Annotated in this window: 37 protein-coding genes and 2 pseudogenes; 21 read left to right on the forward strand and 18 right to left on the reverse strand. The window is 68.0% G+C overall.

Annotated elements, in window-relative coordinates; genetic code table 11:
* Positions 1 to 459: 459 nt before the first annotated feature.
* From V6U90_RS24655 to V6U90_RS24680, 6 genes are all read right to left on the reverse strand, one after another.
* Positions 460 to 2,313, reverse strand: a complete 1,854-nt coding sequence (locus V6U90_RS24655) for an AAA family ATPase (RefSeq protein ID WP_334441189.1) — start codon at positions 2,311 to 2,313, stop codon at positions 460 to 462.
* A gap of 434 nt (positions 2,314 to 2,747) precedes the next feature.
* A complete protein-coding gene (locus V6U90_RS24660) occupies positions 2,748 to 3,647 on the reverse strand; it encodes an HNH endonuclease (RefSeq protein WP_334441191.1) in 900 nt (299 codons plus the stop codon).
* Positions 3,648 to 3,995: 348 nt separating this feature from the next.
* Entirely contained in the window at positions 3,996 to 6,803 is a 2,808-nt protein-coding gene (locus tag V6U90_RS24665; RefSeq protein WP_334441193.1) for an RNaseH domain-containing protein, read from the reverse strand.
* Positions 6,800 to 10,144 carry a hypothetical protein gene (locus V6U90_RS24670; protein WP_334441196.1) on the reverse strand — a complete coding sequence of 1,115 codons (3,345 nt, stop codon included), beginning with the start codon at positions 10,142 to 10,144 and terminating at the stop codon, positions 6,800 to 6,802. The genes V6U90_RS24665 and V6U90_RS24670 overlap by 4 nt, the downstream gene beginning before the upstream one ends.
* A complete protein-coding gene (locus tag V6U90_RS24675) occupies positions 10,141 to 11,379 on the reverse strand; it encodes a restriction endonuclease-related protein (RefSeq protein WP_334441199.1) in 1,239 nt (412 codons plus the stop codon). Before V6U90_RS24675 ends, V6U90_RS24670 begins: the two co-directional genes overlap by 4 nt.
* Before the next feature lie 69 nt (positions 11,380 to 11,448).
* Positions 11,449 to 12,729 (reverse strand): hypothetical protein, encoded by a 1,281-nt coding sequence (locus V6U90_RS24680; protein ID WP_334441202.1) that lies wholly within the window; start codon positions 12,727 to 12,729, stop codon positions 11,449 to 11,451.
* Between the two features lie 296 nt (positions 12,730 to 13,025).
* Here V6U90_RS24680 and V6U90_RS34000 point away from each other — a divergent pair, with 296 nt between their 5' ends.
* Positions 13,026 to 13,190, forward strand: a complete 165-nt coding sequence (locus V6U90_RS34000; RefSeq protein ID WP_442933669.1) for a hypothetical protein — start codon at positions 13,026 to 13,028, stop codon at positions 13,188 to 13,190.
* 223 nt (positions 13,191 to 13,413) lie between these two features.
* Here V6U90_RS34000 and V6U90_RS24685 read toward each other — a convergent pair whose 3' ends face one another.
* The 3 genes and pseudogenes from V6U90_RS24685 to V6U90_RS24695 all read right to left on the reverse strand — a co-directional run bounded on the left by V6U90_RS24685 (position 13,414) and on the right by V6U90_RS24695 (position 17,581).
* Positions 13,414 to 14,835, reverse strand: a complete 1,422-nt coding sequence (locus V6U90_RS24685) for a hypothetical protein (protein ID WP_334441206.1) — start codon at positions 14,833 to 14,835, stop codon at positions 13,414 to 13,416.
* An 841-nt stretch (positions 14,836 to 15,676) separates the two neighbouring features.
* Positions 15,677 to 16,252, reverse strand: coding sequence for a flavoprotein (locus V6U90_RS24690; RefSeq protein ID WP_334441209.1), 576 nt, complete (start codon positions 16,250 to 16,252; stop codon positions 15,677 to 15,679).
* Positions 16,249 to 17,581, reverse strand: a pseudogene (locus V6U90_RS24695) (hypothetical protein). The gene V6U90_RS24690 and the pseudogene V6U90_RS24695 overlap by 4 nt, the downstream one beginning before the upstream one ends.
* 374 nt (positions 17,582 to 17,955) lie before the next feature.
* On the opposite strand from V6U90_RS24695, the gene amcA reads away from it, so the two are divergent.
* The 3 genes and pseudogenes from amcA to V6U90_RS24710 form a co-directional block, all read left to right on the forward strand.
* A complete protein-coding gene (gene amcA, locus V6U90_RS24700; protein ID WP_334441212.1) occupies positions 17,956 to 18,168 on the forward strand; it encodes a multiple cyclophane-containing RiPP AmcA in 213 nt (70 codons plus the stop codon).
* Positions 18,169 to 18,206: 38 nt separating this feature from the next.
* Positions 18,207 to 18,503: a hypothetical protein gene (locus V6U90_RS24705; protein WP_334441215.1), complete on the forward strand. Its 297-nt coding sequence runs from the start codon at positions 18,207 to 18,209 to the stop codon at positions 18,501 to 18,503.
* Positions 18,504 to 18,505: 2 nt separating this feature from the next.
* Positions 18,506 to 18,742 (forward strand): annotated as a pseudogene (locus V6U90_RS24710) (cyclophane-forming radical SAM peptide maturase AmcB); the annotation flags it as partial.
* Here the strand turns inward: V6U90_RS24710 and V6U90_RS24715 are convergent.
* Positions 18,645 to 19,265, reverse strand: coding sequence for an IS3 family transposase (locus tag V6U90_RS24715; protein ID WP_334441278.1), 621 nt, complete (start codon positions 19,263 to 19,265; stop codon positions 18,645 to 18,647). The pseudogene V6U90_RS24710 and the gene V6U90_RS24715 sit on opposite strands and share 98 nt — an antisense overlap.
* A 68-nt stretch (positions 19,266 to 19,333) precedes the next feature.
* Positions 19,334 to 19,645, reverse strand: coding sequence for a PaaI family thioesterase (locus V6U90_RS24720; RefSeq protein WP_334441218.1), 312 nt, complete (start codon positions 19,643 to 19,645; stop codon positions 19,334 to 19,336).
* Between the two features lie 628 nt (positions 19,646 to 20,273).
* On the opposite strand from V6U90_RS24720, the gene V6U90_RS24725 reads away from it, so the two are divergent.
* The 8 genes from V6U90_RS24725 (at position 20,274) to V6U90_RS24760 (ending at position 30,669) form a co-directional block, all read left to right on the forward strand.
* Positions 20,274 to 20,528 carry a phosphopantetheine-binding protein gene (locus tag V6U90_RS24725; protein ID WP_334441220.1) on the forward strand — a complete coding sequence of 85 codons (255 nt, stop codon included), beginning with the start codon at positions 20,274 to 20,276 and terminating at the stop codon, positions 20,526 to 20,528.
* Positions 20,528 to 23,002, forward strand: a complete 2,475-nt coding sequence (locus tag V6U90_RS24730; protein WP_334441222.1) for an AMP-binding protein — start codon at positions 20,528 to 20,530, stop codon at positions 23,000 to 23,002. The genes V6U90_RS24725 and V6U90_RS24730 overlap by 1 nt, the downstream gene beginning before the upstream one ends.
* Positions 23,003 to 23,136: 134 nt before the next feature.
* A complete protein-coding gene (locus tag V6U90_RS24735) occupies positions 23,137 to 24,603 on the forward strand; it encodes a pyridoxal phosphate-dependent aminotransferase (protein ID WP_334441224.1) in 1,467 nt (488 codons plus the stop codon).
* Positions 24,600 to 25,424 (forward strand): BtpA/SgcQ family protein, encoded by an 825-nt coding sequence (locus V6U90_RS24740; protein WP_334441227.1) that lies wholly within the window; start codon positions 24,600 to 24,602, stop codon positions 25,422 to 25,424. Before V6U90_RS24735 ends, V6U90_RS24740 begins: the two co-directional genes overlap by 4 nt.
* A 56-nt stretch (positions 25,425 to 25,480) precedes the next feature.
* Positions 25,481 to 26,608: an SIS domain-containing protein gene (locus V6U90_RS24745; protein ID WP_334441230.1), complete on the forward strand. Its 1,128-nt coding sequence runs from the start codon at positions 25,481 to 25,483 to the stop codon at positions 26,606 to 26,608.
* Positions 26,605 to 27,966, forward strand: a complete 1,362-nt coding sequence (locus V6U90_RS24750) for an aldehyde dehydrogenase family protein (RefSeq protein WP_334441233.1) — start codon at positions 26,605 to 26,607, stop codon at positions 27,964 to 27,966. Before V6U90_RS24745 ends, V6U90_RS24750 begins: the two co-directional genes overlap by 4 nt.
* 20 nt (positions 27,967 to 27,986) lie before the next feature.
* Positions 27,987 to 30,098, forward strand: coding sequence for an AMP-binding protein (locus tag V6U90_RS24755; protein WP_334441237.1), 2,112 nt, complete (start codon positions 27,987 to 27,989; stop codon positions 30,096 to 30,098).
* A 49-nt stretch (positions 30,099 to 30,147) separates the two neighbouring features.
* Positions 30,148 to 30,669 (forward strand): hypothetical protein, encoded by a 522-nt coding sequence (locus tag V6U90_RS24760; RefSeq protein WP_334441240.1) that lies wholly within the window; start codon positions 30,148 to 30,150, stop codon positions 30,667 to 30,669.
* Between the two features lie 14 nt (positions 30,670 to 30,683).
* Here the strand turns inward: V6U90_RS24760 and V6U90_RS24765 are convergent, their stop codons facing one another.
* The 4 genes from V6U90_RS24765 to V6U90_RS24780 all read right to left on the reverse strand — a co-directional run bounded on the left by V6U90_RS24765 (position 30,684) and on the right by V6U90_RS24780 (position 34,172).
* Positions 30,684 to 31,334, reverse strand: coding sequence for a Type 1 glutamine amidotransferase-like domain-containing protein (locus V6U90_RS24765; protein ID WP_334441243.1), 651 nt, complete (start codon positions 31,332 to 31,334; stop codon positions 30,684 to 30,686).
* Between the two features lie 8 nt (positions 31,335 to 31,342).
* Positions 31,343 to 32,845 carry an amino acid adenylation domain-containing protein gene (locus V6U90_RS24770; protein WP_334441245.1) on the reverse strand — a complete coding sequence of 501 codons (1,503 nt, stop codon included), beginning with the start codon at positions 32,843 to 32,845 and terminating at the stop codon, positions 31,343 to 31,345.
* Positions 32,842 to 33,111, reverse strand: coding sequence for a phosphopantetheine-binding protein (locus V6U90_RS24775; RefSeq protein WP_334441248.1), 270 nt, complete (start codon positions 33,109 to 33,111; stop codon positions 32,842 to 32,844). Before V6U90_RS24775 ends, V6U90_RS24770 begins: the two co-directional genes overlap by 4 nt.
* Positions 33,112 to 33,209: 98 nt before the next feature.
* Positions 33,210 to 34,172, reverse strand: coding sequence for a TIGR03560 family F420-dependent LLM class oxidoreductase (locus tag V6U90_RS24780; RefSeq protein WP_334441251.1), 963 nt, complete (start codon positions 34,170 to 34,172; stop codon positions 33,210 to 33,212).
* Between the two features lie 104 nt (positions 34,173 to 34,276).
* On the opposite strand from V6U90_RS24780, the gene V6U90_RS24785 reads away from it, so the two are divergent.
* The 5 genes from V6U90_RS24785 to V6U90_RS24805 all read left to right on the forward strand — a co-directional run bounded on the left by V6U90_RS24785 (position 34,277) and on the right by V6U90_RS24805 (position 40,282).
* Positions 34,277 to 35,338, forward strand: coding sequence for an aldose epimerase family protein (locus V6U90_RS24785; RefSeq protein WP_334441275.1), 1,062 nt, complete (start codon positions 34,277 to 34,279; stop codon positions 35,336 to 35,338).
* The gene (locus tag V6U90_RS24790; RefSeq protein ID WP_334441253.1) at positions 35,335 to 35,592 is read left to right on the forward strand and encodes a phosphopantetheine-binding protein; all 258 of its coding nucleotides are present in this window, start codon (positions 35,335 to 35,337) and stop codon (positions 35,590 to 35,592) included. The genes V6U90_RS24785 and V6U90_RS24790 overlap by 4 nt, the downstream gene beginning before the upstream one ends.
* Positions 35,593 to 35,699: 107 nt before the next feature.
* Positions 35,700 to 37,547 carry a hypothetical protein gene (locus V6U90_RS24795; protein WP_334441255.1) on the forward strand — a complete coding sequence of 616 codons (1,848 nt, stop codon included), beginning with the start codon at positions 35,700 to 35,702 and terminating at the stop codon, positions 37,545 to 37,547.
* 85 nt (positions 37,548 to 37,632) lie between these two features.
* A complete protein-coding gene (locus V6U90_RS24800) occupies positions 37,633 to 39,408 on the forward strand; it encodes a non-ribosomal peptide synthetase (RefSeq protein WP_334441257.1) in 1,776 nt (591 codons plus the stop codon).
* Positions 39,409 to 39,451: 43 nt separating this feature from the next.
* Complete coding sequence (locus V6U90_RS24805) at positions 39,452 to 40,282, forward strand: hypothetical protein (protein ID WP_334441259.1); 831 nt, start codon at positions 39,452 to 39,454, stop codon at positions 40,280 to 40,282.
* Positions 40,283 to 40,291: 9 nt separating this feature from the next.
* On the opposite strand, the gene V6U90_RS24810 is transcribed toward V6U90_RS24805, so the two are convergent.
* The 3 genes from V6U90_RS24810 to V6U90_RS24820 form a co-directional block, all read right to left on the reverse strand.
* Positions 40,292 to 41,737, reverse strand: coding sequence for a serine hydrolase domain-containing protein (locus V6U90_RS24810; protein WP_334441261.1), 1,446 nt, complete (start codon positions 41,735 to 41,737; stop codon positions 40,292 to 40,294).
* A 179-nt stretch (positions 41,738 to 41,916) separates the two neighbouring features.
* Positions 41,917 to 42,777 carry a 2OG-Fe(II) oxygenase family protein gene (locus V6U90_RS24815; protein WP_334441263.1) on the reverse strand — a complete coding sequence of 287 codons (861 nt, stop codon included), beginning with the start codon at positions 42,775 to 42,777 and terminating at the stop codon, positions 41,917 to 41,919.
* A gap of 185 nt (positions 42,778 to 42,962) precedes the next feature.
* Complete coding sequence (locus tag V6U90_RS24820; protein WP_334441265.1) at positions 42,963 to 44,105, reverse strand: serine/threonine protein kinase; 1,143 nt, start codon at positions 44,103 to 44,105, stop codon at positions 42,963 to 42,965.
* 451 nt (positions 44,106 to 44,556) lie between these two features.
* Between V6U90_RS24820 and V6U90_RS24825 the strand changes: the two genes are divergently transcribed.
* The 4 genes from V6U90_RS24825 to V6U90_RS24840 all read left to right on the forward strand — a co-directional run bounded on the left by V6U90_RS24825 (position 44,557) and on the right by V6U90_RS24840 (position 47,873).
* Entirely contained in the window at positions 44,557 to 45,105 is a 549-nt protein-coding gene (locus tag V6U90_RS24825; RefSeq protein WP_334441267.1) for a cupin domain-containing protein, read from the forward strand.
* A 159-nt stretch (positions 45,106 to 45,264) separates the two neighbouring features.
* Complete coding sequence (locus V6U90_RS24830) at positions 45,265 to 46,272, forward strand: ABC transporter ATP-binding protein (RefSeq protein ID WP_334441269.1); 1,008 nt, start codon at positions 45,265 to 45,267, stop codon at positions 46,270 to 46,272.
* Between the two features lie 35 nt (positions 46,273 to 46,307).
* Positions 46,308 to 47,060 (forward strand): ABC transporter permease, encoded by a 753-nt coding sequence (locus V6U90_RS24835; protein ID WP_334441271.1) that lies wholly within the window; start codon positions 46,308 to 46,310, stop codon positions 47,058 to 47,060.
* A 12-nt stretch (positions 47,061 to 47,072) separates the two neighbouring features.
* Positions 47,073 to 47,873 (forward strand): ABC transporter permease, encoded by an 801-nt coding sequence (locus V6U90_RS24840; protein WP_334441273.1) that lies wholly within the window; start codon positions 47,073 to 47,075, stop codon positions 47,871 to 47,873.
* Positions 47,874 to 47,989: the final 116 nt, after the last annotated feature.

Here is a 47,989-nt window from a genome sequence, read left to right on the forward strand (position 1 = left end):
AAGGACCAACTCGCCCTAGCCGCATGACCCGGACAACAACCTCACTCAAAAAGAAACGCACCCCCTGCTGATCGACCTCACCCCTGCACCGCTGACAGGCACTCGTAACATGGACTCAGGAGACAAAGCGTACCTGGCGTAGCATTCAGTGTGATACGACTACAAAGGGTGTACGTTCATGCGTCCGTCCGTCCGGCCGTGATGTGTGGCGGCGACCGATAGAAATCGTCGTACCCCCGTGGCACAGTGGGATCAGGCGCGCGGGTGAGGAGGAAGTCTCGTGCAAGTCCTCAACCAGCATGGACAGCCGACACCACCTAACGGCTGCCGATGGTGTGGCATAGCTGAACGCGATCACGTCCAGCTATGGACCGAAGGCCGCGGATGGCACGGCTGGGAGGCACCGACGCCCGCGCAACGGCGGGTGCGGATGCTAGCCCGCCGCGCCGAACAGACGGGTCATTCGTCGAGTGCGGCGAGCGCAGTGATCTTGGCGAAGATCTCCTGAATCTTCGGAGGGACCTCGGATGCGTCTTGGAGGCTGCGCACGAGGCCTGCCATGGTGGCTGGTTTCCCGCTGGGCCCGGTATCGCTGTTGACCCGGAAAGCATCCTCTAGCGCCGCGCTGAACTTTGGGCCGCTACGCAGTTCGGCGATGTCGGCTGCCCTCCAGGGGCGGCCGTCGGTACGCCTCCAGAGTGTGTTGCCGGCGTGCGCCCATTGTTCGTCGGAGAACTCGTGCTCGAACTCGTTGCCAGGGTCGCCGAGCAGGTGCACGTGCTCGCGCTTTACCAGCCCGGCGTTCGCCAGCCTTGTTTCGCTGTAGAACTTCTTGCCGTACACGTCGCCGTCGACGACGAAGGCGACACGCCTGCCGTGCTTGACGAGATGCCCGGCGAAGATGATGGCGCCCTCATCCTTATTGCACGGCACCAGAACGATGCCTGCGGACTGCAGGGTCCGCCCGGTGACCAGGCGGAAGAGCATCGGGAAAGCTACCATTTCGGTGTCTCCCTCGACGCCGAGGAAGAACCGTTCGTGAAGCAGGATCGTGTTACGTAGGCCGAGAGCTGCGGCGATCTGCATCAGGTGCCGGCTTTGCAAGTCGTGGGCATCTGAGGTGAGGATGCTGTCGATCTCGGTTCGGTTGTTTGCCTGCAGCCGCAGGTGGACGATGTCGCCGGGCTCGGCGCCGTCGATGAGGTTCATCGAGTGAGTAGCGACGACCACCCCGATGTGCTCGTTAGCGCTCTGCTCGCGGATGACCTTCATGATGCGACGTTGTTGCAGGTAGTCCAGATGGGTGTCCGGTTCGTCGTAGATGACGATGCAGTCGTGCGGCCAGCTTTCACCGGCCGCTTCGGCGTCAGGCCCCGGCGTGTTCAGCGTGTCGCGCAGTGCGTCGCTGGCCCATTCCCAGACGGCGAGGCTGACCCGTCGGGCCCGTCCGGCGCCGGAGCGACCGACGCCGACGCCCTCACCGTCGGCGGTTGCCAGATTCAGATGTGTGGCCTTCAGGACCTTGGTGAAGCTGATCTCGGGCTTCACCTCGACCGAGGTCAACTCGTCGCATCGTGCCTTGATGTGGTCGACCAGGCCCTGCGCGTCCTCACGAACTCGCGCGCTCAGTTCCTGCTGCAGGACGGTGACCTGCTCACTGAGCTTAGGATCTTCCAAGTGCTGCTGAAATCGGGCGTTGAGCGCTGACCGGACAGCGGACTCGGCTGACTCGTGATCGCCGAAACGCAGCACCCGAGGCAGGGCATCGCGTACCTGTGCCGGCAGGGAAACCCAGTCTCTGACTGTCGGCTCTCCCTTGGCGAAGTCCTCCAGCACTTGCACGATGTCTTCCTTACGGGTCTTGCCCTGCAAGTCGACCAAGTTCTCCTTGGCAAGACGCCGAAGCTCATCCAGCTTCTTACCTGCCAACCCGCGCAAGGACTCGTCCTCGGCAACGTCAAGCTCAACCGATGCCTCGACCTTGCCGGAGGGGAACCGCGCGCGACGCACTCGCACACGGGAAGGCAGGGCAAGGGTGTTCTGCTCGTGGACGGAGAGCTGGAACTCACCCGTGACGATCGTTTCCTCGACCCGTCGCCGCGCCGGCGAGTCTGAGGGACCGGGCTGCGTGTCGAGGTACGTGCGGTCCTCATCCGAAAGTGTGTACGCGCCCAGCAGGAACGACAGGGCGTCGAGGAATGCTGTCTTCCCGCTGTCGTTGTGGCCAACCAAGATCATCGGCTGGCTGATCTCAAGAGGGCCGATGTCGGCGAGGCTCCGGAAGCCCTGCACTCGGATCGTTGCAAGACGCACGTATTGACTCCAGCTTTCTACAAGTTCCGCCAGGGAGCGAGCACTACGCCAACCGTTGTCGTAACGCTCGGCGGCTATCGCCACTGGGCCCCACAACATACCCCGGCAGCGATGAGCTGCCCGTCAACGACTCGCGGGCCACCAGCATGACCTCCTACAGCGGAGGCGACTATCCACCAAGCCTGGCCGTCAGTTGCTCATCGGGGTCGGCTATGGGACGCCGCCACGAGCCGCGCCCAGCCGAAAACCAGGATTGACTCAGGCTGACTACGGTCCTTGCTGCAGGCAGTGCTGTTACCGACCGCGACTACCGCAGTGGCCTGAGCTGCCGCGTGCGCCCACGACCGCAGGCCCAGGGCCGGCGACGCAGCGCCGAGGAACAAGGCGGTCGTCACGAAGCCGGTGGTAACTCCGGCGCGGCCGACGAGATCGAACTACCCCGCCTGGTTCCGGCGAGTCCGTCGCGGCGGAGGCTCGGGGCGAACGGAGGCGACCGTGCCTGTCACCGGAGTTCCGACCTGGAGTTGGTGGGTGAGGCGCCCGGTCGGTGCTGGCATGGCTTCGCCGCCTGTTGATGACAGGGAGACGAACACGCGGCCTGCGAGGAGGACTCCCAGAAGCGGTCCGGTTTCGAGCTGAATCTCAGCCAGCACCACGGATTCCTCGGTGACCGGATCCCCCCAGTGCCGCAGCACGGTCAGCCCGTGGGCGATCGCGCTGACGGGTACGTCGGCCTTGCGCTTGGCGTTGCGTACGGCCATGAGTTCTGCCCGTATGCGGTCGGCTGGTTCGCCTTCGGGTATGCCGGCGTTGAGGCATACGGCGAGGTACATCGACTTGAGAAGTGCGAGACGCCATCGGTTCTCGTTCGGTGGTGAGACCTCCAGGGTGACGTTCCCGGCGGCCAGGATCTCGCGGATGGCGGGATCGATGCGTCCTTCGGGAAGGAGAACGAACTGCCTGTTCGGTGTCCATCGCACGAGTAGCCGGCCTGTCTGCCGCTTGCCTCGGACCGTGTCCGCCTCGAACGACGGCATCGTCAAAGCGCCGTCGTGCCAGTCGATGAGGTCGGCTTCGACGAGGCTGCCGAATCCGTGGTTGCACCGGTCGCACGTGCGGGTCATCTTCGTGCCGCCGAGCCGTTGCGGCGGTACGTGCTCCTCCGTCGTGGCGGCGTCACCGCAGATCGGGCAGCGGTCGAAAGAGCGGGGGCGCAGCACCTCGAGCAGCCTGAGCGGCGCCGTATCCGTCGGCCCTGGCGGCTCATCGCCGAAATCGAGAGGGACGTCCCCGGCCCGGTCCACGGACATCGCCTCTGGTGGCCGCTTACGCACGAGGGCACCCCTTCCTTGACCGGGCAGCGCGGGCGGGCATCAGACAGCCGAGGTGAGCGCCGCGGCCCGCGCCGGGCAGGGGCCGGAGAGGGCCGCGGCGAACGCATCACGGGGAGGCAGGCTTGTCGACTGCCTGCTCGCGGTGTCGCCCAAAGCCGCACAATCGTGCCGAGGGAAACTCGCCCTGGGCAGGCGATCAAAAGGCTCGGGGACGTCGCACGAGCCCTGTCCCCGTTCGAGAACCAGGATCAGCGTTTGCATGCGCGGTGACGTGGCGCCAGGCGGCGCTGTCGCAACGCGATCATCGCGATGGCCTGCGCTGCCCGCTCCTCCTGCTACCTGCTTTGCTTATCGTCCCGAGCCGTCTTCCTCCTCGTCGGGCAACTGCGCTGTGCGGCGATATTGTGGATGGTCCTCGTCCATTTGAATGGCCGCGTGCAGTGCGACTGGGTAGCGGGCACGGCCGGACCAATACAGGGTCTGGTGACAGAGCTGAGCGGTGGCGACCGCGAGTGCCTCATGGCTGACACGGTCATTAAGGGCGATCGGGTAGATTTCGGTAGCGGTCATTGAGTACCACGGTTCGGGTATCTCGCTCTTGCGGCGTTCTTCGCGTTTGTCGGAGATGACGGACCGCTGGGCGTCCCATCTGGTGTACTTAGCGCCGAGTCGACCTGAGTTGCCGCCGTCGTAAGCGCGGGGCACGTTGGACAGGATCCATACCGGGGTGTCAAAGTCCGTCTCGATCTCGTACAGAGCGGTGGTCGTTCCGCCTTCTCTTACGGCGTTCCGTGTGCTGAGCACGTGGGTGTAGGCGATCGGCTGGGGCACTCTGTCGTCGGCGATGTTGATGCGGATGATGGCGTCGGGGCGTTCATCATCTTGAAGGCTGTAGCCCGGTAGCCAATGCTTGCTCTTCCCTGTCTCGGGCCGACTGCCTTGCTTGCTGTTCTGCAACCCATCCCAGATGCGGCGGGCGCTGTCCTCGTCAACGGTGACGACGTACGGCCGGCCGTCGAGCTCCTCGGCGAGGTCCTGCATGGCCTGTTCGATGATGTCGCCGACGTCGTCCCAGCGCTGACGGTACGACTTCTTGCCGCCGGCCTCCTGCGGGTATTCGGTTCCGTGGAACTGGTTCTGGGCTGTGCGATAGTGCTGCCACGAGGCGACGGTCGAGCTCCAGCCGAGCAATTGCCACACGTCGCCTGGCGTCGTCGACGGGATCAACGCGGTTGCGGTCACGACCGTTCTGGGAGAGCTCTTCTCACCCTTGCGTCTGTTTTGCTGGCGAATGTGGAAGCCGACGTGCGCGAGACGGTCGGCCCCGTACGCCGCGTGTCGCTTTTCAGGACGCAGGGCGTTGGCGATGCGGTCATCGATGATGCCGAGGGAGCGGTAGAGGTCGAGCAGCGCCATTTCAGCTGGGTGGTCGGGGTCCTTTGGCTCGATGATGCCGTTGGCGTTCCTGCCGAGCAGGTACTGACTGGCGATGTCCTTGCTCGCGAGAATCGTCTTGCTCTGTGGCTTCGCGTCCGCGTCTTCCAGTTCGGCGGGTTTGAGGCCTGGGAGGTCGTCGGTGGTGGGGATGTGGGTTTCGCACCAAGCACCGATCAGGACGCCGCCGCTGGAGTCGAGTGCTGCAGCGGCGGGGTTCAATGCCTTTGTCCGGCCGTTCGGGCTACCGTGCGCCAGGAAGTCCGCCGCGAGGTGGAAGACGGCGGTGATCGTTCCGCCGAAGAGATCGATCTCCTGGCCCTCGTGCGGGTCGAGGCCCTCGGTCGCGAGGCCGTAGGTCTTGGCGAGGGTAGCGATCATCCGCAGCCGGGTTTCATCGCGGTACCAGAGGCAGACCAGGCGCAGCTTCGTGAAGCCGGCCGCTTTGACCGCGGCGGCGATGGAGGCGGGCTCGGGAAACGCGCTGCCCTTGCCCCGTAGGGCCTTCTTCGACCCGGTGGCTTCGCGTTCGGCTTTACGGCGGTCCATCTCCGCCTTGGGCACGTTCCTCTCGGGGTCGGTCGGTCGGTGCGGCAGAGCCATGGCGGTGGCGCGTGCTACGAGAGGTTCTGCCCGGCCCTCAAACCGGTCCAGGATGTGTTGGTTGAGGACTCGCAGGTGGTGCATGCCGGTGCCAACGCCGATGGGGAATGGGCGGCTCTTGGGCAGCACGGGCCAGATCTGGGCGGGGCGATCACGGGAGAAGTTCAGGGTGGGCTTGCGATCGCTGCCTGCCTCGGCGATGGCTGCGGCGCGCATCCGCTGTTCGGCCTGCGAGCGGGTCGCGATGGCCTGCAGGACGGAGTAGTCCATCTCGAGGCGTCCGAGCGCCTCGAGTGCGTAGCGGCTGATCGTGCGGGCACCGCCACCACCGTGCAGGCCCACTTCGAGGATCGGGTGGTTGTCGCCGGGCTGGACCGCCAGCACGGTCCTGCTGTAGATCAGGGAGTCCGAGATGCGGGTCACCCGTGAGGTCACCATGAGTACGGGGGTGGCGATGTTCGGCACCGTCTGCAGGGTGAGGGCCGTACGTGACAGGGCGTACCGGCCGCCCTGGTCGTTCTCCCAGGGGTCGTCAAGGGCGATCAACCCGCCGGTGACATCTGGCCGCAACGGGATGACAAGGCCGTCGCGAACCGTCCAGGGGCCGGCCAGCTTTCGCGCCAAGCCCCAGGCGATCGTGCGAAACACCCAGTTCGGGGACACCGGCTGAGTACCGGCCTGCGGCCGGACGTGCTCGGCGAGGCAGACCTCGCTCTCCGGCGTGTCGGCTATCTTCTGCGCCACCTGCGGCGGCTGCCGCAGGTCGATTTCGTGGATCGCCGTACCCTGGGCTAACCCGTACGTGAGGGTGAACACCCGGCTCAGAAGCTTGTCGTCGATTCGCTCCTTTGATGCGAGGAACGGCTGGGGACCGCCGGGCTCGAAGTGGACGTATCCGCCGGTGAGCACGCTGAGCACGGTGGTGGCGATCGAGTACGGGGCCCGGGCGGAGTCGTTGCCGTACCGCTTCTGGCAGGTGCGGTCCAAGTTCTCCCACAGGGTGCGTGTCTCGGCGTCCAGGTTCCTCAGGTACACGACGTCGTCGCCGACGAGGTCGGGGGTGCAGCGGTACGCGAGCGTGTCGAGATAGCGTCCGGGCTCGCGGTGGTGTCGGGTCACTCGTCCTCTTCTCGGAAGGCGTCCAGCGAGGTGGGCTCGTCGGGGTCGATTCCGGCGTATGACAGAAACGCTTTCAGCGCTTCGCCGTACAGGTCGTTCATCTGTTTGCGCACGTCAGGCGGCCATTTGGCGTGTATACGGCGCAGGATGGTGTCGAGGTCAGCGCTCCAGGTGTCCTCGTGGAACGCGAAATCGACCATGTGCAGGACGGCCTCGGTGCCGCCACGGCGGGCCCGACCGGCGAGCTGGATGAGGTCGACGATCATGCCGGCGACCACTTCCTCCTGCAGGGACTTCTGCATGGAGGTGAACTGGCTCGCCGAGCGCAGCAACAGCCTCAGCCGCTCCCACGCGGCGTCTCGGGCGTCGGCGAGCGCGGCGACGGGATCACTGCTTCCACCGGCGGGGAGGGCGCGCATGCCGGCTGCGTTAATGCTTCCGTACATTTCAGACGGCTCGTTCAGCAGAGCCAGGGGCCGCACGCACAGGTAGACCGAGCGCACCGCGGAGCGGATGCCCTTGACGATATTGAGGCCACGCGCGATCAGCGACAGCGGCACGACCAGGATGTTGCCCCGGTCCGGGAAAGTCTCGAATTCTTCCTGGGTGAGCCGGACGGCGAAGTTCTCGCGGGGCAGGTCCGGATTGAGGCTGTGCCGGTCCTCGGCCCGCACGGCCACGCACAGCCCGGACCGGTAGTTCCCGGACTGGGCGATGCCGCGGGCGAGCCAGGCGCACTGCTCGTAGGAGTTCGCGACGACGAGCACGTGGGCGCGGTCGGGGTCCTCGCGAGCGGCCCGTTCCAGCTCCCGGCGAATGTGCCGGTCATACAGCTGGTCGCCGAGCTCGATCAGGGCGTCTCGCTTTCGGCTGGCGTGCAGCCCCGAGACCTTAATTGGCTCGCCGAGCAGCGGGTGCCCTTTGCCATAGTCGATACGCCGCTTCCGGGCGCGGATGGAGCGAGCTTGCGCGTCGGTCATCCACCAGCGGACCGGGGCGTGGACGTGTTCGCGGACGGCCTGCGGGAAGAACGCCGTCGCTGACAGCCCCATGACCGGCCGTTGCGTCCCGGCCAGGCTCAGCGAGACGATCCCGCCGAGTTCGGCGGTGAACAGATGCGGGTCACCGCCGATCGTCTGGGCGACCAGCTCGGCGCTCTTCTGCCTGTCATCGAGACCGGTGACCCGGTAACCGGTCAGGGAGCGGCCCAGCATGCCGATCGGCATCACGGACGTGATCGCCGAGTGCTGTAGCTGTTCGATGATCTTCTGGGCGGAGCGCAACCCGGACGACCGGAAGCGTTGCGCGTTCTTGCGGACCTCGGCCAGGGCCTCGTCGAGTTCGATCATCACCGCGCGGGTCGCCAGCAGGTTAATGATCTGAGCTCGGCGGTGCCCGTCCTTGATGACGTCGCCCAACAACTCGTGCAGTTCGAGCTTGATCGCGTCGAGCAGGCTTTCGCCTCGTGGTCCTACCAGCGCGCTCAGGCCCCGTTGGACGTCCGCCCACACCGGTTCGAGCGCGCCGCTCGCGCGTCCGTGCCGATCGGCGTGCTGGTAGCGCTCAGGCATCAGCGCGTTGATCCGCTCGACGATTTCGGTGGGTATGCCCGCGTCGCCGATATCGAGATCGGGCCACAGCAGTCGGGCCAGCGTACGGTCGCGGCCACGGGCCATGTGCCAGCGGCTGCTGGTCTGGTCGGGAATGCGTTCCTCGGCGCGCTGGTCCTCGGCAGCGTGCAGTTTGAGCGCATTACGGCAGATGCTCAGGAGCAAGAACTCGGCCATGAGCCGCACGTGGCTGACCGACGGCAACAACATGTTCTCGTCGTCGATGGGCAGCCGTTTCGCGTCGGTGTCGATCTCCTGAGGGGCCGAGGTCCAATGACGGCGCGAGTGCAGTTTCACGTCGCTGGCGCAGCGCTCGATGGCCCTCGACTGGAACTGATCCACCTCGTCGATGAGCACGGCATGGCTGGTACGCAGCGCGAACTCGGCAGCAGTCAAGGTCCCCACGGGGCGGCCATCGAGATTGACGCCGATCCGCAGGGTGCCCTGCAGGAAGTAGAAATGGTTCATGACGACGACGTTCGCGTCGCACGCCTCGTAGACCGGGGTGAACTTGCTGCAGGTCGGGATCCACGGGCAGGCCGAGACCCCCACGCCCTGACGGCCGAGCGAGAGGCAGGGCTCACGTCCGGGCGGGTAGTCGCCGGTGGACTCGGTGAACTCGCGCTGCGCGCATCCGTAGGCGAGCGGGTCGATGTCGCGTTCTCCGCGTAGACCCCAGTCGCCGGGCGATTCGGGGTCTTCGTCGATCAGCGAAGCGTGCTTGACGGCCCGCTCGCGCATGCTGCTCGAGGACATCAGGTGCGCGCACGTAGGCGTATGGTCCAGATCCTGTTGCTCGCGGAGATAGGCCAGGTCACCCTGGATGTGCCAGGTCATGGCCAGGCAGGACTTGATGTCCGGTTGCACGAGCGTGACTCGTAGGTTGCGCAGGGCGAACCAGCTTGCCATTACCCGGACCAGCACGCTCTTGCCGGTGCCGGTGGGAGCGTGGAAGATCTCCAGGCCGACGGCCGACAGTGTCAAGACCTCACGGGGTGAGACGACATCGGTGGTCTGCAGCACGTCGACCAGGCCGGTGAGCGTGGTGTGCAGGAACCGCTTGTCCGGCGGGAAGCGTTCGTCAATATGGGCGGCCAGCGTCAGGAGTTCGTGTGTGGGAATCTGCAGCTCAGGCGTGTAGGGGATGCTCGACACGTGCGGCAGTTGGTCGAGGGCGAACGGTTCAGTGAAGTGCGGATAGCGCGGGATCCGCACCCGCCCGTGGATCTGACCGCCGTCTTTGACGTAGATCGTGGGCGTGCTCCACGTTCCGGGCCCCGCGAAGTCCGGCGGCTTCGGGCGGACGCTTGGGCGCCGGAACCGGGCGGTCTGGCGATCGACGTAGTCCAGCAGGTTCCCACCAACGCGAGGAACCGCGGCGTCAGCCCTGAACGGGTTGTTTCCGGCAAGTTCGAAGGCCGCGATGGGTTCCTGTTCCTCGTCCGGGCCTAGGTCGGAAGGGGTGAGAGCGGTGCGGGCGGCGACCGAGAAGGCGCGATGTTCCGCCAGGTCGGCCGGGGCGATCGATCCGACAAAAGCGATCCGCTGCTTCTCGTCGTGGGTGAGGCTGCTCCAGCGGTCCCACACCGTGTACTTCCCGGACAGCAGGAACGCGGCGTCGGCGAACCCGGCGACGTCACGTGCGTCACCAGGGATACGACGCGGGAAATAGTGAGCTGCCAGTGCCAGGGCAGCGTGCACCACGCTGGTCTGCACGGTCGGTTCGCTCATGCCCACCTCACCCCCGCTTGCTTGCAGACCAGCTCGCCGAAGGCCGAGGCGGTGGCCACCTTCATGTCGTACTTTTGGCACACCTCGGACAGCAGCGGGACTTGTCCGGCCCGGTAGTCCGGGACCACGAGCCATCCGGCGCCGCCGCGGTCACCCTCCTGCGCGTGGATGAGGCTCGCGAGCGTCGTCGCCGACGTGTAGTCCTTGACGTCGACCTTGAAGGACGTCTTGGTGCCGGGAATGGTCACCTTCAGGTCGTAGGCGTCCAGGGCCGGCCAGAGGTCCACCTTCAGCCCGCGTTCGACCAGCCGGTCCCGCAGCGCCAGCTCCGGAACCCCGGGCACCGTGGTGTATCGCCAGATCCCCCGGGCCAGCGCCTTGTGGTTCTCCGCCGGCTTCGGCTGGGGAATAGCGTCGATGTCGGGAAACAGCACGGCTTCGCGGGCGGCGGGACGGTCCGGGCGTGGTTCGGGAAGAAGTTCGGCAGCAGAACCGTCATCGCTCGGACGGAACAGGTAGGAGGCCCCCATATCGGCGTGCGGGGTGTGCCAGCATCGGGCGGAGCCCACCAGCGCACCGGCGCTCTTACCCAACGCCAGCCGCATCGGCCACCGACAGATAGGACACTCGTACCACCAGCCCTGGTGGATCGAGGCGTACGGGATGTCGGTGTAGAACTCGACCACGGTCGGCGGCAGACGCAACTCCGCCAGCTCATCTGTCGGCCCGGACGGATATTGGATCAGATCCGTACGCCCGTTCTCGTAGACCGATTGAACGCCCGGCTTGCTCAGAGCCAGATACACCGTCTCCTGCTCCACCTCCTCCCGCAGTTCCCGCACACCTGCGAGCACGTCCGAGCTGCGATCGAGCTTGCGCAGAGTGTGCAGCAGCATCCTCTGCTCGAAGTCCAGATCGAAGGCGTCCTCCGTGACCTGTCCGTCCCGATCCATGACGAGCAACCCCTTGAGATCGACCGGCTCCACTCCCTCGGGAAGCAGCTGCGCAAGGTCACCCGAAAGAGCCTGACGGAACCACCCGAACGGCAGCGGACTTCCCGGGCCGCGGGCAGCCAGCACAATCCCGTGGCAGTCCAGCAAGGTCTCCAGCCGCCGCTCCGGCTTCCATCCGGCAGCAGTGAGAGCCTTCGCGGCATGCAGGGCCGCCTTGGTCACGAGGTAGCGAACATGAAGATCGCTTAGTGCGCGCGCGTCGTCATCGACAGCATGAGTCACGAGGGCGGATGTTAGACACACCCTCTGACAAGAGCGAGCCCCGAAAGGGGCCGAGGTCGGTGTCAGAAATCAGACGATGAGGCGTTCGAGTCCGGGACAGTCCACGCGCGGATACCGCTGACGATAGGTGTCCGCGAACTCGACGACGTGACGCCGGCCAAGATCGGTCAACTGCCACCGGAACTCCATCACGTGCGTTCCTCCCGGCGCCAGCACGGGCACTGCCTCGATCAAACCTCTGCTCGGCGGACCACCGGCCGCATTGCGATAACCGACGCCAAGAAAGAACAAAGATCTACCCGCGAGCCGATCCTCCGGCAGGCCCTCGGGCTCGGCCGACGCGACCCGGACCAATACACCCCATAACCACTCCGACAACAGGTGTGGCTCGTGATCCACCTCGACTGCCTCATCCAGGCCCGCTCGGGCCGCAGCCCGCCCACGTCGGGTGATCTTGACGGCAACCCGAACGATCTCACCGGCATCCGGATGATCGATGACATCCTCGGTCACGATCACCAGGCCTCGGCGGGCAAGGGCGTGCAGGGTCGGACCGGCGCCCGGGTCATGAACCCCGCGTCGGCGCAGCCGCTCCTGGAGACGCGTATGACCCGGCTCTGACGACGCCGCTTTCAGGGCCAGCGGCAGCTGCCGCCACTCGGCGGCCGGCGGCACCGGTAACCGCTGCAACCGGCGCATCCACATCTCGGTCTCGGTCATCCGATCGTCGCGCATGATCTCGCCCAGATACACGCGCTGCCGCTCATTGAGCGATGCCCACGCCTCAACAGCGGCCCGAGACGGACCCCTGCGTTCTCCGCTTTCCAACGCCGGGACAGGATCCTCCGGCCTGGTACGCATCCACGCGTCCAGAACCACGCGGGTCGGCACCCGATAGATCTTGGCCAGCGCCGGCAAGAGACGACCGGTCATTACTGGCTCCGCCCAATCCCGGCCGGCCATCGACTCACCGCACTCGAGCGCCGACAGCGCCCCTGCCGACACGCGCAGATCCTGACCGGCGTGAGACGCCTCCAACAACTTCGATGTACGGGCCAGCGTCAGCCCGATCAAGAAGCGCAAGTCGGCAAGCGTCTCCTGGCCTGGCACGATGTCGATCAGCTCGTCAGGGCGGCAACTCACTGCCTTCGCCAGGCGTTCCACCTCAGCCGGAGTCGCCGCGAGCAGACCTTCCTCATAGAGGAACACCTTGCGGGCGGACAGCCTTGCGCGTACGGCCGCATCGCGCCGTGCCAAACCACACGTCAGCCGCCGTGCGGCCAGCGCTCCCGGGATCAGCCGACGTGCCGCAGGCACGTACATACCAGCGCCGGCAACAACCGTCGTCACGCCACCCACGTCGGTCCGACATCCGCAGACATAGCCTTCATAGCCATCGCAACCGTCCCCACCAGCGACGATAACCCGTCACGAGCCGATCTGCAGGTGACCCTAGGGATCACCTCGACTCACGGCTCATCAAGTATCGAACATATGTATGATCGTTGCACGGATGTGTTGACTAGTCGAGCAGCGCCGTGGCTGGAGGCGTCCCTCACCGTCAATGCCGGATCCAGGCGCGTACCGGCCCTACGGCAGCCACGTAAACGGCATGCTGCAGGTCCTGCGACCGGCACCAGGTACGGCTGTCCGTCGGCGGCCGAGGTCAGTGCTGGGGCAACGCCATCGCGGAATCGTTCTTCGCCACCATCAAGACCGAGCTACTCGACCGCCGGGCCTGGCCCACCCGCGCCACCGCCCACGCGGCGGTCTTCCGACTGGATCGAGGGCTGGTACAACACCCGCCGTAGGCACTCCACCCTCGGCTACCTCAGCCCCGCCGCCTACGAAGCCGCTGGGCGTATCGCACCACCAGCCCGACAAGTAGCGTGACAACGAGCTAACGACCCTGTCCGTCAAACCGGGTCAACCCCACCCGTGCTGGTCAGGCAGTAGTGGCCGCCCTACCCGTCGGCAGCCCAAACACCCAGTGAAGGCTGGACGAAGCGGTTCCCTGCCACTGTGGCAGGGTCGTCACTGTCTGCGTCGGCGCTCCCTGCTGATCCGCAAGACGAGGGCGGTGCCGTCGCGACCGAGGGAGAGCACGGCGTCATCGGGACGAGTTTTCTGCGACCATTTCTGGTGGGTGCGGGGTGCAGCCCGAAGGTAGGTGCCGATTTCGCCGTCGGCCAGGTGTCGGTAGAGCCGCCGTTCCACCCCTCGGAAGACTTCGAGGACGTTCCCGTCCGGCAGTGGCGTTCGGTAATGGGTGCCGACGAGGTTGAGGCCGTTGGACAGGCGTATCGAGGTGGCGGTGTTCGATGCCCAGGGCGGGTCCAGCTCTGGCAGGGCGAGCTGGCCGGTGGAGTCTTCCTCGCCGCGCTGGCGTGGGGTGGCGTAGCCGCGGGCGGCGGCGCTGTTGCCGGCGAAGAGCAGTGTGGTGGCGGCGACGGCGCGGGTCAGGATCTGGGTGAACCAGCCGCGTCGTTCCTCGGGTATCTCGAAGATGTCGGGTGCGCCGGGGGCCAGGTCGTCGGGGTCGTTGGTGCTGCCCGGGGTCCGGCGGCCGGCGGACGTGGTCGTTGACGACTCGTCGGCGGTGGGCGTCCCGGGCCGTGGCCGCCAAAGCTGGTCTTCGGGGTCGCCACGCAGCAACTCGTCCATGTCGCGGTTTTGCCCCGACCACAGCTCGTCGTCACCGGGCGGGTCGAGGACATACGAGGTGATGCCCCTCCGCGCCAGGCAGGAGGCGACCATGAGCGACGGCGGAGTGCGCCCGCCGACTGTGAGTGCCTCTACCTGCACGGACGCCCGGGCGAGTTGTTCGACGGCGTAGGCCCTCGCCTTGTGAGTGCCCTTGCATTCCAAGACGACGATCTTGAAAGCGGTACGGCGGCCGGTGGTGCGATGCCCCACCAGGAAGTAGTCCGGCCGTTTTTTGGTGTGGTGCGCGCTTTCTACATCACCGATGCCGGCGACGAAGCCCGCCTTCAACGCCATCTCTGCGTCGACGGCATTGAATACCCAGCCGGGATGCAGCTTGCGCAGCACGGCCTTGGCCACCACCAGGGCCAAGCCGACCCCGATCTGCTCGGACTGGGTCACCTTGTGGTGATAGACCACGTCCTCGGCGGGTCGAGCGAGCGCGAGATGCCCGCGGATGTGGGTCAGCGTGGCGCAGTATCGGACGTGCGCCCAGTGCCTGGCCACGTGGGCCAGTGGCGAGGCGCCGAGGAAAGTCGTTGCCACGCCGAGTTCGTGCAGCACCTCGGCCGGACTGGTCAGCAACGGCTCGGGGACTGATACAGGAGTTGGTGGTTTGCCGTAGCGGTAGGCGTCGTTCCGCTCAATTTGCTTCTTGGCGAACTTGAGCACGTCGTTGACGAGCCCGTCCGACGACTCGATCACTAGCCTTGATTCACGGCCGAGAGCTGCTACGAGCGAAGCGAGATCCACGCTACCTCCACCGTCGGCAGCCTGCGCATGGCCGCTACTCAGCGTGATTGATGAGTGTCAAGGTGTCAATGGTTCGCGCTTAGTAACTCGGCGAGCGCTCCACGTCAATGAAGCCTCGCGGCCAGCCGCAGCGGCGGCGCCCCTGGTGTCGGCTAGAAGCGGGGAGCTCGTACTACCTGACGGGCTGGGTTGTCCTCGACGTGCGGGTCTGTGTCGAGGTGTAAGGCACCCGCCGGCGCGTAGCCCCGCTTGATCTGGCCGACCTGGCAGTGAAGCCAGGTCGGCCAGGAAAGCGGGGGTAATCGAAACCTGACCCCTCAAGATTTGTGAGCTATGCCACAGGTGGCATCAGTATTGTCGTCTTCGTCTGTTAAGTGGCTGCCGGTTGCTTGGGGGACCGTAGGGGGACCGGACGTCCCGGAACAGTCCGTCACGGGCTGGTGCTGCGCGACACGGCATCGGCTTCATTGCCTGCTCAGGCGGCATTGGCTAACATCAACCATCATCTTCTGACATTGACGGGCGTGGGCTCTTAATCCGCGGGTTCGGGGTTCGAGTCCCTGGCGGCGCACAGGTGATAGTGGCTCTGACCTGGTGTTACACACCGGGTCGGGGCCACTTCTTTTATCCCCGGTCGTCGATGGTGCTCCGTGGGTGCTCGGGAGCCGTTGGACACTTCCGTCGTTGTCGTGGACACGGGGCGGTCGTCGTGGACGCTCGGGTCAGGTCCCCGGCTGGGTTTCCCCATCTCAACCGATGATGGCGATCCGGTCCACGGCTCTCGACGCTGGCGGCGGGACGCGCGGGGCCTGGCGCGACACGGTAGCTGGCTCGGTCGCGGTCAGGCGCGGCCGGAAGCGGCCGGTCGAGATCGGTGGGTGAGCTGGGCTGCTGTCTCGAACGCCACCGTCCAGGGGAAGGCTTTCTGCCGCTCGTTGCCGCTGCCGGGCGGGTGCGGTTCCCATTGATCGTCGGGGCCGAGCAGGACGTGTACCCCTTCGTCGCGGAGGCTGGCCACGGCGTGCCGGAACGGCGCCCGCGCGGCGAGGGCGGCGTTGACGAACGGGCCGATGACGGTCGGCACCTGCCGTCCGATCAGCTCGGCGACTGAGGTCATGGCGTAGTTGTCGGCCAGGCCGAGGGCGACCTTGTTGATCGAGTTGTAGGTCGCGGGGGCGATGACCAAGGCGTCGGTGGGGGGAAGCGACCGGCGGGTGCCGGGCGACGACTGGTACGTCGACCGGACAGGATGACCGGTGAGGCTCTCGAGCGGCCGCGGTTCGATGAAGTCCATCGCGCTCGGCGTGGCCGTGACCGCCGCTGTCCAGGATCGCTCCTGTGCGGCCTTGACGAGCTGGCTTACGTCGGCGGCCGGACCGGCGCCGCAGACGACGATCTGGAGATGGCCGCCGGTCACAACCGGATCCCGGCGCTTTGGGCAAAACCGACAGCGGCGGTGCGGACCGAGCCGGTGGCCAGCATGGTGAGGTCGCCGGCAATGCGCTGGACTGCCGGTCGGCAGCGGATCTCCTCGGGTGCCACCTCGTACGCGGTGCGCAGCGCGCTGAGGCCGTGCTCGTAGCGGCCCCACTGGGTGTAGGCGCGTGCCACGTCGACGAACAGGGACGCCTTGCGCTCGGCCAGCGTCACCTTCTCGAGCGGTACCGTGCGGGCGATCGCGATGGCCGTTCCGGCATCGCCGAGGGCCAGCGCGATGTTGACCCGGTGCAGGAGGACGTTGGTGGCGCCGAAGCCGGTCCACCAGTCGTTGCCGTCGTAACCGAGGCGGGTTGCCGCGCGGGTTGCCTCTTCGAGCATCGCGTGTGCGGTGTCCCGGTCGTCTCGGCGGGCGGCGGCGATGGCCCCTCGGAGGACGAGGGCGCCGTAGACGGCCACTGCATCGGTTGATGCGAGGCGAGTGTCTCGGTCGAGCGAGTCGGCCGCGTTCCCGGCGAGGGTCACCGCCTGGGCGTCGTGGCTGTTGCCCATGAGCGCATGGGTCATGATCCGGGCGCTTGCGGCGATCGCCACCGGATCCTGGCTCATGGCAGCGGCCCGGGTGCTCCGCTCGGCCGCTACCAGGGCCATCCCGCGATCGCCCACCTTCAGCAGGACGCTGCCAACGACGTGGTACAGGTCGGAGGCCAGGACCTCGACCCGTTGCCGCCGCTCGCCATCCGCGCCCGACTTCACCGGTTCGAGGGAGGGCAGCAGCGTCACGAGCCGGTCGAGTACCCGCTCGTACCGGCATGCCTGATAGTCGACCTTGGCAGCGGCGACGGCTCGGGTGAACTGCGAGAGGGAGAGGGCCGCACCGTCTGAGTGCGGTGGCGAGAAGAGCGCGTCGAGCAGCGGCGCGACGTTGGGTGCGGCGGCGACGCCGATCGCCGCCCCGCGTAGGAGATCTCTACGTCGCACGTCACCATCCGAGCCCGAGTCACCGTCTCCGTCACCGCCAGTATCCGCATGCACGCCGGCATCCGGCCGTGCGGCACCCGCAGTTGCACCGCTGGTGCCAAACGCACGCAGTGCCGCGAAGCGTTCCCGTACCTCAGGTGTGGCTCGGGCCAGCACGGTGTCCAACGCGGCCTGCATGTCCGCGCGGGGGAGCACCTTGTCGCCCTGGCTGCTCCACTTGGCCACGGTCCGCCGCGCCGAGGTGCTCGGCGAAGTCGGTCACGCTCATCCGCAACGCATTCCGGAGCGCGTTCGCGTCCCGGCCGGTCCAGGTCGTCACCGTAGCCATCGCACGTCCTTCCGGAACGGACAGTCATCGGTGCAGGTGATGGTAGCCGCACATGGGGTGACGGCAGGTGCACTGCGGGTGCACCGGCGAGGCATTCCGTCCGTGCATAGCCCAAGCCAGCCTGGATGTGCCGACGCGCCGATCCCCAGCGGTGCGCCGGTGGGCCAGCGGCAACCTCACGGCAGGGAGATCCAGATGGACGTGCCGATCGGCGACAGGTCGGAACGCGACCCGATGCACCGGCAAGTACTCGGCTTGGGCACTCCGTCGACCGCACGGGTGATTCCCCGCTCGCGTACCGCCAGCAGGGCTGCGGGGACGGGTGACCGGCGGTCTGCTCCCCGCCGCCGGCCGACTGCGGTGGGCCTGTCGGCATGGCGGCAAGCCCACCGCACCCAGGCGGCAGTTCCAACCGGGAGCCGGCCGTGACCGTGTATATCTCGCGCAACGCAACGATGGGCGGCCTGCCACGAGACCGCGTGGCAGCGGCTCCGCCGGTACGGCCGGGGTCGGCCGATCCGCCCCTGCTGACGCACGCCTGGCGGATCGTGTTCGAGCGGCAGACACGGGAGAGCGAGCGCCGATGAACGGCGACGGCGTGGCTGCCGCTGGTGCCGACGGGTCCATGGCCGCTTCTTCAGGGCACTTGCCGCTGCGTCCGCTCTGGCTGTGTCGGGAGTGCGGTCAGCCTTGGCCGTGCGGACGGGCCAAGCTCGATCTGCTGGCCAGCTACCAGGACAACCGGCTCAACCTGTCGCTCTACCTGTCCGGCCGCCTACACGAGGCCATCGACGACCTGCACCGACTCAATTCGAGTACCACCGGCGACGTCCGGAACCTGTTCGGCCGATTCCTCGGCTGGCCGGCCCGACACTGCGGCCGTCGCCCGTCCACGGAGTTGCAGACACCGGAGGAGACATGACCATCCGGGACATCGGGATCATCGCCCCTACAGGACAGCCGGCCACCGCCGGGACCTTTCACACCCTGGTCCTGCAGCCCACCACCTTCTGCAATCTGGACTGCAGCTACTGCTACCTGCCCAGCCGGCGCTCACGCCAGCTTATGTCCGTCTCTGTTGCAAGCGCCTGCGCCCGGTCGATCGAGCAGCAGGGCAGCGTTCACCCGGTGAGCGTGGTGTGGCACGGCGGTGAGCCCACCACCGGGCGCTGACCTCGTCGAGGACGGCGACCGTGGCGTCGGCGGTGAACGAGCGGGCCGCCCGGGTGGCCAGGGCTTCGCGGGTGTACTCGTCGATGATGTTGAGGAAACGGACCTGCCGGCCGTTGGCGGTGACGTCGACCTGGAAGTCCAGTGCCCACATGTGATCCGGCCGCGTCGCGCGCATCCGCTGATGGCGGCCCGGTCCGGCGCGGCGCTTCTTCCGCACTCCGGGCGGGCGTTTGAGGTCTTCGTCGAGCCAGAGCCGGTGGGTGCGTTTCCGGTTGACGACCAGGCCCTCGCGGGCGGCGATCGCATGTGCTTTACGCCATCCCCACCGCGGATACTGCGCGGAGATCTGCCGCAACCTGGCCCGCAGCACCTCATCAGCGTCACGAGGAGCCGGCGCCGGACGGCGTTGGGCCGACCGGTGCTGCCCGACCAGCCGGCACGCACGCCGCTGCGCGACCCCGAAGCGCTGCTGCAGCACCGTCACGGCGCGGCGGCGGCGCTGCGGGCTCACCAGTTTCCCCGGTCGGCGACAGCCCTCGTACGCGGAGCTGTCAGTTGTTCCCCGTGCGGGGGCATCCGCTACTGGGCGCCTCCGTTCCGGACGGCGACGAACAGGGCTGCGGCGCGGACGGCCGGTACGCCGGTGGGGCCACCGATGGTGGCCTCCGCCTCCGCGTACAGCTTGCGTCCGGCGACGGCAGTGCCGCGAGCAGTCACCCACAGCCGTGACCCGACCGGCACCGGGGCGAGGTAGTCCACCTCGAGCCGTGCGGTGGCGCAGCGGTGACCCAGTGCCCATACGACGTACCCGAGAGCCTCGTCGAGCGCTGCTGCCAGAACTCCGCCATGTGCCACGCCCGCAGCGCCGGCCCAGGATTCGGCGATGGTCATCGCCATTGTTACGGCTGTGCCGTCCCAGTTGATCACCGACAGGCCGAGGCCGCCCGCCACCTCGGGGCCGCAGCCATAGCAGTTTGGGTACGACGGTATGTGCGGCGGTGGGGTTGACGACATGGCGTGCGGGGCGGGGCGCATGGGTGTGGCTGCCGCCCCTGGTACCAGTCGTTCCGAGGCCGCCGGTACTTCACGCGCCATGGGGCCGGCCACCGGGGGAACTGATGGGCGCCGGGCCACCCTGTCGCCAACCCCGGAGGGATGTGGCGGCCGAGAGGACCAACGGGTTCTGCTGCGCTTCGTCGACTCTGGTCACGCGTCCACGATAGATATCGACATAGTCGTGAACGGATGGGGTCATGGAAATCCTCCGTCCACAGTAGGCTCCGCAGGGTGGTGGTTCCATCGGGGCCGCCGCGAAGCAGTCAGCGGGGCCAATTCGGGGGAAAACTGTGGTGGATGCTGTCAGGCCGGGCGTGTCCCTCCGTGATCCGCGAGCCGTAACCAGCCTGGACCTGGCCTTCTGCGCGGGCCTGCCGAACGGCCGGACGTGCTCGTTTTCATCGTCGTGGCGCCGGGGCCGTCACGAGCTTCGTCGTGACGGCGTGGGACGGAGGTGACGCAGATGAATGAAGATGTCATTGCGGTGGTGTCGGCACTGGTCAGCAGGAGGTCCTCCCGAACCGACGGGGCGGCGGTGCGTGCGGAGGGTGCGCTCACCGATTTGGGGTTCGATTCGCTAGGTGTGGTCGGCCTGTTGATGGACATCGAGGAGACGTTCTCGGTCCGATTCCCGGCGGATCAGATCACACCCGAGGTGTTCCATTCCGTCGACTCGATTGTCACGGCGGTAACGCGGCTGCGGGGCAGGTCGTCCTGATGACCGACGATGCACTCGCTGCGCACGGGTACCACGCAACCGCGTACGGCGTGCCAATGGCGGAGCATGCCACGATTCTCGACGCGCTTCGTTACCGGGCGCTCGACTGCCCGAACGAGCCGTATCTCACCGCTGTCGCGGCCGATGGCGGACAGGAGACGATCACCTTTGCGCAACTGGCGGCACGCAGCGCCATCGCCGCATTGTGGGTCCGTGGTCTGGGTGTCCGGCCCGCCGATGTCGTCGGTCTCGTCCCCACCAACGACGTGCTCTCTGTCGTCACCCTGTACGGCATCCTGCGCACCGGGGCCACCGCGCTGATCCTCAGCCCGACCGACCCTCCGCTGCGGATCGACGAGCAGGCGCGTGCGCAGTCGGCTGCCGTGTTGATCCGATCGCCGCATGTCCGGCCGGGCCCACCAGGCATTTCGCTGGTGTCGATGTCCGAACAGCCGGGCAGTGGCGATGCCGGGAAGTGGTCCGATCCGGACCTGAGCCCACTCTCGGATGCGGTCATGCTCGGCACCTCGGGCTCCACATCGGCATCGAAGATCGTCGTGCAGAGTCAGCACAACATTGTCACGAATGCCGAGGCGGTACGCCGTCATCATGGCCTGCGAGGTGGACAACGGCTGTTGAGCTTCCTGCCGATCTACCACGCCAACGCCTTGAACCTGGCCCTCTTCGGGACGCTGTACGCGGGGGCGCACGCCGTGCTGCCACACGGATTCGACCCGCTGCGGGCCGGGCGGGTCATCGAGCAGACCCGCCCGAGGATCATCAGTGTGGCGCCCACCATTCTTGAGGCGCTTCTACAGACCTGGCGGGATCCGGATGTTCCGGAGGAGCTCGAGCACGTCGTCTCGGCGGCGGCGCCACTGACCGCCGACACGGCACGGGCCGTCCGGGAACGATGGCGGGTGCCGGTGTTGCAGGGCTACGGACTGACCGAGACCACCAACTTCTCCACCACGGTGCCGTGTGACCTGCCGGCCGAGGTGTACCGGGAGATGGTGACCGATGCCGCTGTCCCTTCGATCGGCGTGGCGTTGTACGGCAACGAGGTGTCGGTCCGGACCGCTGCCGGCGAGCCGGTCGTGCCGGGCGCGGTGGGTGAGATCTGCATTCGCGGGCACAACGTGATGGACCGGTACGCCGGCAATCCGGCGGCGACGGCGGAGGCTTTCCGCGGCGGCTGGTTCCATACCGGTGACCTCGGTTACTCCGTCGGACGCTCCGGGCGGGAGTTCTTCTTCGTCACCGGCCGCATCAAGAACATCGCCAAGGTTCGGGGGGAGATGGTGTCCCTGGACGAGGTGGATCGGGCGCTGCGTGCGGTGCCCGGAGTGCGGGATGCGGCCTGTGTGCGCCGGCAGGACCGGTTGACCGGTGACAGCGTGGTCGCCGCGGTGTGTTTCGTCGATGCGCCGGTGGACGTTTTGGCGGCCCTGCGGGAGCGGATTCCCGCAGTTGCGGTGCCGTCGAGGATCGTGGTCCTTCCGATGCTGCCCCGGTCGCGTACCGGAAAACTGCTCCGTCCCGATCTGGCTGCGAAGCTGGACCAGTTGATCACCGGCGCGGAACCGACGGCGGTGGTCCCGGGCGGGTCCGGACCGGAACCGCCGGTGGTGGGTACGTTCTCGGCGGCTGGTGACCCGCAGCTGACTCGTCTGCGTCGGGCACTGCTTGAAGGCGGGCGGGTCCTGCCGGCCGCACCGGAGCCGGTGGCCACCCCGGCGGACCCGGCGGCGGTGGGTGCCGAACTCACCCGTCAACTGGCGGTACGGGGTATCGCCGTGGTCTCCCTCCCGGCGCCACTGGGGGTCGACGCCTTCATCGAGCTCGGACACCGGCTCGGGAGGCCGGTCCCGGAACGGGATCCCGCGGTGCAGCCGTACGTTGCGCGTGGTGTGGTGTTGAACCTGGTGATGAGTGGTGGGCCGACCGATGACGTCGCCCTCCAACCGTTCGCCGGGGGACCACTGAGCCTGCACTCCGAGGGCAGCGGACGTCCCGTGTCACGGCAGTTCCGGTTCATCGTGCTCATGTGCCGTGAGCGGAGCGGCCCGGACAGTGAGTTCCAGACCGTACTCGTGCCCATGGCGCAGGTGGCGCGGGCACTACTGCCACGCCAGCTCGACATTCTCCGGCACACCCGATACCACGGGCAGCCCGAAGCCCCGACGATCGCTCGTGACGTCGGTGGTCGGGTGGTGTTCGCGTTCCGGGACTTCGTGGACAGCGTCCTGCACTGGGAGTGCACCCTCGGGGGTGCCACCGAGGCGGAGGTCAACGACACCCTGGCCGCACTGACTCGGGCGATGTACGCGCCAGCGGTTCCGCTGGGCCTCACCTGGTCGGCGGGGACGGTCGCGGTCATCGACAACACCTGGTTCTTCCACGGCCGTTCGGCGGGTCGTTTCCTGCCCGGCGCGGGGCGTCATCTGGCCCGCCTGAGGTTACTCGAGCACTGATTTCGGCGAGCGTGAAAACAGACGGGGGCGAAGCCATGACGAGTTTGTTCGAGAGAGAACCACCACGGATGCAGGTGCCGTGGCAGCGTGCGCTCGGCTCACCGAGGGGCCGGTCGCAGGGCGGTGTGCCCGCGATGACGGTTGATCCGAGCGTGGACGATCGGCTGCTTGAGGTCTTCGCCCGGGCAGTCGATCCGGACGACTACATGGAACTGCGCGACCTGTACCTGGGGCGGGTGGAGTCGGAGATCCCGCACGGGCACCGACCGGAGCTCGCGGAGCGCTGGCGCGCGTCGGAGGTACGGCGCAAGGTCGAGGCGGAGGATGTCCTCCGCTCCCGGGCGACAGTCCGGTTCGTCAAGGAGATGTTCAACTGGTACTTCCGTGACGACCTGTACGGGGAGCAGCGCGGCGAGGCCGAGATCATCCTGTCCAGCGGCGCCGTGGACGAGGAGGAGTGGGGGCTGCCCTGGGCGCTCAAGGACTGCATCCGGTACGCCCTCGACCGGGACCTGTACGGCTACTCCGACTCGCGGGGGCGCGAGCCGGCCCGGGACGCGGTCGCCGCGTACGAGAACGCGCTCATTCCGGGTGAGCCGTACGCGCGGGCGAACGTGGCGTTGACGCTGGGCGCGACACAGGCCATCAACTGCCTGGCGGACTTCGTTCTCAGCGGCGCACCGGCTGGCGACCCGGCACTGTGTGCCATTCCGAACTATCCGCCGTTGGTGGAGTCCGTCGCCCGGCGCAGCAGCACCCGGTTGGTGCCGCTGACGGCGGTCGACGGCCGGCCCTGCTCGCTCGATCCACTCATCGAGGCGCTCACCCCGCAGACGCCCCTGGTCCTGTTGCAGACCGCGGCGAATCCGACCGGCGCCGTCGTCTGCGAGTCGGATCTGGAGCAGCTCATCACAGCGGCTGATCCGAGTACGGTCATCGTCCTGGACGAGTGTCACGAGTGGCTCGGTCCCGAGGTGAGGCGTACGCCGCTGCGCGGTGCGCCGAACGTGGTCCGGGTCAGCAGCCTCTCGAAGCACTGGTCCGCACCGGGAATCAAGGTGGGATGGCTGCTGGCGAGCGCCGACTTCATCGACGGGTACTACGAGTACGCGTCGACGACGTTCGGCGGGCCTGCCTCGTTCTTCTTCACCATTGTCGAGGTGCTGGCCCGAATGGAGCGGTGGCGGGTCGAGAGGATCACGGAACTGGACCGGGCGCACTGCGACGAGTTCGAGGCGGCCTACGGGCTGGACGTGACCCGCCTGCAGTTGGCGTACGACTCGTATCTGCTGGAACGGAGGGCGCGTGAGGAGGAACTGATCCACATCCGGGACCGGGCCATCGAGGGGTTGACTATGCCCGGAGTACGCGTGCTGCCGGCACGCTACTCCATCAACCTGGCACTGAACTTCGTCGACAGCAACGACTCCTATCGCTGCTTCCGTGAGGTCCTCCACCACACCGGCGTCTCGGTCTTCCCCGGTCTGTTGACGTTCTGCCTGTCCGGCGGCATCGTCCGGGTCACCTCCGCCCAGCGATGGACGGAGCTGGCCGCAGCGATCGAGCGTCTGGGTGCGTACGGTGCGGCGGTGGCGCGGTGACGGCGCCGGCAGGGCGTCCGGCGCTGTTCGAGGCGGGGGGCCGACGCAGGGTGGTGCTGGGCGTCGTCCACCTGGCGCCACTGCCAGGTACCCCCTTCCACCGGCCGGGTTCCTTTCCGCAACTACTCGACGACGCCGTGGAGTACGCGGCGGCGTTGGCGGCCGGTGGCGCCGACGGTTGTCTCGTGCAGAGCGCCGACCGGGTGTACAGCCCGGGGGAGCAGACCGATCCGGCGCGGGTGGCCGCCATGGGGCTGATCGTGCGGGCGGTGGTGGCGGCGGTCCCCTCGCACTTCCTGGTCGGTGCCCAGCTCATGCGCAACGCGGTCCGTGCCTCACTGGCTGTCGCGAAGGTGGCCGGGGGCTCCTTCGTCCGGGCGACCGCGATGGTGGGTGCCACGATGAGTACCCACGGACTGGTACAACCGGACCCGCTGGCGGTGGCCGAGTACCGGCAGAAGATCGACGCCTGGGATGTCGGCGTCGTCGCCGACATCGACTCGATGCACTTCCAGTGGTTGGGTGGGGCGCCGCTGGGGGATGTCGCACGCGCTGCTCAGCTCGTCGCGGTCGACGCGGTATGTCTGGGCCACCGGGACGAGGCGGTGACCCTGGACAAGATCGAGCAGGTGCGACGGGCGGCTCCTGACCTGCCCGTGCTCCTTGCCGGCCACACGAACCACGGGAACGCCGCCCGGCTTCTCGCCCGGGCCGACGGTGCGTTCGTCAGCACCTGTCTCAACTGTGACGGCTGGGCGGGTAAGGCCGACGTCGAGCGGGTCAGGGCCTACATGGACGTGGTTCGGTCCAGTTGCCCGTAGTCGCCCCGGACGCCGTCGCGGGAACGCTGCGGCGATGAGAACAGGAGAACACCGTCGTGTCACTTGAGCCGGATGTCGTTCTCAGACAGGTGCGTGCGCTGCCGGCCGACCTGCGTACGCTGCTTCCAGCAATCGAGGCGCAGGTGCGGGAGGTGTTGCCGTCCGGCGAACCGGCCGTGCGGAACGTCTACCTGACCGGCGTGGGCGATTCCTACCACGCCGGCAGGGCGGCTGAACTGGCGTTTGTCAGGCTGGCCGGTGTGCGGTGCCGGCCGGTGGGCGCGCAGCGGTTCGCGCTGTACAGCGAGCCGGAGCAGATGACAGCCGCGGATCTGGTGATCGGCGTGTCGGCATCCGGCGGTACGGAGCGGGTGGTCGAGGCCCTGGCCCGGGCGCGCTCTGCGGGCTGCCGCACGCTCGCTGTCACGGGCCGACCCGACAGCGCGGTGGACCGGGTGGCGCACGCGGGGATCACGGCGCAGTTGCCGGACGACGAACGCTCGCCGGGTATCCGGACCTACCAGGCCAGCCTGCTGGGACTCCTGTCGACGGCCCTCCGGCTGGCCGAACTCGGCGGGGCGGGGGAGCAGGAGACGGCCCGCGCCCGCGATGAGCTGTGGGCTGCGACGGATGTGCTGGCGGCCACCAACGAGGCCCTGTCGACGGATGCTGCGGCCGGGGTCGGCGAGCTGTCTGCGGGTGTCACCGCGGTGGTGGGTTCCGGGCCGAGTCACGGTACCGCCCAGTTCGCGGCGGCGAAGCTGGTGGAGACCGCCGGAGTTCCCGCTTTCGCCCAGGATCTTGAGGAATGGTGGCACGTCGAGCGGTTCATCCGTCCGGTCGACAACCCACTGGTGGTGGTCGCCCCGCCGGGCCGGTCGCGGCAGCGTGCCGAGGCACTGGCGGCCCGGGCCGCCGGTATCGGCCGCCGGGTCATCACCGTGCAGGATCGGGACGACGTGTCGTTGGCACGGCATTCCCGGGTGGTCCTCGCGGTGCAGGGACAGGTGCGTGAGGAGTTCTCGCCGGTCGTGTACCACTGCTTTGCCAGCTTTTTGGCCGCCGGCCTGGCCCAGCGCCTCGACCGGAGGCCGTTCCTGACTGATCTGCCGGGCGGCAGCCCGGCCGTTGCCCCAGCGCCCGTCCCGGCGGTGGGTGCCCTATCCGAAGAGGTGAACCGGTGACTCCCGAGTCGTACAGCCAGTTGACCGACCCACGGACCGCGGCGGTACGGCGGAGCGTGCGGTGCGGCCGGCATGCCGAGATCAGCACGGCCGTCGCTGCGGCACGCAGCGGCGCGACCCGGTGGGCCGCCCTGACACCGAAGGAACGCGCGATACGGCTCACCAGGCTGGCTGACCTGGTCGAACAACACGAGGAGGCGTTTCTCGTCGCGGAGCGGGCGGGGACGGGCAAGCCAACGGCCGAGGCGGCGCAGGAGTTCGCGCTGAGCGTGGAACTGATTCGCTACTACGCGTGGGCCGTGCGGACCGCGACGGGCCCGGCGGCCGGCCAGTTCGTCGCCGGCCACGAGAGTTGGGTGCGGTGGGAGCCGCTCGGCGTCGTGGCGGCGATCGTACCGTGGAACTACCCCCTGTTGATGCTGGCCTGGCGCTGTGCACCTGCCCTGGCCGCCGGCAACGCGGTGGTCGCCAAGCCCGCCGAGACGACCCCGGATTCTGCGGAACTGCTGGCCGGGTACGCCGCCGAGATACTCGGCGCCGACGTGCTGCACGTGGTGACCGGCGACCGGGACACCGGCCGACTGCTCGTGGAGAGTGCCGTCGACGCGGTCGCCTTCACCGGCAGCCTGGCCGGCGGGGCGGATGTCGCCCGGCGGGCTGGGGTCCGTCGGGTCAGTCTCGAACTCGGCGGTAACGCCCCAGCTGTCGTACTACCGGACGCACCTCGGGAGACCTACGCGGAACTCGCGGCCGCTGCCACCTACAACGCGGGACAGAGCTGCGCCGCACCGGCCCGGGTCATCACCCTCTGGGAGAACTACGAGGAGGTGGTGCGAGGGCTGGCCGAGGCGATGGCCCAGCGGAGAGCCGGCCGCGACTTCGGTCCGCTCAACAATGCCGATCAGGCCGACCGGTACGACCGCATCCTCAAGCAGTCACACGGACGGGTGGTGGACCCGGCCGACCCGGTCATCGCGTCCGGCGAGGAGACGGGATTCTGGCGTCCCGCCGTGGTGCTCGCCGATGTCCCCGGCGACGACCCGGCGGTCGTGGAGGAGGTCTTCGCACCGGTGCTGACCGTGCAGCCCGCCACCGACCTGACCGAGGCGGTGCGGCTGGCCAACAGCCAACCGCAGGCCTTGGCGGCCAGTGTCTGGAGCACCGGACTGGACAGCGCGCTGGATGTCGCCCGAGACCTGAACGCGGGTGAGGCCTGGGTCAACTGTCACCTGGTACAGACCGCCGAGCTGCCGCACGGCGGGCGGGGCGCATCGGGGCACGGCACGGACCTCAGTACGTTGGCACTGCACGAGTACCAGCGCCCCAAGACGATCACCGTTCGGCTGGGGCAACGTTGACGGCCGCCATGGTCGGGTCGGTGACGACGCATCCGGCCTGGCAGCGGCTGGAGGCACCCGGGCGGGTGGTGGTCCGCTGGCCCAGCTGCCATGAACTGGCGGCGCTCCTCTGCGCCTGCCTCGACCGGGGCCTGGTCGCCGTACCGCTGCACCCCCGGGCCACGGATGACGAGGTGGCCGATGTGGTGGACCGGACGGCAGCGTCCCTGATCGTGGACGGACCTCCGGCGGCGCCCCGGGTCCGGGCCGTGCCGGGGGAACCACAACATCCGGCGGCGGCAGGATTGGCCTTCATCATGTTCACTTCCGGCTCGACCGGTCGTCCCAAAGGCGTCATGTTGGGCCGCGAGGCGGTGGAGGGCAACGCGGCGAAGGTCGCCGCCCTGCACGGCTTCTCGCCAGCGCGCCCGCATGGCACCTGCCTGCCGCTCTATCATGTCAACGCCCTGATGATGTCGCTGTTGGGCACCCGGCTGACCGCTGCGCAGCTCGTCCTGTGCGAGCGCTTCGAGCCCACGGCCTACTTCGCCGGACTCGGCCGGGCCGGTGCCCGTACGGCCTCGATCGTGCCCGCCCTGTTGCAGGAGCTGGTTGAGCAGGGGCCCGCCTGGCCGGAGAGCCTTGAGTACCTGATCACCGCTGCGGCTCCACTGACCAGTGACCTGGCGGACCGCTTCTACCGGCTGTACGGCCCCCGGCTGCGGCAGGGGTACGGGCTGTCGGAGGCGGTGAACTTCAGCTTCGTGATGCCCACGCTGGACGCCGCCGACTTCCGCCAGCAGTACGTCGCGCATCCCCCACCGGTGGGACTGCCGTTGCCGGAGACCACGTTGCGGTTGGAGGACGGTGAGGTGTGGCTGCGTACCCCTGACCGGATGCGCGGCTACTGGCAGGACCCGGAGGCGACCATCGCGGCCGTGACCCCGGACGGCTGGCTGCGCACCGGAGATCTCGGTGAGCTGCGTGACGGTCTGCTGGTCCTCAACGGCAGACGCAGCGAGGTGATCAACCGGGGTGGCGAGAAGTACCACCCGCTGGAGGTCGAGCGGCACTGGCGGGCGGCTGGGCTGACCGGGTCGTTCGCCGCCGTGCCCGTGCCCAGTGAGCGGCTCGGTCAGGAATTCGGGCTGGTGCTGGCTGCCGACGACGGGCCCGACCTGGCCGGGCTCTGTCGGGACAGCCGGTTCCGTCCGGCGGTGGTGGCCACCGGTCAGTTCCTGGTCACCTCAACGGGCAAACCCCGGCGGCGTGCCATGGGAGAGCGGCTGGTCGCGGCTGGCGAGAGCGCGCAACGTTATGACGCCCTGCTCAGCTACGCCCGGCAGGCTGCCGAGGAGATAGTCGGGCATCCGGTCCGACCCCGTAACGCGCGCGCGAGCCGGATCCACGCTCATGCGTTGGCCACGGTCGCGGCAGTGCCGGAGACGCGCCCCGGTGCCGGTCCCCGCAGCGCCGCACACGACGCCCTGGACGCCCTGGTGGAGCACTGGCCGGCGCTGGCTGACGGCTCGTGCACGGGCCAGGATGTCATGCGGACGTGTCCGGGGCTGTGGCGCAGGCTGATGACGGAATGGCCGATGGGTAGTTACGCGGCGCTGGCCGCCGATACGCTGGCCGCCGCTGGCGTCCTCGGTGGGCGGGTTCTGGAGGTCGGTAGCGGGGTCGGTAACACCACCGGCCGGATTGCTCCCCTGGTGACCGGCGAACTGGTCTGGTCGGACGGTGCCCCGGAACTGGTGGAGCGAGGTTCCTGGCCGGGGCGCGGGGTGGTCTTCGACTTCGATCGGCCACCGCCGGCGGACCTCGGCACCTTCGACACGATCTTCGGTACGAACGCGGTGCACTGCGCTGCGGACAAGCTCGCGACGCTGCGGTGGCTACGCGGCCTGCTGGCGGGCGGTGGTCGACTCTTCCTGTCCGAGGGTGCCAATCCGACCACCGCGACGGGTACACCGTGGGCGTTGGACTTCCTGTTCTGCGCTTTCGACGGCTGGTGGGACCGGGGCGGGTTCCGTACCCGGGCGGAGTGGCTCGACCTGCTGCGCCGCGCCGGGTTCGGAAACCCGGGATTCAGCATGTTGCGGTCCGGCCGCCACGACCTCGGGGGAGTCATCTGGGCAGCGGTCGAATGACGTGTCAGCCAGTCATCAGGTAACCGGTGGATAGAGCGGAGAGACGACGATGACGGTGCAGAACTGGACCTGGGAACGTGCCACCGATGTCGATGAGGTGCACGATCTGTTGTGTGCCTCGGACACCCATGTCACCGGCCGGTACGGCTCTCCCGTACCGGTCCGGCGCCGGGAGTCGACCGACCGCCTCGTCTCGGCCGGAGAGGTACGCCTGCTCCGCCGGAACGGGCGTGCGGCGGCGACGTTCACCCTGACGACGCGAGCGCCCTTCTCCCCGGCCTGGGAACGCGAGATCTACCCGCCCGCGCGCCGAGCGGTCTACCTGATGAGGCTCTCGGTCCGGCCCGATCTCCAGACGGACGGTTCCCTCATCGGTCTCAGATGCGTCCGCAAGGCGATCGAGGTCGCTGCCGACACCGGGGCGGACGTACTGAGGTCCGAGACCAACCCGGACCTCACCGCGACGCTGCAGATGCTGTTCACCGTGGGTTTCACCCAGTACGGGCCGATCCTGTCCGACGAAGGCGACCGGCGTAGGCGGATCTACCTACAGAAGGATCTCCACCCGTGAGGAGCGGGCGGGCATCAGGTGAGGATCTCGAAGCGGTCACCGTCGACCGTCAGCACCTGACCGTCACGCAGGGCGACGAACGGTACGTGGCTGTCGAGCAACTGCTCTGCGAAACGCTCGACGAGATCGGCCTCCGGGTGGTCCGATCGGTAGTGCGGCACGAAGGCGAAGGGCAGCAGGCCGAGGCCCTCCCAGATCACCTCGGCCGGGTATCCCGCTGGAACGTCGTGCGGATCGTCGACGGTCTCGCAACCGCGCAGCGACGGTGCCGCCACCGCAGCGGCGGCACTGAACCCGCCGTAGACGATGGAACGCTCGTCGAGCAGTGGACGGATGGCGCCGTCGAAACCGCTTATCCGCATGATGCGCCGGAGCGCGAAGACGTTGCCGCCCCGTACCCACACGAGGCCGTAGCGGCTCAGCACATCGGCAAGGGCGCCCGCACGCGCCCGCTCGTGCGCATACTGCCGGAGGTCGAGTTCCTCGGCGCGGAAGCCGAGTGTCTCCAGCGATTCGATCTCCTGCCGCAGCCGCAGGTCACGGCCGGCGGCGTCCAACCCGTCACAGGCGTTCAGCACGACGGCGGCCGGTTTCGCCGTACCCGCCATCTGCCGAAGGCGTTCCGGCTGATTGCCGAGCCGGAACGATGACAGGTAGAGCTTCATTGATCTGATCACCGGGCCCGGTCGGCGCCTGGAAGGGCGCGCTGTGCTGCTTCGAAGAAGGATCGGAGCGCGGCGCGGTCCACCTTGCCGTTTCTGGTCAGGGGCAACGAGTCGACCAGGACGACGTGCCGCGGGATCATCGTATCAGGCAGGACCGTGCGGGCATGGTCCCTGAGCGCGTCGTCCAGCGTAATGCCCTGACCGTCCAGGCAGGACTGCACGAACGCCGTGAGCTCACCGGTCGGGCCCTGCTCGACCGCCACGTCGGCCACGCCGGGGTGGGTCAACAGCGCACTCTCGATCTCGGCCGGCTCGACCCGGACACCGCGGACCTTCACCTGACGGTCGATCCTGCCGACAAACCACAGGTCGCCGTCGTCGTCACGGCGGACCAGGTCGCCGGTGCGGTACCAGCGTCCGGGACTTCCGTCGACGCTGACAAAACGTCGGCGGGTCGTCGCCTCGTCGGCCCAGTACGCCCGGGCCAGACAGGCTCCTCCGATCAGCAGTTCCCCCACGTCGCCCCGGGTGGGGCAGCCGGTGTCCGGGTCGGCGACGAGTAACCGGGCGGAGGGGACCGGCCGGCCGATCGGTGCGGGGCCCGCCGCCGTCGTGGACGGCACGTCGGCGTACGTGGTGACGACGGTCGCCTCGGTGGGGCCGTAGTGGTTCACGAAGCGACGCAGCTCGTGTGGCCCGGCCACCCGAAGTTGGTCGCCGCCGGTGAGTAGGCAACGAAGTTGCCGCAGGTCGGTTCCGTACCGCAGGTAGGCCTCGGCCAACGGGGTCGGTAGGAAGGAGATGTCGATCTTCTCGGTGACGTACCAACTGGACAGTTCGAACGGCGAGAGACGCGCTGAGTCCGGCGCGAAGTGCACGGAGGCTCCTGCCGACAGGTACGGCCAGGTCTCCCAGACGAAGGCGTCGAATCCCGGTGAGGCTACGGAGGATGCGCGGGTACGGACATCCACGTCGTACTCCGTGAGGTGCCAGTCGACCAGTAGCCGCAGCGAACGGTGCCCCACCAGCACGCCCCTGGGGGGCCCGCTCGACCCCGAGGTGTAGATGATGTAGGCGTCCGCGCCCTGCACAGGCCCGGCCCCCGGGGCCTCCATGTCCGGCTCCGACGAGGGCCGTAGCACCGGGAGGTCGAGGGCCGACCCGTCAGTCGTGTCGGAGAGAACCGCCACCGCGCCGGCATCGCGTAGCATCGTGCGGATCCGCGCCGGTGGTTGGGCGGCGTCGACGAGTACCGGCACCTGGCCGCCGAGCCAGCAGCCGAGGGTCGACACCAGAGGAGCCGCGCCGCGACGGTCCACGACGGCAACCGTCACGCCCCGGCCCGCCCCCAGGCGCGCCAACGCGGTCTGGATTCCGGTGGCCCGTCGTAGCAACTGTCCGTAGGTCAACGCCCCGGCATCGTCGACGATCGCGGTGCGGCCCGGCGTCGTGACCGCCCAGTGCCGCACCGCCGACGGGACGTCGGAGAAGGCGCTACGCGGTGATGTCACGGCGCCTGGCTGGGGTCGGGCCCGACCTCGTGGCAGGCCGCCGCGAGGGCGGACAGCCGGGCGTCCTTGCCGAACTGCACCGCCGGCAGGGCGAGCCGGTGGCTGGTCCGGAGTGCGCCGATGACATGCAGGATGAGCAACGAATGCCCACCGACGGCGAAGAAGTCGTCGTCCGGTCTGACCGAGTCGAGTTGGAGTACGTCGCGGACGACCTGTGTCACCGCGTCGAGCGACCGCTGCTCCGCAGCGGGTACGCGCCCTGTCATGACCATCCCTTTCGTAGTTTTCTGCCGACGATCCGCCGGGCGTTCCGGCAAGGGGCACCCAGGGACGACCCGGCGGGGTCGTCCCTGGGTCACGTCGATCAGTTGGTGGCTTCGGCGCGCAGCAGTGGAACGACCCGTTCGGCGAACATCTCGACCGTCCGCCAGTCGACCGGCGGTCGTGCACCCAGCAGGAAGTCCCGGACACCCAGTCGCAGGTACGGCCGCAGGGTGGCGAAACATTCCTCGGGGGTGCCGAAGCACAGATACTCGCTCCGCAACTCCGGGTCCGCGCCCAGTCGGTCCAGTTGGCTCTCGGCGCGCCGCACGGCGCGGGGACCCGTGTCGTCCAGCACCACCCGGAACGTGATCGACTTGCGGACGTCCGCCGGGTCCCGGCCCACCTCGTCACAGTGGCGTGCCAGCACGTCGAGCTTGTGCCGGTAGTGGTCCGGTGTGCCGGGCAGCGCGTTCCAGATGTCCGCGTACCTGGCGACGATGCGCAGCGATCTGCGTTCGCCCTCACCCCCCACGACCAGCGGCAGATGGCGCTGAATCGGCTTGGGCTCCAGGTGCGCGTCGGTGAGCTGGTAGTGCCGGCCGACGAACGTCGTCGATTCGTCGCTCCACAACCGCCGGATGATCTGGCAGGACTCGTCCAGCATCTCCAGGCGGGTCGGGGCCGGGGGAAACGCGATGCCGTACTCGGCGTACGCCATGTCACTGCCGCCGGCGCCCACACCCAGTTCGAGGCGACCGTGCGAGATCTGGTCGATGGTCGCGGCGATGGTCGCGGTGACCGCCGGGTTCCGCCAGGTCACCGGTGAGACCAGCAGGGCACAACGCACCCGCGACGTACGAGCGGCAAGTGCTCCGAGCAGTGTGGGACCGTCCAGGCACGGCCCCTTCGGCCCACCGAGCGGAGGCCGGTAGTGATCGAAGACGGACACCCAGTCGTAGCCGAGTTCCTCGGCCGTGGTCCAGATTCGGAGTGACTCGTCGAAGGTGCTGACCTGTTGGCCGGAATGGATGCCGAAGCGTACCGAGTTCCCGTGCACTTGCATAGACCAACTCCATCCCCCGTGGGTCGTGCACCGCTTCCGACAATGTATCTGCTCGCGGCCGTCCCCCGGGGACCGGGAATGTCGTCTAGCATGGCTCCAACGTGATGGATACGGGGGGCTCATTGAGGATCAGCCGCGCAGCGGTTGGCGAAACTGCAGCTTCGGGTTCGGCGGGTGCCGTGCAGGTCGACGAGTACCTTCTGGACACGGGTCGGGATCTGGCCATCGCTGTTTGGACCTATGGTGCGACATTGGTCCAGGTAATCGTGCCGGACCGGTACGGCAACCCGGACAATGTCGTACTACGCCTGCCGGATCTGTCGGCCTACGAGGACCGGTCACGGAACCCTTATGTCGGCTGCACCGTCGGACGGTACTGCCGATCGGTGGCAGATGGCCGGTTCCGGCTCGACGGAGTCGAACACCACCTGCACCGTAACGACGGCCGGCACCATGTTCACGGCGGTCCGGAGGGCTTCGACCGGAGGGTCTGGGCTGCAGAGGCCGGGCGGGACGGTGACGACCTGGTCCTGCACCTGAGACTGGACAGCCCGGATGGGGACCAAGGCTATCCGGGTGCGGTGACGGTGCAGGCCACCTATCGGGTTGACGGCTCCGGCCGACTGAGTTTCGAGTACCGGGCCGAGACCACCGCCAGCACCATCGTTTCCCTCACCAACCACGCCTTCTGGAACCTGTCGGCAGGCGGCGTGGTCGACGGGCACGTCCTGGCGCTCAACGCCGCCCGGGTGCTGCGGTTCGACGCCGAGCTCATGCCGGTTGCGGGTCCACCTGCCGACGTCGTGGAGGCCGGTCTCGACTTCCGTCGGCCACGGACGATCGGCGCAACGAAGCTGGACAACCTTTTCGTGCCGGAGAGCGGCGACTGGGCGGCTGAGCTCGCCGATCCGGTCAGTGGGCGGTGTATGCGCGTCGTCACCGACCAGCCCGGCCTCGGCGTCTACTCGGGCGACGGATACGTCCAGCCCCGGGCCGGCATCTGTCTGGAGGCCGGTGGATGGCCGAACTCGCCCAACCGGCCGGACTTCCCGTCCGACCGACTGGATCCGGGCGAGGTCCACATCCACCGGACCACCCACCAGTTCTCGGTGGGGCACACAGGTGCCATGACGGCCGGAGCTCCGGGACCGCAGGTGAGGGGATGACACCGGTGCCCGATATCACGGCCGTCGTCACCGAGGCATGGTGTGCGGTCCTCGAGATCGACGACGTATCGCCGGAGGACAATTTCTTCGTTCTCGGGGGAAACTCGCTTGCGGTCGCCATGCTCATTCATCGGGTGCAGGAGACACTCGGCATCGAACTGGCCATGGATGACGTTCTGCTGGACGGTAGGTTGGCCTCGGTGATCGGCAGGTGCGAAGTGCTCCACGAAGCGCTTCCCGGTCAGCTTCGATAATTTGCGGACATAAATGCGCAACCGGATCTGGTCATGCTGTGCAGCGTTGATCTCTACCGGCCGGCCCCGGGTACGGGAGCGGCCAACGCGGACCTGGGGGGAGTGCCGTGTCGGAGGTGACGGTCCGGCTCTGTCCGGACGAGAACGCATTTCTCCGCTGGGCCGACCAGTGGACACCTGGGCAGCCGTTCCCGCTGCTTACCGGTCCGGAGGTGCAGCGGTACCAGGCGCTGTTCGGTAAGGCGGGGCTCCCGGCGGTGCCCGGGGAGGTCCGCGCCGGGGTGGTCGTCTCGACGGGCGACACGGTCAGCCGCGCCGCCGGTCACCTGCTCGCGTCGGCGACCAGACGTGACCACCTGCACGTCGCCCCGGCCGACGTGCTCGCCGAGCTGGGACGACGTGTCGGCGAATTCGTGGCGCTGGTTGGCGCCGCCGACGACCTGTACGGGCTCGGTGAGTGGCCCGGGGCCACGGGAGCCAGGGTCGGCCTGGTCGTCGCCCGGACGCCGAGCGCCCTCATCTGTCTGGTCTACCGCAGCCTGACCGCACATGCTGTCGGTGACGACCGGGTCTTCGTGGTGTCCCACCCGCTGATTCCGGGCGCCGAGACCGCCGACGCGACCAGCCTGGCGGAGCTCGAACCGGTACGCCGCCGCCGCGTGAAGCTGTTGACGCTGCACGCCTGGGGTAGGGAATGCAGCTCCAGCCTGCTTGACTCGGTCATCTGCGGGCGCTCGGACCCGCTCAACGTCGCGCCGGTGGAGGTGGCACCCGGCCAACGGCGGACATCGTGCCTGCGTGGCGAGGGCTGTTTCCGGACGGACATCCCCGAGGACGCGCGGGTGCCGGCTACCGAGATGAACGCCACCCTGGTGTTCACGCACAGTTGCCGCTCGGCGGACGCCGGCACGAACGTCTTTCCCACCCGGATCTCGCTCACCCTCGGCCTGTTGGAAGGTACGGCCGTGGCCGTCATTGGTGTGCTGGGCATGCACCAGGAGCAGGGCAGTGAGCAGTGGACCCTCGAAGCGGCCCTCGCCGACCAGGTGCCACTGGGCGAGGTCGTGCACCGGCTCAGTACGCGGAGCTTCCCACTCCAGGGCGAGCTGACCCGGTTCGGGCTCTTCGGCGACCCCGGGCAGATCCTGCGGTGGCGGCCGGACTTCCCGGGCTCGGTCACCACCCGGCCCCGGATGGACGAGCAGGCGGTCGCAACGTTGCGTCACCTACAGAGTGTCGTCCTTCCCCGGCTGGAGCACCTGCGCTGGTTCAGCTACCAGCCGCTCGACGAGGCGGGCCTGAGCGCGGTGCGACAGGAGATCCGCCGGCTCGCCGTGAACCTGCTGGACCCCGCCTTCGCCCGGGACACCCAAGCCGTCGCCGAACAGGTTGCCGACCTGCAACATCATGCCGTGCATCGGATGACCGAGCACATCTACTCGCACGGCTGGGAGTTCATGGACCACGGGCTGCCTGGCCTGCGCGAGGTGGCCACCGAGCCAAGGACCTGTCCGCACTGCCGGCGGGACATCGCCGTACGGGTCAGCATGCGTCACTACGTCGACGACAGCCTGCACGTGCAGACGGTGCAGTGCAGACGGTGCGGTGACATCTGGTGGTCCACCGAGGTCGGCCACCCGAGCCTGCACATGCGTGGTGCGGTGGAGTTCGACATGTCCCGCGCCCAGCCGGGCCACATCGAGCGGGAGGTCATCAACGGCAGCGGGCGCGTGGTGCGTGGAGCGGTCGGTTTCGGATTCAGCAACCGGAAGATATTCGGCCTTCCCCCGGGACAGGTGGCGGCGTGCACGCTGGGTTCGGGCGAATCCCGGCTGTTCCGCTTCCGCATCGACGCGACCGACCACCGGGCCCTGGCGGAGATGCACACCACGGTGTTCGTCGCGTTGCTCGATGGCATCCACATCGCCTCGGTGGGAATGATGCGTCTCGAATGACCGTCGGCGATGGGTCGGCACCGGTACTCGGTCGGCTGTGAACGGACGGCGTCGTGTCGAGCGCGGCGCGGACAGACGGGGAACCATGCATTCATCACTGATCTTCGCTCTCGAAGGACACGCGCAGCGACAGCCGAAGGCGCCGGCTCTGCTCTGGCGTGGGCGGGAGATCTCGTACGGGCAGCTACTCGACTCGGCTCGGCAGGCGTGCGCCCAGGTCACCGCGCTCGGTGCCGCGGCGCGCAGTCCGGTGGGGCTACCGGCGACCAAGTCGCCGTGGACCATCGCAGTCGCGCTCGGCTGCCTGATGAGCGGGCGGGCAGTCCTCTTCGCCGCCGTCGACCTGCCGAGCGCCACTGCGCGCGCGGTGTACGAGCAGGCGGGCTGCGGGCTGGTGCTCGCCACCCAGCCCGGCGTGGCGACGGACGTGGTGACGCACCTCGTCGAGCATGATCCCGGCGTACCCAGAACGACCCGTACCTGTCCGCCGCCGCGGCCCGACGACGTCGCGTTTCTGCTGACCACCTCAGGCTCCACCGGCGTGCCGAAGGTCGTCCCGATCAGCGTCGGTGCGATCGACCGGTTCGTTGACTGGGCGGACGGTTACTTCGAGTTCGGGTCCGGCCAGGTCGTGCTCAGCTATGCGCCACTCAACTTCGACCTGAGCCTGCTGGACGTGTGGACCACGCTGGCGCTCGGTGGATGCGTAGTGCTCGTCGACCCCGAGCGCTCGACCGACGGGCGGTATCTGGGCGATCTCATCGCGGCGCACCGGGTTTCCCTGATGCAGGCGGTGCCGATGATGTACCAGCTCGTGGTGGACGCCACAGCGGACACCGGCCGGCAGTTGCCCGAGGTCCGGCACGCCGCGTTCTCCGGGGACCACCTGCCGGCCGGCTGCCTCGTGGAGCTATCGCGATTGCTGCCGAACGCACGGCTGCACAACATCTACGGCTGCACCGAGACGAACGACAGCTTCGTCTACGAGGTGTCCGATCCGGCGACGACGCCCGTACCGATGCCGCTCGGTGAACCGCTGCCAGGTGTCGAGTTCCATCTGGTCGGTCCGGACGGTCGGGTTCTCGTGGGTGCCGGCGTAGGCGAGCTCAACGTGCACACTCCCTTTTTGACCAGCGGATATGTCGATGATGCCCGCAACGCGGAGCGCTTCGTCCCCCATCCGGCCGGGGCCGACGACCGGACGTACTTCCGCAGCGGCGACCTGGTCCGGCGGCACGAGGACGGTACGTGCACCCTTGAAGGGCGGGTCGACCACCAGATCAAGGTCCGGGGCGTTCAGGTGAACACCCAGCAGGTCGAGCAGGTTCTGCTGGCACACGAGGAGGTATACGAGGCGGCGGTGCTGGTCGAGGTCGATCCGGTAGGGGGTCGTCGGCTGCACGCGGTCGTGCGGCTACCCGACGGCTGTCGGGTCAACTCGCTCGATCTGCGGCGCCACTGCATCGCGCACCTGCCCCGGGCGGCGGTGCCCACCACCCTGGAGATAGTGACCGAGTCCCTGCCCCGCACGTCCTCCGGCAAGGTCGACCGGACCAGGCTGGCGGAGCGGGCCCGGCCTACGGACGCCCTGGCGGTGGAGCAGGGTGAGCTGGCCATGCTCCGCCGGTTCATCATCGAGGAGTTCGCCCCGGACCTCACGGCGGACCAGCTCACCGCCGACCATGACCTGATCAGCGACGGGTTGCTCGACAGCATCGGCATGCTGAAGGTTGTCGCGTGGCTGGGCCGGACGTTCGGGGTCGACATCGAGCAGTTCGACTTCACGCCGGAGCGCTTCCGGTCGCTCAACGCGATCCTGAGCATGACACCTGCCGTCGGGGAATCCGGCCGCCCAAGTTGAGCCGCCGTGGCAGCCGCCGCCGAACGCCGAGGAGATGAGTGTCGTGGCCCCTGTGTGCTGGCGGGTCGTCCGGGAGGGCGTGGAGAGGGACGCTGTCCTGGCGGTCGATTTCGGGCCGGGTAGGGCGGGCGCCGGCTTCGACAGTCTGGCCGACCATCTGCCGCCGGGCGCCTGGGTCCTCGAAACCGTTCCTCCGCCGCCGCAGGTCCGCAGCGGCCCGGGGCCGGACGCGCACGACCATGTTCGCGGACTCCTGGCGGACGTCGGTCAGCAGCGCCTGACGGTGGTGGGTGTTCTCGGCTACTGCACCGGTGCCGGTACCGCCCGGTTGCTCGCAGCACGGGTGCCCGGGTCCGCGCCGGCCCCGCTCGTGCTGTTCGATCCGGAGGACGTCGATGCTGGCACGCTGCGGGCGGAGCTGGAACAGGCCGTCAGTTCGCTGTCCAAGGGCGTGACCCCCGACGAGCTGGCGCAGATCCGGACAGGCATCGACCGGCTCGATCCCCTGGAGCTTGGGGGACATCCGGGGGTCGCCCTTGCGCATGCGCTCCACCAGGAGTACCACCAGGTGGTCCACGCGGTGTTCACACGCATGGAGATGCCTGCGGTGCTCGCAGGGAAGTTGGCAGCCCGGTTCGACAGCTACCTTACGTACCTGCTGCTCTCCGCTGCCGCCGCAGGTAGCGGTGACGGCCGGCCTGCGGACCTGACGGTGCTGTCCCGGGGGATCGAGCCACCGCCCGGAACGGTTGGTGACACCGTCCAGTTCGACGTCGAGCGCGGTGCGATGCTGGCATTACCGGAGGTCGCCGGGCTCGTAGCGCGGACCCTGCGCCGGTCACCGGTCACACCGGCTGCCCCGAAGGGTCGCTGAGCAGGGGCGTCATCGACCGCGTCGTGCCCGTACGGGAGCCGCCGACGGCGCGGGTACACGTACGAAGCGGAACGGGGCGACGGAACTCTCCATCCGGAGGTCGACATGGTCGGCGTCGACCCCTTCCACCACCAACGGGCTCTGGCCGGTTGCGGCCTGCCCCGGGGGCCAGTCGACGGCGAGGGTACCCGAACGCGCGCACACTGCGGCGGACAGCGAGGCGTACCTGAACGTCGCCTGTCCGGAACTGTCGTCCACGAACGTCACCCGACCGAATCCGGGGTGCTCGTAGTCGCCCCGGAGCCGTTGCCAGATATCGGGCTCGGGCCTCGTCCCGGCGATGGTGCCGGTCGGGGCCACCGGTCGGGGCCCGCGTTCCGGTACGACGAATGGCCGCCTGTCGAGCAGAGCGTCGACCAGCCCGAAGGCGACGGCGCATCGGAAGCAGCATGGTTGTCCGGTTGGCACATGCGGGTCGTCGACGTTGCAGAAAACGCCCACACCGACCCGTTCGGCCGGTAGGAGTACGACCAGTCCACGCATCCCGGAAGCGGTCCCGCTGTGCACGAGCAACCGGCGCGTGTGCCGGGACGCCTCCAGCCAGCCGAGCGCGTACCCCTGTGGTACGACATCGGCCGCGTGCGGGGAGGCGAACCGGGGAACCTTGATCCGGGACTGCCGGATCCGGTCGAGATGTTCGGCACCGAGTAGTCTCCCCCGGTCCGGGGTGCAGCCGGTGAGGAAGAAGCGGATCAGCGCCGCCATGTCGGAGCCACTGAGCCAAAGGCCGTCGATCGGCTCGGCGAGCGCGGACGCGGTGCCGATGGGCTGGGACAGGAAGGCGCCCGCCTCGGCGCCCCAGATCGCGGGACGGGCCGCATCACCGGGGGCGGGTGCGCGGCCCAGGTAGGCGTCCTTTGCAGCCACGTCGGTCAACAGCGCCGAGAGCATGCTCCGCCACCCCTGGCCGCCCAACTCGCTGGCCAGGTGACAGGCCAGCAGGTAGCTGAGTTCGGAGTGGACGTACCGGGTACCCGGTCCCCAGCGTGCTGTCAGGTGCCGCAGACGATGGGCAGCGATGTCGGCGATCGACACGGCGTCCGCGTCGAGCAGGATCGTGTACGTCGGGATGCCGGAGGAGTGTGACATCAGGTCGCCCAGGCTGCACCCCCGGTCCGGGGGCCCGGCCGGCATCGCCCCGACGAGGTGCGGGGCGTCCCACGACGTGACACCTTCGCGGACGAGCCGGGCCACCGTGGCGGCGCCGACGCACCTGCTCAGGCAGCCCATCGGGTAGACGGTGTGCGCGCTCGTCGGCGGGGAGCCGGCGCCGCCCCGGTGACCCCGGGGCAGGACCCACGTATCGTCATCGCGGACCACGACGACCGTCGCCCCGGCGATGCGCCACTGCGCCATCGCCACGTCGACGGCCGCTACCACATCCTCCGTCCGCACCTCAACCACCGACAGCCACCGAGACGGGAACGGTCCCGGGCCTGCCGAGGCGGGGTAGACCCTGGTCCCCGAACATGCGTAGCGTCGTTCGCCCGAGGGCGAAACCGGCTTCCCGTGCCATGTACACCCATCCCGTCGAAGGTCCGTCGCGTTGCGGTCAGTGGGGCCTGACGGCGGATTCAGTCGTCCCCGCCGGGAACAGGCCGCCAGCCCATCGCGCGTAGCTCCGCCACGCGGCGCCGCAGGAAGTCGGCCGCGGTGCAACCCTCAGCCAGGATCACTGCCGAAGCGGGATGCAGGAACAGTGGTAAAGACATTCGCGAGCCCCGGTGGAGGGCGTCGTCGTAGTTGACCACCCGGTGTTCCGTGGCGGGATAGTGCTGCCGGGTCGCGAGTTCCAGCATCTCGCCGCCGTTGATGATGATCGCGCCCGAGTCGCACGGTACGTCGTGCCACTCACCGCGTACGTCGCGCACCTGCAGGCCCGGCCCGGTCGGTGACGGGAGCACGGTGAGCAGGTTGAGATCGGTGTGGGCGAGTGCCCGGATCGGGTTCGGTCGTTCGTCCGGCGGGATCGGCAGATAGTGCTGCACCCGCAGGGTCGACCCGGTCGAGCCGGTGAGCATGGCCGCCAGCGGTACCGGCAGGTGCGCGACGGCGGGCCGGGGCGTGGTCGTGTCGAGCCAGCCCAGCAGCCGTACCGCGAGCGCGGCAGCCTGTTCGTAGTAGTCTTGGGCAGCGGAGGAGAGCTCGTTCGGGTACCGGCCGTCCGGCCGGATCTGGAAGTACTCCTTGATGTCGCGTCCCGCCGCGCGGTCCTCGGGCAGACTTGGGAAGTAGCCGTCCTGGGAACCGCCGGTTGCCCGGTAGGAGTGCTTCGCGCCGCTACCGAAGAAGTCGAGCCACTCGTCGTAGACGCGCCGGATGAGGGCGCCGTCGATGCCGTGGTTGACCAGAACCGCGAAACCGGTGTCGTGCATCGACCGGCTGAACGCGACGGCCGCACCATCGCTCGATGTATCTACCAGCCCGATCTCCATCTTGGCTCTCCGTCCATTCGCGGGTGTCTCGTTCGGTGGCTGGACGCTCGTCCATCGGCGCACGACCGCAAAAGCGGATCCGGGCCCCGGTCGATGTCGAATTGCTTGCTCCGCCGCGCAGGTCAACGTCACGGCCTGCCTGCCCGACGGTCAGTCCCCTGCCCCGGTCGGTGCATCGGTCGGACTCATACCGGCAGGCTCTGTGTCAGCGTGGGGAAGTAGTCCTCACGGGTGCCCTCGCGGTGGATGTCCCAGGTGGCGCAGTGCAGCGATCCGCCGAACTCGAACACGTTACGGAACGGGACCGTGTAGACCTCGAATCCGAGCCTGTCGAGCATGTCCTGCAGCGGTGTCTCCCGTTGCTCCACGACCACCTTCTCCGGTGAAATGCTGAAGACGTTCATCGACAGCCACTTCGACGACTGGCAGTACTGCGGCATTTCGTCATTGGAGAGGACCGGCGGTGGTGCGTCCACCAGCTCCCAGTCGTTGTCGAGGAACATCTTCGCCTCGGACGACTCGATCGGCCTGTCCGGGTTCGTCAGGACGAGGCCGGGCCGGAGTGGGACGAAGGTGCAGTCGATGTGTGATGGGAAGTAGTCGAGCGGGAAGTGAACCGGGTGTATGCGGAACCCGTGCGGCTCCAGATGTCGTTTGAGCCATCGGATCCCGGCCCGGTTCGTGGTCATCGACTCCTGGACCATGATGTCGCGGCCGAAGCGGCTCATATCAGCGGCGTCGAACACGACCTCGTCCTGGGTGACGCAGAACTCGGACGAGTGCATCCGGGCGTGCCGCTGCTCGATCGGCCAGTCCCAGAAGTCCGACCGGTACATGGCGTCGGACATCGAAGGCTTCGGCGCGGTGGTCCACCTCACCCGGTCGTCGGCATTCCAGTACCGGTACACGATGTCGCGGTATGCCTGATACTCGAAGTAGCGGGCCCGTCGAGACATCGGCGCCTCGATGATCTCGTTCCCGATGGTAATCATCACGTCGCGCGGACAGGTCGCGCAGTACTGGTTCTCCACGGAGAAGGTTGGCGTCTCAAGTCTCTGCCCGAAATTCATCGGTGCCGGCCGGTGTACTGTTACGCCTTGCGACTGCAACAGCGCGGCGAGGCCCGCGAGTTCTTCGTCGGCCTTCTCGGTCGCCTCTGACGGCTTCGGACCTGTCGGAAATGGTGTTCCTGATGCCGATCCACGCCGCTGTGGACGGTTTCCCGGCTCTGTCGGTTCGAAGCAGGCGCCTGTTGCGGAGCCGACGACGACCTCGCGTAGCGGATCCCACTCGTTCCAGGAATTGACGACCGGGACATTGTCGTTCATCTCAGCTCCGTTGGGTTCGTGCGAGTCAAGACCGCCATAGATTGCGGCGTGTGTCGCCAGCCTTTGGCGACCGGACACGAGGCGCGTCGGCAGTTGGCTGACAACATGCCGCTGTCCGATGTGGAAGACGGTGGGCGCGGCACTGCGTCGGAGCTGACTATACGGTAGCCCTGCTGTTTGGTGGGGGCCACGCGAAGCGCCGGGAGCACGTATCCTGCCTTGGTCGACCACTGACTCAGGCGGAGGTGCGCGCAGGGCGAGCAGGAGGTGATCCCGAACTTTCGCTCGGCTACCAACAGTCGTCGGGGCCGGGTCCGATCCGTTATGCGCGGGTTACTGGCTACGACCGTGCTCACTATCTGCGGGACCCTCCGGTCGATAGTGGACGTGTATGCTTCGCGGCGCACCGAAGTGCTGTTCGGTCGCCTCGGCCGCAAGTCGGAGGCAATCGGTGCCCGAGCCGCGCCATTCTCGCGGAGTGCTGTGCCCATCGGGGTCCGCCTGGGTCGACAGGTGTTCGTGGAGCAACGTAGACGGGGGAAGCATGGATTTCGGCGAGAGGTTCGACCCAAACCGGCACATCAGCAACGTCCTGACCGGCCGGGAGGTCCGGCTACTCAGCTCCGACAAGTCGATCCTGCCGGGCATCGTGGGTGTTCCGGGATGTGCCGAGCTGATCGGTGGGGTCACCGAGATCGGTGTGGACCGCATCATTATGGAGAGCGGTGCCCGGTTTGAGCTGCACACCCACCCGGGCGCCCACATTCTGTACGTAATGAGGTCACGGGGATTCATTCACATCGACGGTGTCGACTACGAAATCGGTGCGGGTGATACCGTGTTCGTACCCGCAGACTATGCGCACGGCGTTAAGACGAACACCGCTGTCACCGAGCCCTTCGAACTGCTCGCCTTCGGGGTGCCACACATGCCGCTCGAATCTCCCGACCGGATGACGTTGGTGACCGACCCGGCCCGGGCGGCGTCACGGTCGGTATGAGACGTGGCGGCTGGTCACCACGTGGGGCGGTGAGCCCCGATCGACCGCCGGACGACGCTGCCGCACCGGGTGGCAACCCTGGGCCCGGCGGTTGTGGGCGTTACCCACCAGGCCCGTAGCTGCCGGGCCCTCTGATCAACGAACGATGTGGAGTTGCGGTTGAAGACGCCATCCGTCGGCGGCGGGCCGGCCATCGAGGCCGACAACCTCTGCCGGACGTACCGGACCAGGACCGGTTGGCTCCGCCCGCGACGGGGCGAGGTCACCGCGGTCCGGGGCGTGACGTTCGATGTCGGCCGCGGCGAACTCTTCGGTCTGCTCGGCCCGAACGGGGCCGGGAAGACCACCACGATCAAGATGCTGAACACCCTGCTGCTGCCCACCGCCGGCACGGCACGGGTACTCGGCCACGATGTGGTCGACGAGCCACGTGAGGTGCGGCGCCGAATCGGCTACGTCTTCGGCGGCGACCGGGGCCTTTACGACCGCCTCTGCGCCCTGGACAACCTGCGCTACTTCGCCGAGCTGTACGGCGTCGATCCGCGCGAGCGGAACCGACGCATCAGCGAACTCCTCGATCGGGTCGGGCTCTCCGGCCGGGAGAACGACCGGGTCGAAGGGTACTCGCGAGGCATGCGGCAGCGGTTGCACATCGCCCGAGGCCTGCTGCACGAGCCGGAGGTCCTGTTCCTCGACGAACCGTCCATCGGGGTGGACCCGGTCGCCGCCCGGGACCTGCGACGGATGGTGCAGGAGTTGACCTCGGACGGCACCACTGTGCTCCTGACGACGCACTACATGGCGGAGGCGGACGAACTGTGTGACCGGATCGCGGTGATCGCGGGTGGTGCCATCCAGGCACTCGGCACCCCCGCCGAGCTCAAGTCCCGGGTACAGGACCGTGAGATTCTGGAGGTGGAGACCACCGACGTCGACGAGGAACGGTTGCGTCAGATCCGCAAGCTCGACGGTGTTCGTGAGGTCAATGTGACGTTGCAGGAGCAGGGCCAGATGATCACCGTGCACATGGGCCGTGGTCGCGAGATCGCCGGTGCGGTTCTGGCCATGATGGACGATCGCCGACTCGGTCGGGTCACGACCCGCCACGCCACGCTCGAGGATGCCTACGTCGCGATCGTCGAGGACACCGACCGGGGCCCGATGTGACCCCGGGCAGGGCCGTCCGCCTCATCGTGGTGGGTGTGCGCACCCACGTCATGTACATGTCGCGGTCACCGATCGAGATCATGCTCGCGGTGGCCTCACCGCTGATCTACGCGACCCTGGCCTTCTACCTGTTCCGTGCTGCAGACCGCCCGGACCAGCTACTACAGGCATCGGTCGGCGCCGGTCTGATGGGGGTCTGGTCGTCGGTACTGTTCGGCTCGGGCGGTGCGGTGCAGAATCAGCGGGCGCTCGGCACGCTGGAGACCCTGATCTCCGCGCCGGTACCGCTGGTCCTGGTGTTGCTGCCGATCACGCTGTCGACCGCGATCGTCGGCACCTACGCCATGGCGGCCACCCTGCTGTGGGGCGTGATCCTGTTCGATGTACCGTTGTCCTTCGCCCATCCCGGGCTCTTCGTTCTCTCACTGCCTCTCTGCGTGCTCTCGATCGGGATGATGGGCCTGCTGCTCACGTCGACCTTCGTGCTGATGCGCAACGCGAACGCGGTGGCCAACTTCCTCGACTACCCGATCTGGCTGCTTTCCGGGATGCTCGTGCCGATCAGTGTCCTGCCGAGTTGGACCACTCCCTGGTCGGCGGTGCTCCCCACGACGTGGAGCGCCCGGTCCCTGCACCTGGCGACCGATGGTGCTCGGGAACTGTCCGACGTGCTGGTGCCGATGGGTCTCGGGATCCTCGTTGGCGGGTGCTATCTGGTCCTGTCGGTCTTCGCCCTGGCCTGGGTGGAGCGGAGAGCCCGCGCCGCTGCCACGCTTTCCCTGGTCTGAGGCGATGACATCATGAACGGAAACATCCTGAACACGGCCCGACTGGTGGTGTTCGGCGGGATCATCTCGTATCGGGCGCTCTTCAACTGGGCCTCGCCCTCGATGTTCCTCGGGACGTTGCTCTGCGCGCCACTGGTACAGATGCTTTTCTTCGTCTACCTGGGTCGCCAACTGAACGTCGCCGACGACCGCTTCTACGTGATCGGCAACGCCGTGCTGGCGGCGAGCATGTCGAGCCTCTACGGCGGCACCATGGCGATCGCGAACGAGCGTAGGTTCGGGACGCTGGGTGCGGTACTGCTGAGCACCCGTAGCCGGTTGGCGCTCTGGCTGGGGCGAGGTCTGCCGTACGTGCTCAACGGCCTGATCGTGGCGTCGTTCACGCTGACCGTGGGCGCGCTGCTGTTCGGCCTTGACCTGTCCACCCGGATGGTCCTTCTCTTGATCCCGGTCGTTCTGGTGGCCGCCTGCTCCTGCACCGCCTTCGGGCTGGTCCTGGGCGCGGTCGGCCTGCGCTTCCGGGACGTGATGTTGATCTCGAACATCACCTTCACGCTGATGCTCCTGCTCACCGGGGCCAACGTGCCACGGTCGGTGCTGCCCGCGTGGATGGTCGGCGTCGGCGACGTGCTGCCCCTGACCCACGCTGCGGAGGCGGCCCGACTCGTCACTGGCGCGGCCCCGACGGATCGGGTACTCGGCGCGATTGGTGCGGAGGCACTGGTGGGCCTCTGCCACACGGCGCTGGCCGTACTGCTGCTCCGGTACTTCGAGTACGCCAGTCGGCGCAGCGGTGCGCTGGACGTCATGTAGACCAACCTGCGCGTGGTCCACCCGGGCGTCGGCTACCGCCGGTGCCGCACCTTAGTGGTCCGCGCCGTAAGTTCTTCGGGGGTTGACTGGCCGGGGTTTGGGTGCAGTCGTGGTCA

The sequence above is a fragment of the Micromonospora sp. CPCC 206060 genome, from assembly GCF_036906895.1.
In the GTDB taxonomy this organism is placed as follows: Bacteria; Actinomycetota; Actinomycetes; order Mycobacteriales; family Micromonosporaceae; genus Micromonospora.

Bases quoted from the DNA above. Each gene is read 5' to 3' on its own strand.
- V6U90_RS24760 (WP_334441240.1), top strand. From the start codon at position 30,148: ATGACGGTGCAGAACTGGACCTGGGAACGTGCCACCGATGTCGATGAG.
- V6U90_RS24735 (WP_334441224.1), top strand. From the start codon at position 23,137: ATGACGGTTGATCCGAGCGTGGACGATCGGCTGCTTGAGGTCTTCGCC.
- amcA (WP_334441212.1), top strand. From the start codon at position 17,956: ATGGCGGCAAGCCCACCGCACCCAGGCGGCAGTTCCAACCGGGAGCCG.
- V6U90_RS24705 (WP_334441215.1), top strand. From the start codon at position 18,207: ATGGCCGCTTCTTCAGGGCACTTGCCGCTGCGTCCGCTCTGGCTGTGT.
- V6U90_RS24800 (WP_334441257.1), top strand. From the start codon at position 37,633: ATGCATTCATCACTGATCTTCGCTCTCGAAGGACACGCGCAGCGACAG.
- V6U90_RS24785 (WP_334441275.1), top strand. From the start codon at position 34,277: ATGGATACGGGGGGCTCATTGAGGATCAGCCGCGCAGCGGTTGGCGAA.
- V6U90_RS24790 (WP_334441253.1), top strand. From the start codon at position 35,335: ATGACACCGGTGCCCGATATCACGGCCGTCGTCACCGAGGCATGGTGT.
- V6U90_RS24730 (WP_334441222.1), top strand. From the start codon at position 20,528: ATGACCGACGATGCACTCGCTGCGCACGGGTACCACGCAACCGCGTAC.
- V6U90_RS24670 (WP_334441196.1), bottom strand. From the start codon at position 10,144: ATGAGCGAACCGACCGTGCAGACCAGCGTGGTGCACGCTGCCCTGGCA.
- V6U90_RS24765 (WP_334441243.1), bottom strand. From the start codon at position 31,334: ATGAAGCTCTACCTGTCATCGTTCCGGCTCGGCAATCAGCCGGAACGC.
- V6U90_RS24820 (WP_334441265.1), bottom strand. From the start codon at position 44,105: ATGAACGACAATGTCCCGGTCGTCAATTCCTGGAACGAGTGGGATCCG.
- V6U90_RS24780 (WP_334441251.1), bottom strand. From the start codon at position 34,172: ATGCAAGTGCACGGGAACTCGGTACGCTTCGGCATCCATTCCGGCCAA.
- V6U90_RS24725 (WP_334441220.1), top strand. From the start codon at position 20,274: ATGAATGAAGATGTCATTGCGGTGGTGTCGGCACTGGTCAGCAGGAGG.
- V6U90_RS24840 (WP_334441273.1), top strand. From the start codon at position 47,073: ATGAACGGAAACATCCTGAACACGGCCCGACTGGTGGTGTTCGGCGGG.
- V6U90_RS24775 (WP_334441248.1), bottom strand. From the start codon at position 33,111: ATGACAGGGCGCGTACCCGCTGCGGAGCAGCGGTCGCTCGACGCGGTG.
- V6U90_RS24720 (WP_334441218.1), bottom strand. From the start codon at position 19,645: ATGACCATCGCCGAATCCTGGGCCGGCGCTGCGGGCGTGGCACATGGC.
- V6U90_RS24815 (WP_334441263.1), bottom strand. From the start codon at position 42,777: ATGGAGATCGGGCTGGTAGATACATCGAGCGATGGTGCGGCCGTCGCG.